Origin of the sequence: Arthrobacter sp. Soil761, assembly GCF_001428325.1 — a bacterium.
Taxonomy (GTDB): Bacteria; Actinomycetota; Actinomycetes; order Actinomycetales; family Micrococcaceae; genus Arthrobacter.
This window is the reverse complement of record NZ_LMSF01000008.1, coordinates 1-56849: the sequence shown is the minus strand read 5'-3', so window position 1 is coordinate 56849 and position 56849 is coordinate 1. Positions and strand designations below refer to the sequence as shown.

Annotated in this window: 53 protein-coding genes and 1 pseudogene (1 of these 54 running past the window's edge); 30 read left to right on the top strand and 24 right to left on the bottom strand. The window is 65.6% G+C overall.

From position 1 onward, the window contains the following. Positions 1-275, bottom strand: the beginning of a protein-coding gene (locus ASG79_RS06785; protein ID WP_056389599.1) for an extracellular solute-binding protein. It extends 1054 nt beyond the left edge of the window; only the first 275 of its 1329 coding nucleotides appear in the window; it begins with the start codon at positions 273-275; its stop codon lies off the left edge, out of view. A 235-nt stretch (positions 276-510) separates the two neighbouring features. Here ASG79_RS06785 and ASG79_RS06780 point away from each other — a divergent pair, with 235 nt between their 5' ends. Then, the gene (locus ASG79_RS06780) at positions 511-1554 is read left to right on the top strand and encodes a LacI family DNA-binding transcriptional regulator (protein WP_018770388.1); all 1044 of its coding nucleotides are present in this window, start codon (positions 511-513) and stop codon (positions 1552-1554) included. 9 nt (positions 1555-1563) lie between these two features. Further along, a complete protein-coding gene (locus ASG79_RS06775) occupies positions 1564-2751 on the top strand; it encodes a mandelate racemase/muconate lactonizing enzyme family protein (RefSeq protein ID WP_056389595.1) in 1188 nt (395 codons plus the stop codon). A gap of 76 nt (positions 2752-2827) precedes the next feature. On the opposite strand, the pseudogene ASG79_RS23030 reads toward ASG79_RS06775, so the two are convergent. Both ASG79_RS23030 and ASG79_RS06765 read right to left on the bottom strand, forming a co-directional pair. Further along, positions 2828-3041 (bottom strand): annotated as a pseudogene (locus tag ASG79_RS23030) (phosphogluconate dehydrogenase C-terminal domain-containing protein); the annotation flags it as partial. A gap of 136 nt (positions 3042-3177) precedes the next feature. Further along, positions 3178-4284: a LacI family DNA-binding transcriptional regulator gene (locus tag ASG79_RS06765; RefSeq protein WP_056389590.1), complete on the bottom strand. Its 1107-nt coding sequence runs from the start codon at positions 4282-4284 to the stop codon at positions 3178-3180. A 173-nt stretch (positions 4285-4457) separates the two neighbouring features. Here ASG79_RS06765 and ASG79_RS06760 point away from each other — a divergent pair, with 173 nt between their 5' ends. The 5 genes from ASG79_RS06760 (at position 4458) to ASG79_RS06740 (ending at position 9237) form a co-directional block, all read left to right on the top strand. Further along, positions 4458-5315, top strand: coding sequence for an ABC transporter substrate-binding protein (locus ASG79_RS06760; RefSeq protein ID WP_018770383.1), 858 nt, complete (start codon positions 4458-4460; stop codon positions 5313-5315). Positions 5316-5424: 109 nt separating this feature from the next. Next, positions 5425-6213, top strand: coding sequence for an amino acid ABC transporter permease (locus tag ASG79_RS06755; protein WP_018770382.1), 789 nt, complete (start codon positions 5425-5427; stop codon positions 6211-6213). Beyond that, the gene (locus ASG79_RS06750; RefSeq protein WP_056389587.1) at positions 6210-6992 is read left to right on the top strand and encodes an amino acid ABC transporter ATP-binding protein; all 783 of its coding nucleotides are present in this window, start codon (positions 6210-6212) and stop codon (positions 6990-6992) included. Before ASG79_RS06755 ends, ASG79_RS06750 begins: the two co-directional genes overlap by 4 nt. Beyond that, a complete protein-coding gene (locus ASG79_RS06745; RefSeq protein WP_056389585.1) occupies positions 6992-8035 on the top strand; it encodes a Gfo/Idh/MocA family oxidoreductase in 1044 nt (347 codons plus the stop codon). The genes ASG79_RS06750 and ASG79_RS06745 overlap by 1 nt, the downstream gene beginning before the upstream one ends. Positions 8036-8115: 80 nt before the next feature. Next, on the top strand, positions 8116-9237 hold the full coding sequence (locus ASG79_RS06740; protein ID WP_018770379.1) for an NAD(P)/FAD-dependent oxidoreductase: 1122 nt from the start codon (positions 8116-8118) through the stop codon (positions 9235-9237). Positions 9238-9321: 84 nt separating this feature from the next. Here ASG79_RS06740 and ASG79_RS06735 read toward each other — a convergent pair whose 3' ends face one another. After that, positions 9322-10821: a SulP family inorganic anion transporter gene (locus ASG79_RS06735; protein ID WP_056389664.1), complete on the bottom strand. Its 1500-nt coding sequence runs from the start codon at positions 10819-10821 to the stop codon at positions 9322-9324. Between the two features lie 337 nt (positions 10822-11158). Here ASG79_RS06735 and mptB point away from each other — a divergent pair, with 337 nt between their 5' ends. After that, positions 11159-12778, top strand: coding sequence for a polyprenol phosphomannose-dependent alpha 1,6 mannosyltransferase MptB (mptB, locus tag ASG79_RS06730; protein ID WP_144601407.1), 1620 nt, complete (start codon positions 11159-11161; stop codon positions 12776-12778). Here the strand turns inward: mptB and ASG79_RS06725 are convergent. Further along, a complete protein-coding gene (locus ASG79_RS06725) occupies positions 12775-14031 on the bottom strand; it encodes a glycosyltransferase 87 family protein (protein WP_056389578.1) in 1257 nt (418 codons plus the stop codon). The two genes, mptB and ASG79_RS06725, sit on opposite strands and share 4 nt — an antisense overlap. A 28-nt stretch (positions 14032-14059) precedes the next feature. Beyond that, positions 14060-15328, bottom strand: a complete 1269-nt coding sequence (locus ASG79_RS06720; protein WP_377204594.1) for a glycosyltransferase family 87 protein — start codon at positions 15326-15328, stop codon at positions 14060-14062. Positions 15329-15712: 384 nt separating this feature from the next. Here ASG79_RS06720 and ASG79_RS06715 point away from each other — a divergent pair, with 384 nt between their 5' ends. Then, positions 15713-15916: a hypothetical protein gene (locus ASG79_RS06715; protein WP_018770374.1), complete on the top strand. Its 204-nt coding sequence runs from the start codon at positions 15713-15715 to the stop codon at positions 15914-15916. 88 nt (positions 15917-16004) lie between these two features. On the opposite strand, the gene ASG79_RS06710 is transcribed toward ASG79_RS06715, so the two are convergent. After that, a complete protein-coding gene (locus ASG79_RS06710; protein ID WP_056389572.1) occupies positions 16005-17063 on the bottom strand; it encodes a TerC family protein in 1059 nt (352 codons plus the stop codon). A gap of 204 nt (positions 17064-17267) precedes the next feature. On the opposite strand from ASG79_RS06710, the gene ASG79_RS06705 reads away from it, so the two are divergent. The 4 genes from ASG79_RS06705 (at position 17268) to ASG79_RS06690 (ending at position 21699) form a co-directional block, all read left to right on the top strand. Then, positions 17268-18140, top strand: coding sequence for an NAD(P)-dependent oxidoreductase (locus ASG79_RS06705; protein WP_056389569.1), 873 nt, complete (start codon positions 17268-17270; stop codon positions 18138-18140). A 207-nt stretch (positions 18141-18347) separates the two neighbouring features. Further along, on the top strand, positions 18348-19724 hold the full coding sequence (locus ASG79_RS06700) for an MFS transporter (RefSeq protein ID WP_056389566.1): 1377 nt from the start codon (positions 18348-18350) through the stop codon (positions 19722-19724). A gap of 140 nt (positions 19725-19864) precedes the next feature. Beyond that, the gene (locus ASG79_RS06695; protein ID WP_056389564.1) at positions 19865-20530 is read left to right on the top strand and encodes a GntR family transcriptional regulator; all 666 of its coding nucleotides are present in this window, start codon (positions 19865-19867) and stop codon (positions 20528-20530) included. Beyond that, positions 20527-21699 carry an MFS transporter gene (locus ASG79_RS06690; protein WP_056389561.1) on the top strand — a complete coding sequence of 391 codons (1173 nt, stop codon included), beginning with the start codon at positions 20527-20529 and terminating at the stop codon, positions 21697-21699. Before ASG79_RS06695 ends, ASG79_RS06690 begins: the two co-directional genes overlap by 4 nt. 157 nt (positions 21700-21856) lie before the next feature. Here ASG79_RS06690 and ASG79_RS06685 read toward each other — a convergent pair whose 3' ends face one another. After that, a complete protein-coding gene (locus ASG79_RS06685) occupies positions 21857-22654 on the bottom strand; it encodes an IclR family transcriptional regulator (protein ID WP_377204593.1) in 798 nt (265 codons plus the stop codon). Positions 22655-22774: 120 nt separating this feature from the next. Between ASG79_RS06685 and ASG79_RS06680 the strand changes: the two genes are divergently transcribed. From ASG79_RS06680 to ASG79_RS06645, 8 genes are all read left to right on the top strand, one after another. Next, entirely contained in the window at positions 22775-23278 is a 504-nt protein-coding gene (locus ASG79_RS06680; protein WP_056389554.1) for a tripartite tricarboxylate transporter TctB family protein, read from the top strand. 2 nt (positions 23279-23280) lie between these two features. Then, positions 23281-24783, top strand: coding sequence for a tripartite tricarboxylate transporter permease (locus tag ASG79_RS06675; RefSeq protein ID WP_056389550.1), 1503 nt, complete (start codon positions 23281-23283; stop codon positions 24781-24783). A gap of 61 nt (positions 24784-24844) precedes the next feature. Beyond that, positions 24845-25852 carry a tripartite tricarboxylate transporter substrate binding protein gene (locus tag ASG79_RS06670; protein ID WP_056389547.1) on the top strand — a complete coding sequence of 336 codons (1008 nt, stop codon included), beginning with the start codon at positions 24845-24847 and terminating at the stop codon, positions 25850-25852. Between the two features lie 30 nt (positions 25853-25882). After that, on the top strand, positions 25883-26512 hold the full coding sequence (locus ASG79_RS06665) for a methyltransferase (protein WP_056389544.1): 630 nt from the start codon (positions 25883-25885) through the stop codon (positions 26510-26512). Between the two features lie 35 nt (positions 26513-26547). Next, entirely contained in the window at positions 26548-27327 is a 780-nt protein-coding gene (locus tag ASG79_RS06660) for an NAD(P)-dependent oxidoreductase (protein WP_056389539.1), read from the top strand. A gap of 78 nt (positions 27328-27405) precedes the next feature. Further along, the gene (locus tag ASG79_RS06655) at positions 27406-28743 is read left to right on the top strand and encodes a TRAP transporter large permease subunit (RefSeq protein ID WP_056389536.1); all 1338 of its coding nucleotides are present in this window, start codon (positions 27406-27408) and stop codon (positions 28741-28743) included. 10 nt (positions 28744-28753) lie between these two features. After that, positions 28754-29008, top strand: a complete 255-nt coding sequence (locus ASG79_RS06650) for a hypothetical protein (RefSeq protein WP_018770360.1) — start codon at positions 28754-28756, stop codon at positions 29006-29008. After that, on the top strand, positions 29005-29988 hold the full coding sequence (locus ASG79_RS06645) for a cyclase family protein (RefSeq protein ID WP_056389532.1): 984 nt from the start codon (positions 29005-29007) through the stop codon (positions 29986-29988). Before ASG79_RS06650 ends, ASG79_RS06645 begins: the two co-directional genes overlap by 4 nt. 30 nt (positions 29989-30018) lie before the next feature. Here the strand turns inward: ASG79_RS06645 and ASG79_RS06640 are convergent, their stop codons facing one another. The 4 genes from ASG79_RS06640 to ASG79_RS06625 all read right to left on the bottom strand — a co-directional run bounded on the left by ASG79_RS06640 (position 30019) and on the right by ASG79_RS06625 (position 33970). Further along, complete coding sequence (locus ASG79_RS06640; RefSeq protein ID WP_056389528.1) at positions 30019-30591, bottom strand: MOSC domain-containing protein; 573 nt, start codon at positions 30589-30591, stop codon at positions 30019-30021. 21 nt (positions 30592-30612) lie between these two features. Continuing rightward, complete coding sequence (locus ASG79_RS06635; protein WP_056389525.1) at positions 30613-33012, bottom strand: ATP-binding cassette domain-containing protein; 2400 nt, start codon at positions 33010-33012, stop codon at positions 30613-30615. Between the two features lie 92 nt (positions 33013-33104). After that, positions 33105-33524 (bottom strand): VOC family protein, encoded by a 420-nt coding sequence (locus tag ASG79_RS06630; protein ID WP_018770356.1) that lies wholly within the window; start codon positions 33522-33524, stop codon positions 33105-33107. Further along, positions 33521-33970 carry a helix-turn-helix transcriptional regulator gene (locus tag ASG79_RS06625; protein WP_056389522.1) on the bottom strand — a complete coding sequence of 150 codons (450 nt, stop codon included), beginning with the start codon at positions 33968-33970 and terminating at the stop codon, positions 33521-33523. The genes ASG79_RS06630 and ASG79_RS06625 overlap by 4 nt, the downstream gene beginning before the upstream one ends. 225 nt (positions 33971-34195) lie before the next feature. Here ASG79_RS06625 and ASG79_RS06620 point away from each other — a divergent pair, with 225 nt between their 5' ends. Further along, positions 34196-34600, top strand: coding sequence for a CBU_0592 family membrane protein (locus tag ASG79_RS06620; protein WP_056389521.1), 405 nt, complete (start codon positions 34196-34198; stop codon positions 34598-34600). Between the two features lie 33 nt (positions 34601-34633). Here ASG79_RS06620 and ASG79_RS06615 read toward each other — a convergent pair whose 3' ends face one another. From ASG79_RS06615 to ASG79_RS06590, 6 genes are all read right to left on the bottom strand, one after another. Continuing rightward, positions 34634-35269 (bottom strand): PAS and ANTAR domain-containing protein, encoded by a 636-nt coding sequence (locus tag ASG79_RS06615; protein WP_056389517.1) that lies wholly within the window; start codon positions 35267-35269, stop codon positions 34634-34636. A gap of 141 nt (positions 35270-35410) precedes the next feature. After that, positions 35411-36760, bottom strand: a complete 1350-nt coding sequence (locus tag ASG79_RS06610) for an MFS transporter (protein ID WP_056389514.1) — start codon at positions 36758-36760, stop codon at positions 35411-35413. Between the two features lie 158 nt (positions 36761-36918). Further along, positions 36919-37716: an IclR family transcriptional regulator gene (locus ASG79_RS06605; RefSeq protein WP_056389511.1), complete on the bottom strand. Its 798-nt coding sequence runs from the start codon at positions 37714-37716 to the stop codon at positions 36919-36921. 99 nt (positions 37717-37815) lie between these two features. Next, positions 37816-38553 carry a fumarylacetoacetate hydrolase family protein gene (locus ASG79_RS06600; protein ID WP_018770350.1) on the bottom strand — a complete coding sequence of 246 codons (738 nt, stop codon included), beginning with the start codon at positions 38551-38553 and terminating at the stop codon, positions 37816-37818. A 17-nt stretch (positions 38554-38570) separates the two neighbouring features. Then, entirely contained in the window at positions 38571-39623 is a 1053-nt protein-coding gene (locus ASG79_RS06595) for a D-2-hydroxyacid dehydrogenase (RefSeq protein WP_056389508.1), read from the bottom strand. Positions 39624-39911: 288 nt separating this feature from the next. After that, positions 39912-40826, bottom strand: coding sequence for an AraC family transcriptional regulator (locus ASG79_RS06590; protein ID WP_056389505.1), 915 nt, complete (start codon positions 40824-40826; stop codon positions 39912-39914). 270 nt (positions 40827-41096) lie between these two features. Here ASG79_RS06590 and ASG79_RS06585 point away from each other — a divergent pair, with 270 nt between their 5' ends. From ASG79_RS06585 to ASG79_RS06555, 7 genes are all read left to right on the top strand, one after another. Continuing rightward, complete coding sequence (locus ASG79_RS06585) at positions 41097-42446, top strand: ABC transporter substrate-binding protein (RefSeq protein ID WP_056389502.1); 1350 nt, start codon at positions 41097-41099, stop codon at positions 42444-42446. A gap of 61 nt (positions 42447-42507) precedes the next feature. Then, on the top strand, positions 42508-43476 hold the full coding sequence (locus ASG79_RS06580; protein ID WP_056389499.1) for a carbohydrate ABC transporter permease: 969 nt from the start codon (positions 42508-42510) through the stop codon (positions 43474-43476). Next, the gene (locus ASG79_RS06575; RefSeq protein ID WP_056389498.1) at positions 43473-44408 is read left to right on the top strand and encodes a carbohydrate ABC transporter permease; all 936 of its coding nucleotides are present in this window, start codon (positions 43473-43475) and stop codon (positions 44406-44408) included. Before ASG79_RS06580 ends, ASG79_RS06575 begins: the two co-directional genes overlap by 4 nt. A gap of 36 nt (positions 44409-44444) precedes the next feature. Next, positions 44445-45506, top strand: coding sequence for an NAD(P)-dependent alcohol dehydrogenase (locus ASG79_RS06570; protein WP_056389495.1), 1062 nt, complete (start codon positions 44445-44447; stop codon positions 45504-45506). A gap of 43 nt (positions 45507-45549) precedes the next feature. Then, positions 45550-46545, top strand: a complete 996-nt coding sequence (locus ASG79_RS06565; RefSeq protein ID WP_056389492.1) for a carbohydrate kinase family protein — start codon at positions 45550-45552, stop codon at positions 46543-46545. Between the two features lie 3 nt (positions 46546-46548). Then, positions 46549-48027: a mannitol dehydrogenase family protein gene (locus ASG79_RS06560; protein ID WP_056389489.1), complete on the top strand. Its 1479-nt coding sequence runs from the start codon at positions 46549-46551 to the stop codon at positions 48025-48027. An 11-nt stretch (positions 48028-48038) separates the two neighbouring features. Then, positions 48039-48584, top strand: coding sequence for a hypothetical protein (locus ASG79_RS06555; RefSeq protein ID WP_056389488.1), 546 nt, complete (start codon positions 48039-48041; stop codon positions 48582-48584). 349 nt (positions 48585-48933) lie between these two features. Here ASG79_RS06555 and ASG79_RS06550 read toward each other — a convergent pair whose 3' ends face one another. The 6 genes from ASG79_RS06550 to ASG79_RS06525 all read right to left on the bottom strand — a co-directional run bounded on the left by ASG79_RS06550 (position 48934) and on the right by ASG79_RS06525 (position 55373). Beyond that, positions 48934-50205 (bottom strand): MFS transporter, encoded by a 1272-nt coding sequence (locus tag ASG79_RS06550; RefSeq protein WP_056389486.1) that lies wholly within the window; start codon positions 50203-50205, stop codon positions 48934-48936. Beyond that, positions 50202-50435 (bottom strand): MarR family winged helix-turn-helix transcriptional regulator, encoded by a 234-nt coding sequence (locus ASG79_RS24035; protein ID WP_235509754.1) that lies wholly within the window; start codon positions 50433-50435, stop codon positions 50202-50204. Before ASG79_RS24035 ends, ASG79_RS06550 begins: the two co-directional genes overlap by 4 nt. 782 nt (positions 50436-51217) lie before the next feature. Then, positions 51218-52204, bottom strand: coding sequence for a ketopantoate reductase family protein (locus ASG79_RS06540; protein ID WP_056389485.1), 987 nt, complete (start codon positions 52202-52204; stop codon positions 51218-51220). Positions 52205-52232: 28 nt separating this feature from the next. Further along, positions 52233-53024: an HpcH/HpaI aldolase family protein gene (locus ASG79_RS06535; RefSeq protein ID WP_056389481.1), complete on the bottom strand. Its 792-nt coding sequence runs from the start codon at positions 53022-53024 to the stop codon at positions 52233-52235. Positions 53025-53056: 32 nt separating this feature from the next. Then, a complete protein-coding gene (locus ASG79_RS06530; RefSeq protein WP_056389478.1) occupies positions 53057-54508 on the bottom strand; it encodes an aldehyde dehydrogenase family protein in 1452 nt (483 codons plus the stop codon). Positions 54509-54548: 40 nt separating this feature from the next. Then, positions 54549-55373 (bottom strand): SDR family NAD(P)-dependent oxidoreductase, encoded by an 825-nt coding sequence (locus tag ASG79_RS06525; RefSeq protein WP_056389475.1) that lies wholly within the window; start codon positions 55371-55373, stop codon positions 54549-54551. A 356-nt stretch (positions 55374-55729) separates the two neighbouring features. On the opposite strand from ASG79_RS06525, the gene ASG79_RS06520 reads away from it, so the two are divergent. Next, a complete protein-coding gene (locus ASG79_RS06520; protein WP_056389471.1) occupies positions 55730-56569 on the top strand; it encodes a hypothetical protein in 840 nt (279 codons plus the stop codon). The last annotated feature ends 280 nt before the right edge of the window (positions 56570-56849 follow it).

Below are 56849 nucleotides of genomic sequence, written 5' to 3'. Positions count from 1 at the left end.
GCGCCGATGGCGGTCTTGATTTTGGTCTTGTACGCGTCGTTCTGGAAATACGTGACAGTGATCCTGTCGGCGGAGTTTGCCGAGTTAAAAGCATCCACGGCTTTCTGCATGGTGGTCTGGTTCGGCTCGCCGGACAGATACCACATGCTGGCGCCCCCGCCGCCGCTGGAGGCGCCGGGGCCGGACGTCCCGCAGGCTGTGGTTGCGGCAACGGCAAAGGGAGTGAGGGCAGCGAGGGCGAGGAAAGACCGCCGGGAGGACTGGGGTTGCTTCATTGCTTCTCCATTGTGAATTTGCGTCGAGGTACGGGGCGTCAGCTCCGCCGTTCGTTCGAAACATTTCGAACGGTGATATAAGTCACGCTGTAAACTAAAGCCCTAATTACCGGCGGCGTCAAGGGATCGTAGAGGATCTTTTCTGTTTACTCCCTATGTCCCGGTGCTCTTGACCGGAGAAGGCCCCACTCTGCACAATGAAAGCGTTTCCCCACTTTCGAAAGATTGCGAACCGATGACGAGCAAATTGCAGGAGCGGACCAAACCTACGCTCGCTACCGTGGCCAGGCAGGCAGGGGTTTCGGCGCCTACGGTGTCCAAAGTGGTGAACGGGCGTGAGGACGTGGCCCCCGAAACCAGGGCCCGGATCCTTGCCGCACTGGAGCAGGCGGGCTACCAGTCGCCTGTCCAGCGCCGGGCGGCCGCCGAAAGCGGGACCGTGGTGGAAGTAGTGATCGACGTGCTCGACTCCGCATACACCATCCAGGTCCTCAACGGCATCCTGCAGTTCGCTGCCGCCGCCGACGTCGAAATCCTGGTCAGCGTGACCGGCCAGTCCACCCCCGCCCGCCACACCCCCGAGCGCCGGGCGCAGCGGATGCTCGAAGAGGGCAGGGCCGGGATGATCGTGGTGACCTCGGCCTTCAGCGAGGCGCAACTGCACGCGTTCAGGCGCCGCCACATCCCCGTCGTCGTCATCGACCCGCTTAACCCGCCCTCCGCCGACGTCGTCAGCGTTGGGGCCACCAACTGGGCCGGCGGCAAAGCTGCCACCGAGCACCTGCTGGGACTGGGACACCGCCGCATTGCCTACATCGGCGGCATAGAGGGCGCTGAATGCAACCAGGCGCGGCTGCACGGATACATGGCAGCCCTGATGGCACAAGGGATCAAGGTGGACCCCCAGTACGTTGTTTCCGGCGGCCGGTTCCGGACGGAGAGTGGGGTCAATGGATTCAAAGAGCTGCTGAAGCTTGACCCGCGCCCCACGGCGATCTTCGCCGGAAGCGACACCATTGCCCTGGGCGTCCTCAGCGAAGCGCGGCGCCACGGAATCAGGGTTCCCGAGGACATCAGCCTCATCGGCTTCGACGGCACCAACCAGGGTGAGCAGTCCGTTCCATCGCTGAGTTCCGTGGCCCAGCCCCTGGAGGAGATGGGGCGGGCGGCCCTAAGGTCGCTGCTGCGGCAGGTGCAAGGCGAAGTCCTCGATTCCCACCGAGTGGAACTGGCAACCCAGGTAATCGTGCGGGAATCCACCGCCCCTCCCGCGGACTGAAAGACAACCATGAAAATCACCCATCTCGACACCGTGGTCGTGGACTTCTACCGGACGAACCTCATCTTCGTCCGGCTTACAACTGACGAGGGGCTCACCGGCATCGCCGAGGCGACCCTCGAAGGGCAGGAACATGCTGTCCTCGGGGCGGTGGCTGTCCTTGCCGAAGCCGTCAGGGGCAAGGACCCCACGCGGATTACCCAGACCATTTATGAGCTCAACCGCGACGCCTACTGGCGCGGCGGTCCGGTATCCATGACAGCCCTGAGCGCCCTTGAGATGGCGATGTGGGATGTTTCGGCGCGGGCATTGGGCGTCCCGGTCCACCGGATGCTGGGGGGACAGGTCCGCGACCGGGTCCGCGCCTACGCCAACGGCTGGTTTTCCGGGGCCATCACTCCGGAGGCTTTCGCCGAGGCCGCTGTACGGACGGTCGGCCAAGGCTTCCGCGGCCTAAAGTGGGACCCTTTCGAGGCCGCGGACCTTTTCCTGGAACCGCGGGACCTGGGGCGCATGCTTGAACCTGTTGAGGCAGTGCGGGCGGCAGTGGGCGACGACGTTGAACTGTTCATAGAAGGCCATGGCCGCTTTGATGTCCCCACAGCCATCCGGGTGGCCCGCGAACTTGAACGGTTCCAGCCGGTGTTTTTCGAGGAACCGTGCCCGCCGGACGGGATCGACGCCCTCGTGGAGGTGCGCAGCAAGTCCCCTGTTCCCATTGCCGCGGGGGAGAGATGGATGGGCCGGAACACCTTCATTCCCGCCCTGGCCCGCAACGCCGTGGATTACATCCAGCCGGACGTCACGCACGCCGGCGGGCTGCTGGAACTGTCGTTCATTTCCACTCTGGCGGCAGCCCATTATGTGCCGTTCGCACCGCACAACCCCAGCGGGCCACTCAGCACTGCGGCAACCCTGCAGCTCGGGGCCACACTGCCGAATTTCCGGTACCTGGAGATCATGGCCACGGACGTGCCGTGGCGCAGCGACATCTCCAGTGAGCGCCTTCAGCTGACGGCAGACGGCGATGTCATGATCCCCGAAGGCGCTGGGCTGGGCATCGACCTCGACTATGACGCGATCGCGGAGCATCCTTTCACGCCGCATCCCATGCGGATCTTCAGCGACGTGGTGGCCGATATCCGGCCGCCGGACGCCCGGTCCTACTTCAACCTCGCAGGCGCAGGCGTCCGCTGACGCGTCGGACAACGAAAAAGCGGCGGCGTCCGCCCGGCCTAATAACCGGACGGAGGCCGCCGCTGCGGGTGGGTGCCTAGCGCTTGACCGCCTCGAACTTGAGCAGCTTGGCGATAACGCCGTCGAGTTCGGAGTCGTCGAAGATCTTCTTCCAGTCGTCCTTGATGATGCTGTCCTTGCCGTACCAGGGTTGGCTCCAGGATGGCGAGCTGCTTGACGGTGACCCAGTGCACGTCGATGACGGGAGCGTAGATGGTGCGGATGACGGCCTCGGCAGAGTCACGGGAGGCGCCGGACTTCAGGTTGTTACGCTTGGGAGGTGTCCGTAGAATCTGCCGCCGTCACGGCCACCATGCGATCGCATATGCAGACCGCGTCCCGGCGCCTGCTGGCCGGTTTCGACGCCTCGCAGTAGGTTCCCGCGTATCAGTTGAGCGAGGCCGCCAGCTTTTCCCGCTGTGGATCGTCGCCCGTCCGGCGCGGGCCCACTGAACCGCGGCGCACCAGGGTGGCCGTGAACTGCGCCGGAGCGGCGGGCGGCAGCCCCTCCATCTGGCGGATCAGTGCCTTGGCTGCCGCCACGCCCATGTTGTAGACCGGCTGGGCGATGACCGTCAGGGGCGGCGTGGTGAGCCTGGTCCATGCGAAGTCGTCGTACATCAGGAATGACACATCGGCCGGAATGGACAGGCCCAATTCCTGGATCGCTTCCACCACGCTGAGGGCAATCAGGCCGTCCGAAGCGACCACTGCCGTGGCTTGGTCCGGGCCCCGGAGCACTTCGCGGGTGATGCTGCGGATCGAGTCGGCATCGCCGGCATTCAACCTGACCAGGTCTTCCGGGAAGGGCAGCCCCGCCGCAAGGAAAGCGTCCCGCATCCCCTCGATGCGGTCCGCAATCTGGGAGGACTCCAGGGTCATGCCCGGCGTGTAGGGGGTGTCCGTCCGCAGTGTGGAGATGAAGGCGATACGCCGGTGCCCTGCCTCGAGCAAATACTGCGTAGCTTCCCTGGAAATCCGCGCCATGTCCACGGCCATGGTCTCCACCTTGAGGTCGCCGGCGGTGCGGTCGATGAACACCAGGGGGCGTCCGGACCGGTGCACCTCCTGCAGGTGTTCGGTGTCCACTGATGATGCCGGGGCGACGATGAGGCCGTCCACCCGCTTGTCCAGCAACACCCGCACCGCGTCCACTTCCGCCGCCCGGTCCTCGTCGGTGTTGACCAGGATGACGTTGTACCCGGCCTTCTTGGCAGTGTCCGTGATGCCCCGGGTAGCAAGGCCGAAATGCGGGTTTTCGATGTCACCCACCACCACGCCGATGGTGTGCGATTTTCCGGTGTTCATGCTGCGGGCCAGCTCGTTGGGACGGTAGGAAAGCGCCTCGGCAGCGGCGAGGACGCGCTCGCGGACTTCGTCGCTGACCGCGCCGTAATTGCCCAGTGCACGGGCGGCCTGTGCCTTGGAGACCTGCGCAGCTTTTGCGACGTCGGCAACGGTTACGTCCCGCCGTCGTGCTCCATCACCGTTCATCTTCACCTTTCGACGGGGTTGTTGACGCCCCATGTGACATCGGCTACATTTCTATCAATCGATGTGAGTCCGGTCTCAATCCTAAGCTGTGAGACCGGACTCAACAAGAGCATCGACGACTTTCTTCGGCGGCCCTGACAGCACCGCCTTCCCACCAACGATTGGACAACGCTGTGAAGAAAAAGAATCTCCGACCTGCCGGATTTGCCGCGGCAGCCCTGGCCGCGGTCCTGGCGCTCTCCGGCTGCAGCTCCACCTCCGCCGCCTCCACCACAGAGAACAATCCCTACGGGCTGATCCAGCCAGGCACCATCCGGGTGGCAAGCCTGGGTGACTCAAAGCCGTACACCTTCGCCGATGCCTCCGGAAACTTCACCGGCTTCGACGTGGAACTCTTCAAGGACGTGGCCCACCGGGCCGGTGTGGACAACGTGGTCTTCACCGGGCAGGACTTCTCGGGGCTCCTTGCCGCAGTGGCAAACGGACAGTTCGACGCCGGCGTCGCAGCCATCGGCATCACCGACAAGCGCAAGGAAACCGTGGACTTCTCGGACGGTTACCTGGCCGGCTACCTCACGGTCATCACCACCAAGACCTCCGGCATCACCAGCGCGGACGGGCTGGCCGGCAAACGCCTGGGCGTGGTCCAGGGAACCCTGCAGGAAGCCTATGCGGTGAAGAACTTCACCTCGGCCAGCCTGGTCCGCTTCCCTGACAACAACACCGCGATCGCCGCCGTGAACAGTGGAACGGTGGACGCGCATTTCCTGGATTACGAGGCCGCCAAGGCTTACGAGGAGCAGCACGGCCTGGTCAGCGCCGCGGACATCCCGTCCTTCGACGCCCCGGCCGGGTTCGCAGTGGCCAAGGGCAAGACGGCCTTCAAGGAAGCCCTGAACAAGGGCCTGGCCGCAGCCATGGAGGACGGCACCTGGAAGAAGCTCTACCAGAAGTGGTTCCCGGGCTCACCGATGCCCGAGCAGTACCTGCCCAAGGCCGAGCAGACCGCATCACCCTCGCCAAGCAAGTAGCCCCCAAGCATTATTTGCCTGGCTGTCAGGCCTTAGGGCCACCTGGCCGGGCGGGCCGCCGTAAGCGGCCTGCCCGGCACCTCCCCTTCATCTACGTCTGAGAGCAATCATGGACTGGCTCAACACCATCATCCGTACCTTCTTCGACTTCGGCGCTATGGCCGAGGTCCTGCCCCAACTCCTGGCGGTCGGCCTGCTGAACACGCTGATCATTTCCATTGCCGCCACCGTCCTTGGCACGGTGCTGGGAATGGTGGTGGCCGTCATGGGCATCTCACCATCCAAGTGGCTGCGGGTCCCGGCCAGGATCTACACGGACCTTTTCCGTGGCCTGCCCGCCATCCTCACCATCCTGCTGATCGGCCAGGGCTTTGCCCGCCTGAGCCAGTCGATCTTCGGCCCGTCACCCTACCCGCTGGGCATCATCGCGCTGAGCCTGATCGCCAGCGCCTACATCGGGGAGATCTTCCGCGCCGGGATCCTCAGCGTGGACAAGGGCCAGGGCGAGGCCTGCCGTGCCCTGGGCATGAGCTACGCCAAATCCATGGCCCTGGTGGTGGTACCCCAGGGCGTCCGCCGGGTCCTCCCGGCCCTGGTGAACCAGTTCATCGCCATCGTCAAGGACTCCTCCCTGGTGTACTTCCTGGGCCTGCTGGTCACCGAACGCGAACTCTTCCGCGTAGGCCAGGACGCCGCCGTGCTGTCCGGGAACCTTTCACCCCTGGTGGCCGCCGGACTCCTCTACCTGGTGATTACCGTCCCGCTGACGCACCTGGTGAACCACTTCGACAACAAGTTCCGCACCGGCCGCCGCCGCGCCGCACCACCCACCAGCGGCCTGAAGGAAGTCAAGGAACTCGACGCGGCCTCGCCGCTCACAGCCGGGAGCAACACATGAACACCCCAACCCCCACCACCATGAATGCGGCCACCTCGGAGGAACAGTCGTTCCGCGGCTCAAGCCTGGAACTGCGCAACCTCACCATGGCCTACGGCGACATCGAGGTACTGCGCAACGTCAGCCTCACCGTGGCGCCGGGCACCACCACCTGCATCATTGGCCCCTCAGGGTCCGGAAAATCCACACTGCTGCGCGGCGTCAACCGGCTGCACGAACCCAAGAGCGGGAACGTCCTGCTCGCAGGCGACAGCACCCTGACCGTCAACCCGGACACACTCCGCACCCGCATCGGCATGGTGTTCCAGCATTTCAACCTCTTCCCGGACCACACCGCCGAGGAAAACGTGGCCCTGGCCCTCTGGAGCGTCAAAGGCATGCTCAAGGCCCAGGCCATGGAACGCGCCCGCCAACGGCTCGCCGAGGTTGGCCTCGCTGAACGCGCCGACCACCGCCCCCGTGACCTCTCCGGCGGCCAGCAGCAACGCGTCGCCATCGCACGCGCCCTGGCCATGGAACCCGAAGTGATGCTCTTCGACGAGGCCACCAGCGCCCTGGACCCCGAACTGGTCAAAGGCGTCCTGAACCTCATGGCCGGCCTGGGCCGCCGGGGCATGACCATGCTCGTCGTCACCCACGAAATGGGCTTCGCCCGGAAAGTGGCAGACCAGGTGGTCTTCATGGACGAAGGCGAAGTAGTGGAAGCCGGGACACCCGCCCAACTCTTCGACAATCCCCGCAGCGAACGCCTCCAGCGCTTCCTTTCCGAGGTGCTCTGATGGGTGCGGTTGCAGCGGCACCCATCCGGACCGCCGTCGTCGGCTTTGGAATCTCCGGCAAGGTCTTCCACGCGCCCCTGGTGGCGGCCAACCCGGACTTCTCGCTGGACGTCATCGTCACGGCCCAGCCGGAACGTGCGGCGGAGGCGGCACGCCTGTATCCGCAGGCACGGATTGCCGGCACCCCGGAGGAGCTGTTCGCCCTGGCCGCGGACCTGGACCTGGTCATCCTGGGCACCCCGCCGCACACGCACTACGGGCTGGCCGCGACAGCCATCGCCCACGGCCTGCATGTGGTGGTGGACAAGCCTTTCGTCCCCACGTCCGCCTTGGGCGGGGAGCTGATCAGCAGGGCGGCCGACGGCGGGGTGCAGCTAACGGTGTTCCAGAACCGCCGGTGGGATGCAGACTTCCTCACCCTGCAGAAGGTGCTGGCGTCCGGAGACCTTGGCGGGGTCACCAGCTTCGAATCGCGGTTCGAATGGTGGCGGCCCGAAGGCTTCGGAAACTGGCGGGACACCGTGTCCCTGTCCGAGGGCGGCGGCATCCTGCACGACCTCGGCGCGCACCTGATCGACCAGGCCATCCACCTTTTCGGCCCGGTGGAACGGAGCTACGGCGAGACGGCCAACCGCGGTCCGCATCCGGACGCAGCGGATACGGAAGCGTTCGTGTCGTTGCTGCACGCCTCCGGCGTCCGCACGCGGCTCTGGATGAACGGCATGGCCGCCCAGGCCGGGCCGCGGTTCCACATCCTCGGTTCCCGCGCCGGCTACACCAAGTGGGGCCTGGACGGACAGGAACCTGCCCTCGCTGCCGGGACGCCGCCGTCGGACCCCGCCTATGGTGTGGAACCCCAGGAGCGTTGGGGGCTCCTGGGCGTGGACGGGGCAACGGCGGCCGTCCCCGCCGAACGCGGCGCCTACCCGCAGTTCTACGTCCAGCTGGCCGCCGCCCTGCACGGGAACGGGCCGCTGCCGGTGGATCCCGCCGAACCGCTTGAGGTGCTGAAGGTGATCGAGGGCATCCACGCCCTGGCCTGACGCCACACCCAATTTCCCCTGCTTTCCCTGACGCGTCGTCAGCGTCTTCCGCAACCACGAATTTCACAGAAAGGGACACGATGTCCTCTCTTCCAGCCACCAAGCGCGTTGCCGTCATCGGCGGCGGCATCCTCGGGGTCTCCACCGCGGTCCACCTGCTCCGCGAAGGAGCGTCGGTGATCCTGCTGACCGAGCGCGGCCTCGCCAGCGAAGCCAGCGGCCGCTCGCTGTCCTGGCTCAACTCCGCCGGCGAACGGTCCACCCCGTACCACCAGCTGCGGGTGGCCGGCGTGGACCGCTACCGCACCCTCTTCGCCTCGGACCCCAGCCGCGACTGGCTGCAGTTTGGCGGCGGCCTGATGTGGAACGCCGCGGGGCAGGGCGAGGCCACCGCGGCCCGGCACGCCTACGAAAAGTCCATCGGCTACGACTCCCGGCTTCTCGCCCCCAGCGGTATCGCAGCCACCACCCCCGGCATCGATGCGGACGCCGTGCCGGAGAATGCCATCTTCAATCCCGGCGAGGGCTGGGTGAGCCTGCCGGACCTGATCGACTTCCTCATGGAGGAGTTCCACGCCCGCGGCGGCGAACTGGTCCTGAACGCGGGAAAAGCCTCCGTCATGGTGGAAGGCGGCCGCACCTCCGGCGTGGAGACAGCGTCGGGCGGGACATACCCGGCCGACGCCGTGCTGGTGGCCTGCGGCGCGGCGACGCCCGCCGTCGTCCAACCCCTGGGAGTGCACATCCCCAACGGCTCTCCCGTGTCCATGCTGGTGGTGACCAAGCAGGTGCAGCACGACGTGGCCGCGGTGATGAACACCCCGCGCGCAGCCTTGCGGCCCAACCCGGGCGGGACGTTTGCCCTGGACCACGACTGGTACGAGGAACACATTACCGAGCACGCGGACGGCTCCTTCAGCATCCCCGATGAGGTGGTCCAGGAACTGGCCGATGAGGCATCGAAGCTTGTTGCCGGCAATCCGGAACTCAAGCCCGCCTCCTGGAAGATGGGCTATAAGCCCATTCCCGGGGACGGCGAACCCGTCCTGGGCGAACTGGGCCAGGTGCCCGGATGCTTCGTTGCCTTCACGCACTCCGGCGCCACGCTGGGACTCATTGCCGGTGAGCTCCTGGCCGGGGAAATCCTGACCGGCAGGAAGCACCCCATGCTGGCCACCTTCCGGCCGGGACGCTTCTCCTAAGCCGGGCTGCAAAGGGGCGGGGCCGCGCGGATTGCGGCTCCGCCCTTTTGCCCGTGCCGTCCGGGCTGGATGCCGTCCGGCGTGTCAGGCGCCCAAATGACCGGTGAGCCGGCGGTGGAATCCGGTGCTGCGCTCATCGAGGCCTTCGATCCTCACCGTGGCCCCGTGGTCCGCGTATTTCGTTTCAATGGAGTCGAGGGCGGCCACCGTCGAGGCGTCCCAGATCTGTGCACGGCTGAGGTCGATGGACACCAGGCCCGGATCGTCCGCGTAGGCGAAGTGTTCCACCAGGTCGTTGCTGCTCCCGAAAAACAGCGGGCCCACCACCTGGTAGCGGACACTCTCCCCGTCGCCGGCCAGGGTCCTCTCAACAGTGATCACATGCGCCACCCGGCGGGCGAACAGGACCATGGCCAGGATGACGCCGACGAGGACGCCGTAGGCCAGGTTCCCCGTCAGCACCACGACGGCGACAGTAACAGCCATGACCAGTGTCTCCGGTATGGGCATCCGCTTCAGGGTGGACGGTTTGACGCTGTGCCAGTCCACCGTGGTGACGGCAACCACCATCATGACCGCGGCGAGGGCCACCATGGGGATCTGCCCCATGATCGAGCTGAGCCCGGTCACCAGGGCCAGCAGGAACAGTCCGGCCACGAACGTCGAAATGCGGGTGCGGGCCTGGCCGGTCTTCACATTGAGGACGGTCTGCCCGATCATGGCGCAGCCGGCAATGCCGCCGTAGAAACCGGCGAGGATGTTCGATACGCCCAGCCCCCAGGACTCGCGTCCCTTATGGGACGGGGTGCCGGTGATGTCATCGACGAGTTTCGCTGTGAGGAGGGTTTCCATGAGGCCGACGAACGCCACGCTCAGTGCCGTGGGCAGGACCAGCTGGAAGGTGGCAAGGTCAAGCGGGAAAAGGAACGGGGTGATCCCCGGCAGCTTGCCCGTAAGGGGACCTTCGTCCGCGACGCTCGGAACGGCCACGCCGGCGATGATGACGATTGCCGTGACGGCCACGATGGCAACCAGCGGCGACGGAACCACCTTGGTGAAGCGCGGAAGGACGAAAATGATCGCGAACGTCAGGGCGAACAGGACGTAGGCGGGCCAGGGGACATTGAGGACATGGGGCACCTGCGCCATGAAGATCAGCACGCCCAGGGCGTTGACGAATCCGATCATCACCGATCTGGGGATGAAGCGCATCAGCCGGGCAAGGCCGGCCAGGCCAAAGACCACCTGGATCACGCCGGCGAGCAGCACGGCGGGCAGGACGTACTGGACACCGTGCTGGTGCACGAGCGGGGCGATCACCAGGGCGACGGAACCGGCTGCGGCGGTAACGACGCCGGGCCGGCCGCCAAGGACCGACATCGCCAGGGCCAGCACGATGGAGGCGACCAGGCTCACCATGGGATCCACCCCTGCCACGATCGAGAAGGATATGACCTCAGGGACCAGGGCCAGGGTGGTGACCATGCCGGCCAGGACCTCGCGGGAGAGCTGCCGCGGGGAGCGCACGGCGGTCAGGACAGTGGTCGGTTGCCGGACGGGGCGGGGGCGGGCGGTGACGGCCAAGGAGCGGCTCCAGGGGACATGGCTCTCCTGGGAGAGCGGGTGTGCAACGTTTCTGCGCGCCACGGTGCGCACGGGTCCAGCCCGGCCATGGAAGACAATGGGGTGGGAAGGGAATGCGCCGGTGGCTTTCGGCTGCATAGGCAACACTACCCGCCAGGGTTTATGGAGGGACAGCCAACCGCGATACGCAGTTCCGCAGCCGTTGCCAAACTGTGGCGCTTCCGCCCGGCCCGGCCCCGGGCGGAAGTAAGCTCGGCTGATAAAATGGCCGGGTTGCAGGGCGGCCATTTGAAGCTGGGGCGAGCAGTGCCGTAACAAGTCAGGGGACCACACAAACATGACGGCAGGCGGGTCACACCTCAGGATGTCGGAGAGCCGGCCGGGCACACCGGCCGGGGTTTCCGTGCCCGCCAAAGGCCGTGCCTACCTGGCAACCCTCGAAGGCTTTGTCGGCGCCCTCATGATGTTCGTCGGTTCCATCGGAACGGGCTGGATCGCCAACGGGTCGCCCATGATCCGGCAACCGGTGGTGATCGCACTCCGTACCGAAGGCTGGGGCGTGGCGGTATCCACCGTGCTGCTGACGGCCGGTGCCATGCTCCTGATGCGCTCCTGGCTTCGCCTGGGCCAGAGGCTGGGGGACTGGGGACAATCCTCCCTGCGGTCCGTGGTGGTGGCCATATCCGCCTGGTCCCTGCCGCTCTTGTTCTGCGTTCCGGTCTTCTCCAGGGACGTCTACGCCTATACGGGGCAGGGCCGCCTGGTCCAGGAAGGCCAGAACCCGTATGAGGTGGGCATTTCCACCCTCAACAACTGGTTCTCCCTGGGGGCCGACCCCGCCTGGGCGGAAAACCGGACCCCGTACGGACCGTACTTCCTGTGGCTGGCGCGCGCGGTGGTGGGACTGACAGGAGCCCAGCCTGACGCGTCCGTCCTGCTGTTCCGCCTCCTGGCCGGCGTCGGCGTGCTGCTCTGCGTCATCTACGTGCCCAGGCTCGCCGAACTGCACGGGATCAACGGTGCCCGCGCGCTCTGGATCTCCGTGGCCAACCCGTTGTTCCTCATCAGCTTCGTCGCCAGTGCCCACAATGACGCCCTGATGGTGGGGCTCGCCGTCGCCGGCGTTTACCTGGCCGCCACCCGCCGCTACCTCCTGGGCGTCCTCCTGGTCACCGCCTCCATCGGCATCAAGCCCATCACCGTCCTGCTGCTGCCGTTCATCGGTGTGATGTGGGCGGGGCCCGCTGCGTCCTGGCCGCGCAAATTCCTGATGTGGGGTGCCACGGCGGGCATCAGCTTCGGCGTGCTGGCCCTGAGCGGCATCCCCTACAACCTCGGCATCGGCTGGACGTGGGCCATCATGGACCCCACCCCCGGCTACACGGGCTACTCGCCGTCGGGCTTCCTGGGCCAGCAGGTGGAGATGCTGGCCAACGCCCTGGGACTGCCCGGCGGAACGCTGGCCACCTGGCTGCGGACCGCCATGAAGTGGGCGGCGATCGCCCTGGTCCTGCTGCTGATGTTCCGCGGCGACTACTCGCGGGCGGTGCGGCGGATGGCCCTGGCGTTCACCGCCGTCGTGATGCTCTCACCCATCATCCAGCCCTGGTACATCCTGTGGTTCCTGCCGTTCCTGGCGGTCACGGGAATCCGGGACGACTGGCAGATCCGCTCGCTGTACGTGGGCGTGACGTTCTTTGTGGTATTCGGCGCCCAGGACCAGCTTTCGGTCTGGTCCTTCGTGGAACTGCCCATCGACGCCTCGTCCCTGGCCTTCTTTACGGCCCTGGCCTTCACCTTCTACCTGCTGGTCCTGGACGTCCATACCCGCAAGCTGCTCATCGAGGGCAAGCCGCTGGACGTTGCCCGGCGGGCCTGGCGGTGGGTGGCGGAGCGCCGGGCCGCGCGCCAGGCTGAGGCCCGTGCCGCCGTCGACCGGTCGTCCGGGGGCAGCTAGGCTCCGGCCGGCACCTGGGCTGACGTTTTCCGGCCCAACTCCGCGGTGCGCTTCACCGACCACCACAGCAGGACCACCAGGAGCACGTTGCGGGTGGTCAGGATGGCTGCCATGACGGGGTGCGCATGGATGAGCGGGGTGTAGAACAGCGGGTAGATCACGAACGTTGTCATGGCAATGCCCATCAGCAGGGCGGCCGGGACCTTCCAGCGCTCCCAGTCATGCGCCAGGCCGGCGATGATCACCGGTGCCAGCCAGATGATGAACTGCGGCGAGCCCACCTTGTTGAACACGATGAAGGCGGTAACCATCATGAGCGCGCCTTCGAGGAACAGTTCCTCGCGTTCGGCGCCGCGCCGCAGGGCGCGGACCAGAAGGATGGCCGCGGTGACGGCCGCAAGGACCAGCAGCGGCTGCATCAGGAATGCGGCGGTGCCGGCACCGGGGCCGTAGACCTCGGTGGAATTGATGGCGGTGTTGTCGGCCATCCGTGAACCGGCGATGTGGAAAACGCTCAGCCACACCCAGGGCGTGGAGAAGGTGGCCTCAAGCTGCATTCCGCGCTCGCCCTGGTTCAGGAGGAAGTCCATGATGTGCGGCAGCCCGCCGGTCAGCCACGTGCCCAGGCCCACCACCGCGGTGACGGCGGCGCCGGCGAGGACCACCTGGATCCGCTTGTGGCTGGCGATGACGATCGGGACCAGGACGGCTGCGGGCCAGACCTTGATCCAGGTGGCGATGCTGAGCAGGACGCCGGCCACGACGGGCCGTTCAGCGGCATAGAGCAGGGCGATCAGCACGATCGGCGCCGTGATGCCCTCCACCCTGGCGAAGCTCAGGTAGCCCATGAACACCGTGAAGAACAACCACCACCAGGCGGGGGCAATGCCCGTGACCTTCCGCGGGCCACGGGTGAGGTAGACCAGGCCGACGGCGTTGAGCGCCGTGATGATCAGGAACCACACCAGCAGGTAGAGGCCTGGCCCGGCGATGTTGGCCAGGAAGATGGGGATCTGAGCCAGCACCGGGTAGACCCAGGGGCTGATCTTCCCGGTCAGGTCCGCCGGGTTGTAGCCGTCCAGGGCCCACTGCCGGTACTGCTCGGTGTCGCTGAACGTATCGCCGTTCAGGAAAAAGGATGCCATCCAGCCCAGGAAGTACAGATGGACGACGGCGAAGCCCCACCAGACGCTGGATGGGCGGGCGAACCAGTCCACCACTTTTGCCGGGAGCAGTCTGGTGCGGACGGTCACCAGGCGGTCAAAGAACCTCGTGGAAATGTCAGGTCTCCTTGAGCGCGGGGGCGGGGGCTGCGGTCTTCTTGCCCAGCGTGTAGAGGCGCCGGACGCTCCACAGGAACAGGACCACCAGCAGGACGTTGCGGATTGTCAGTACCAGGGCCATCCAGGGGTTGTTGTGGCTCAGGGCGTCGTAGAAGAGCGGGTAGATGAAGTAGGTTGCCACGGCGATGGCGATCAGCATTGCCGCCGGAACCCGCCATTCACGCCAGCTGTGCGCCAGGCCCACCGCGACGGCGGGGCCGAGCCACACCATGAACTGCGGCGAACCCACCTTGTTGAAAACCACGAACGCGGTGGCCAGGGTCAGGGCCCCGGCCAGGAGCAGCTCGGTGCGGTCCACGCCGCCGGCCACCTTGTGCTGCTTTCCGTTGTGGAGCGCCCAGAAGGTCAACCCGGCCACCAGGAGTGCCGCCAGCACCAGGAGGGGCTGCATCAGCACGGACATGGTGGCGGTGCCCGGGCCGTCCACCTGCATGGAGTTGATGTCCGTGTTCATGTACATGCGCGAGCCGCCGACGTTCAGGACGGAGAGCCAAAGCCAGGGGGTGGTGAAGGTGGCCTCGAGCTGCATGCCGCGGTCGCCCTGCTGGGTGAGGAAGTTCAGGAGCTTGGGGACGCTGCCCAGGGCTGCCGCCAGCGCCACCACGCCCGCCGTCGTCGCGATTCCTGCCAGCACCACCAGCAGGCGGTTCTTTACGACGGCGAAAAGGGCCAGCATGATGGCCGCCGGCCAGACCTTCACCCAGGTGCCGACGGCCAGCAGGACCGAGGCGACGAACGGGCGCTGGACGCCGTAGGCCAGGGCCACAAGGACCAGCGGGGCGGTGAGGCCGTCCACACGGGCGAAGCCCAGCCAGCCCATCAGGAAGGTGAAGGCCAGCCACCACCAGCCGGCGGGGATGGCGCGGGTGTTGCGGCCCCGCCCGGTGAGCTTGAGCAGGGCCCACGCGTTCAGGAGCGTGGTCATGAGGACCCAGAGGAAGAAGAACGGTCCCGGTCCCGCCAGGCCTGCGATGGCCATGGGGATGAGCGCCAGGATGGGGTACACCCACGGGCTGGGGCCGCCCCGGAGGTTCGCGTCGTTGAATCCCGCCATGGCCCAGTCACGGTAGATGAAGGTGTCGCTGAACGCCTCGCCGCGAAGGGAGAGGGAAGCGGCGAAGACCAGGAAGACAAGGTGCACCACGATGAATCCCGCCAGCAGGCCGCCCCCGGTGTTCAACCGGCTCCGCACCGGGGTGGGGAGGATGACGTTGCGGATCCTGGTGAGATTGCCGAAGAGAGCGTCGGTGGAAATGGCGGATCCTTGTCAGGTCGTGGCACACGTGTGGTGTCGTGCTGGTGGCTTGGTTCTGCCGCAGGGCTGGGTCAGGGGCAGCGGAGCCGTTCGGAAACAGCTTCCACTCCTGTCCAACTCTAATTCACGGTGCTTTAGCGCCCGTAATTGCTGAGGCAGGCTCGAGCCGTCACGCCTTGACCTGCGGCGACTTATTACTTGATTTTTCAAGTTGCTGGTGATCCATCCCTCGGGCATTATGAGCTGGGCACAAAGGTTCCCAAACTTCGCCTGCAGCCTTGGGGAGCGCAGGTGTTGGATATCACCCCCTACCCCCAACACACAAAGGCTAGACCCATGAACTTCCCGCTGACCCTCACCGTGTCCGACCGCCAGAGCATGGACCGCGAGCTCGACGCCGCCGTCGCTGCCGCCAAGGCCCACGCCCTGGACGGCAAGAGCCACGGCATCCTCGTTACCCGGCACGGCGCGAACAAGTTCACCGTTGCCCTCAGCGACGCGGTTCCCTTCGGCCTTACCCGCGAACACCAGGCCTGGTAGGTCCTGGCCTGGCGTTGGCGCCACAGGATCTTGACGCCAACGCCTGGTGCCTTGCCGGGCTGTCCTTTTCTGCTGACGCTCGGATTTTTTACCTGACGGACTCTTCGGCCGCCGGCGGCACCTTCCCGCGGGAGCGTGCCCGCCGGCTGCGCCACAGCGGCTCCAGGGCGTCGAGCTCCTCCGGGGTGGCGTTCCGGAAGGGCGGGTCCGCGGGAAGGTGCGGTTCCTGCCGGCCCGTGCGCCGGGTGGCGATGAGGCTCGCGCCGACGGAAATGCCCAAAATGGCGGTGATGACGGCGAGGGAGACCGGCGTCGGAATGTAGTAGACGTCGATCTTGAGCGCCATCTTGATGCCCACCCAGATCAGCACCAGGGCCAGGCCCGTCTTCAGGTATACGAAGCGGTGGATGAGGTCCGCCAGCAGGAAGTACATGGCGCGCAGGCCGAGGATCGCGAACGCGTTGGCCGTGAACACCAGGAAGACCTCGTCCGTGACCGCGAAGATGGCCGGGATGGAGTCGACGGCGAAGATGATGTCCGTGACTTCAACCAGCACCAGGACCGCCAGCAGGGGAGTGGCGAGCAGTGCACCGCCCTTCCGGATGAGGAAGCGCTGGCCATGGAAGGCGTCCGTCATGGGCACGTGCCGGCGGAACAGCTTCAATGCCCGCGACTTCCCGGGGTCGATGTGCTCGTCACGCTGCCTGAGCATCCGGTAGCCGGTGAAGAGCAGGAATGCCGCGAACAGGTAGAGGACCCACCCGGCGCTGGCGATGATCGCCGAGCCCGCGGCGATGAACAGGCCGCGAAACACCAGCGCCCCCAGGACACCGAAGAAGAGCACGCGGTGCTGGTACTCGCGGGGAACGGCGAAGAACGTAAAGATGATCGCCCAGACAAAGACGTTGTCCACGGCGAGCGACTTCTCGATGAGGTATCCGGCGAAGTACTGCTGGCCGAACTCCGCGCCGTACAGGAACCACACCAGTGCGCCGAATGCAACGCCGAACAGCACCCAGATCCCGGACCAGGCTGCGGCCTCGCGGACGCTGATGACATGGGCGTGGCGGTGGGCCACGAGGTCGACGACAAGCATGAGGAGGATGAATCCGATGACGGCGAACCACATCCAGAGGGGAACGTTCATGGGGCACCTGCTTCCAGTCAGTGACAACCAACTGGAGGTCTCTCCCGGCCGTCATGCGGCCCGCCCACCGGAAGGCTCAGGGGCCTCCGTACTGACGATGGACTGTGAAGTGGGGATACTCCCCTCCGTATGAATAATTTACAGAATCCTGGAGACGTTGGGTAGGTATGGAGAACACCAAACCTGGACCGGAAGGCGGATTCGATGGATACGAAACCCAAGGTGGCTGTGCTGGGGACGGGAATCATGGGGGCGGCCATGGCGCGCAACCTCCTGCGCGCCGGCCATGAGGTCTCGGTGTGGAACCGGGACGCGGCCAAAGCGGAACGGCTGGCCGCGGACGGTGCCCGGCATGCCGCTGCCCCCGCCGAAGCTGTCGAGGCAGCCGACGTGGTCCTGACCATGCTCCACGACGTTGCCGCGGTGGAGCAGGTCATCCGGAGTGCCGCACCCGGCGTCCGGCGGGGCACAACGTGGGTCCAGTCCACAACGGTTGGGGTGCAGGACGCGGCCGCTTTGGCCGCACTGGCCGGCGAACTTGGCCTGGACCTGGTGGAGGCGCCCGTTTCCGGAACGCGCGCCCCCGCAGAAGCCGGCCAGCTTCTGGTCCTCGCCGCCGCTCCCGAAGCAGTGCGCCAACGCGTGGGGCCGGTCCTCGATGCCATTGGCGCCCGCACCATCTGGACAGGCGACGACCCGTCCAAGGGTTCCGCGGCCCGCCTCAAGCTGGTGGTCAACAGCTGGGTCATCGCGGCGTCCAACGCCGCCGGCGAAGTGGTTGCCCTTGCCCAGGCGCTGGGCGTCGATCCGCAGCAGTTCCTCGACGTGCTCGACGGCGGCCCGCTTGACCTGCCCTATCTCCGCCTGAAGATGGACCTCATCCTCAACGACCAGCTGGAGCCTGCCTCCTTCGCCGTGGACACCGCGCGCAAGGATGCCCACCTCATTGTGGATGCCGCCGTCGAGCATGGCCTGACCCTTGACGGCGCCGTTGCCTCCACAGCCCGGCTGGACCGGGTGGCCGGCCAGGGCCGCGGCAGGCAGGATATGGCAGCGGCCTACTACGCCAGCCGGTAGCAGGACCCCGCTCATCCTGGCGCGGACCGTTCGGGATAGCGCTTGCCCATTGACGTAACCGGCATCACCTCCTATATTGTATGAATCGATTCAAAGAGCTGCCGCTCCAGTCCATGACGGACTGCGGCGGCGCAGACACCACCACGAACATCGGCTGAATTCCAGCGGTTCCGGTTCCTTGCCAATGAAGACGAAGGACATAAGCACATGAGCACCACCCCAACCCGCGTGGCCCTCCCCAGCCAGGGTGCCGGCACCGGTTCGCGGGACCCCAGGAAAGCGGCGATGAGCGGCTGGATTGGAAGCGCCCTGGAGTACTACGACTTCGCGCTGTACTCGCTGGCCGCGACCCTGATCTTCCCCACCATCTTCTTTCCCTCGGAAAACCCCACAGTCGGCATTATCGCCTCCCTGGCAACGTATGCCGTGGGCTATGTCTCCCGTCCGGTAGGCGCGGTTGTCCTGGGGGCGTACGGTGACCGGCACGGCCGCAAGAAGGTGCTCGTCTTCGCGATGCTGCTCATGGGCTTTGCCACCTTCGCCGTCGGGCTCCTGCCCACCTATGGGCAGGTGGGCCTCCTGGCGCCCGCCCTCCTGGTGCTCCTTCGCCTGATCCAGGGCTTTGCGGTGGCCGGCGAGCTCGGCGGCGCCAGCGCGATGATCGTTGAACACTCTCCCGATGCACGGCGCGGATTCTTTGCCAGCTTCAGCCTCCAGGGCACCCAGGTGGGCTCGATCCTGGCCACCGCCGTCCTGCTCCCGCTCGCGGCAGTCCTCCCCGCCGACCAGTTCGGCACCTGGGGCTGGCGCATCCCCTTCCTGCTCAGCGCCGTCGTGATCCTGGCCGGCTACTTCATCCGCCGCCGGGTCCAGGAACCGCCCGCCTACGCAGCACAGTCCGGCAAGCCCGAAACCAAGCGCTTCCCGCTCGTCGAACTCCTGCGAACGCGGCCGGGCGTCCTGGTCCGCTGCATAGCGATGACCTTCACCAACGTGATCGGCATGGCCACCCTGATCTTCGGCGTATCCTTTGCCACCCAAAAGGGCTACGGCAACGGCTTCTCCAGCAGTGAGTTCCTGTGGGTGACACTCGTGGCCAACATTGCCGCCGTCATGACCATCCCGCTGTTCGGCGCGCTGTCCGACAGGATTGGCCGGCGGACGCTCATGGCTGCCGGCGGGGTGGCGGGCGGCCTCCTGGTGGGCGGATACCTGTGGGCCATTGAACAGGGGAGCCTGCCGCTGGTCTTCGTCTGCGTTGTGATCGTGCAGGGCATCTTCTTCCAGATGTGGAATGCCACCTTCGCCACGTTCTTCCAGGAGCAGTTCCCCATGCGGATCCGCGTGACCGGGTTCGCCGTTTCGCAGAACATCGGGCTCATGATTGCATCGTTCTTCCCCAGCATCTTCACGGCGATTGCCCCTCCGGGCTCCACCAACGTTCCGTTCACCATCGGACTGGCCACGCTGGGCATCTGCCTCATCTCCGCAGTGGCCACCCTGATGTCCCCGGACACCAAGGGCAAGTCACTCGAGGACCTCGAGGTGCAGAAGGTGGCACCTGCCGGTACCGCCGGCAAGTAGTCCAGCCGCAGTGCGTCCGGCCAGGGGCGCGCCACCGGGACAGGGGGAGGGGCAGTGGATGCTGCCCCCTCCCTGGTGTTTCCGTGACTCGGGACTACTTGTATAGATGTATACAAGTATGATGGCCGAGGAGGTAAATCATGGCCGAATCACCTGCCCGGAACACCGGGGCACACGTTGTCTACGCCGAGCTGAAACGGCGGATCCTGAGCCTTGAGCTCAAGCCGGGGGAGCGCATCTACGAGCCGGCAATGGCCTCGGCCCTGCAGGTGAGCCGCACACCGCTCCGGGAGGCCATCCGGCGGCTCATTTCGGAGAGCCTGCTGGAACAGCAGCCCACCGGAGGCGTGCTGGTGCCCGCGCTGGACGAGGCAGCCATTTCGGAACTCTACGAGGTCCGCGCAGCCATGGAGTCCCTCATGGCGCGCAATGCCTGCATGAAGGCAACGCCGGCTGACATCGAGGCCCTCGAAGGCATTCTTGAACGCAACGCGGCCATGGTGGCGTTCGCCGATGACGCGATGCAGCAGGGCATGGCACTGCACGCAAAGATCGCGGGCATTGCCGGGAACTCCTGGGCCCGCCGCTTCCACAACCAGATTTCAAGCCACATGGAACGGTACCGGCACTTCACCAACAGCACCCAGGAACGGCGCGACCAGGCCCTGGCCCAGCACCGCACCCTGGTGGCTGCCCTGGCCGGCGGCGACCCGGAGAAGGCAGCCAAGGTGGCGTTCGACCATGTCATGGGCGCCCGCGACGCCGCCGTCCAGGCCATGTCCGGCACCAGCGTCCCCGGCTCATGATCGGCGAGCTGGGCCGCCGCTCGGCCACTGCCCTCCTGGTCCACTCGGCGCTGATCCAGGCCGTCACCTTCCTGGTCCGGCCGGCGGCCACCTACCGCGCATTGGAGCTGGACGTTCCGGACTTCGCCCTGGGCCTGCTGGCTGCCAGTTATGCGGTGTTTCCGCTGCTGCTTGCCGTCCCCACGGGCACCCTGGTGGACCGCCTGGGTGAGCGGCGGCTCATGGCGATCGGGGCCGCCGTCGTCCTTTCCTGCTCTGCCTTCCTGCTGCTGTGGGGCTCGTCGATCGTGGCGCTGGTGGCGGGAACCGCGCTGCTTGGTGCCGGTCAAATGGCCTGCGTGGTGGGGCAGCAGGCCGTGGTGGCCAATAATGCTGCCTCGTCCCGGATGGACTCCGCGTTCGGCTACCTGACGTTCGCCGCCTCCCTGGGGCAGGCCCTCGGACCGCTGGCGATTGCGCTGGTGGGCGGCGCCTCGGTCCGGCCCGACACCCAGGCGATCTTCCTGCTCTCGGTGGTCTTGAGCCTGGTGCTGTTCGCTGCCACGTTCGCCGTATCGACGCACGTCAGCGGCGGCAGGAAGAAGGGAGCGTCCGCTGGCAGCAGCGCCAGTGGCGTCTCACTGCTGAGGGCTCCCGGCGTGGCCCGGGCGCTGGCCACCAGCGCCACCGTCCTCGCCGTGGTGGACCTGACCGTGGTTTACCTGCCCGCGCTCGGCGCCGACCGCGGACTCACAGTGGCAACAGTGGGTGCCATGTTGACGGTACGCGCCGTGTTCTCCATGGTCTCCCGTCTCATGCTGGGCCGGGTGTCCCGGCGGATCGGCCGCATGAGGTTGCTGGTGGTGAGCCTGGCCCTGTCCACGCTTGCGCTGGCTGCGCTGGCAATCCCCATGCCCCTGTGGCTGCTGTTTGCCGTCATGGCATTGCTCGGGCTGGGGCTCGGCATCGGCCAGCCGCTGACCATGTCCTGGCTGTCGGCCCAGGCGCCGGCCGGGCAGCGGGGCAGGGCGCTGGCGCTGAGGCTCGCCGGCAACCGGGTGGGGCAGGTGGTCCTTCCGAGCGCCATCGGCGGCGTGGCGGCCGGGCTGGGGGCGGGTGGAGTCTTCCTTGCCTCGGCGGTTGTGGTGGGCGGGACGCTCCTGCTGCTCCGGGGCGTGCAGCTCGACTGACTGCGGATGCCCTCGCGTCACGCCGGGCATGCTTCGGAGGAATGGACGACGGCGGGACCCCGCGTTTCCGGGGCCACGGCCACCTCAGGTGGGCCGAAAGCGCGCCGTGCGTGACGCCGTCGTGTGCTTTCCCTGCCGGCCGTTTCCCCGGGTGCCGTCAGTAGACGGAGCCCTCAAGCAGTTCCGCCAACCTGGCTGCCGCCCGCTTCAGCTCCGGAACGCCCACCTTCAGCGTGTCCTCGGAGGCGGCCTCCACGGGGCTGGTCAGCGAAATTGATTCCGTTGGCTGTCCTGACCTCCTGGGCAGGGCTACAGCCACCGACAACACTCCTGAAGCGCGCTCGTCGGCTGAATACGCGTAGTCGGCAGCCGCCGCGGGCAGCCGCGACTGCAGCTCCCCGAGCGTGAAGGCCTTGCCTTCATGGCCCGCTCCGATGGCGGCCTCCACGGCCTCCTGCAGTTCCTCCACGGAGGCCGTTGCCAGCAGGATCTTTCCGGCCGCACCGGATGTCAGGGGCAGCCGCTTGCCCAGCGGGAGGTCATAGCGAAGCGGGGCCTCTCCATCCACCCGGGCCACCAGGATCCGTTCATAACCCAGGCGCGTGTAGAGGGAGGCGGTGAGGCCGGTCTGCGTCGCCAGCTGCTGGAGGACGGGCCGGGAAGAGACCACCAGGGGGTCGTTCTCCAGGTAGCTCCTGGCGGCCGGGAGGACGGCAGGGCCGATCCGGTAGGACTTGTCCGTCTGGCTCACCATCCCGAAATCCTGCAGGACCCGAAGGATCCTCAGTGTGGTGGGCAGGCTCATGCCGCAGTTCCGCGCAAGATCGCTGAGCCGCTGCGGGCGTTCCGCCCGCTGCAGTTCCGCGAAGACCTCCAAGGCCCGGGAAAGGGAGCGCATGTTCGAGGACTTGGGGCTGTCCTCCGTCGGGCTGCCTGAAGTGGAAGTCATCGCCATCATTTCATTCTATGTAAGTTTCTTGCGCTTGACAGCCGATGTGTCTGGTGTCACTATTTCTCAGTACGCAATATAGTTTCATTCTGTGAAACGCAATGACGCGCAGTGAAAAGGAAATCCATGACAACGGAGTCAGTCACGACGAAACCCGGAAGTCCCGTACGGGTGGCCCGCAGCGTGCTGGTAGGAATCGGTGCGTTCGCCGCCGTCGGCGTCTATATCCTGGCCAGCTCGATCGGCCTGGGACTCTGGACCTCCCTGGGCCCGGGCCCGGGCCTGTTCCCCTTCGCCATGGGCGCAGTCCTCGCCGCCATGGCCGTCCTCTGGCTGTTCCAGGAACTCCGCAACCCCAGCGAAACCGCAGCCGGCGTTGACCGGGGCCTGGTGATCGCCGTCGTTGCCAGCCTGGTAATCCTTGCGGCCGTCATGGACCTGCTTGGCTTCCAGCTGAGCATGTTCCTGTTCCTGCTGTACCACCTGAAACTTCGCGGGCGCAGGACCTGGAAGTCCTCGCTGATCATCGCGGTGGCCGGAAGCTTCGGAGCGTTCTATGCCTTCAACTACGGCCTGAACGTCGCGCTGCCGGTGTCCGCCCTTCCCTTCCTTAACGCGATCGGACTCTAGACGTGGATACCCTCAACGAACTGGTCAACGGCTTCGCGGCCGCCATGACCTGGCAGAACCTGCTGTTCGCCTTCCTCGGCTGCCTCCTGGGCACCATCATCGGCGTGCTGCCCGGCATCGGGCCCGTGGCAGGCGTCGCCCTGCTGATCTCGCTCACGCTGAACATGGACGCCACCGGGGCGATCATCATGCTGTGTGCCATCTTCTACGGCACCGCCTACGGGGGAACCATCACCAGCGTGCTGCTCAACACCCCCGGCGAAGCAGCATCAGCCATCACCACCATCGACGGCTACGCCATGACCAAGATGGGCAAGGCCGGCGCCGCGCTGACCATCGCCGCCGTCGGATCCTTCGTTGGCGGAACCATCGCCACCCTCGGCCTGGTGGCGGCAGCCAAGCCGCTGGGAGAACTGGGCCTGCTGGTCGGCCCGCCGGAATTCTTCGCCCTGATGGTGGTGGGCATCTCGCTCCTGGTGGCCCTGGCCGGGAAATCCATGGTCAAGGCCGTCATCTCCGGCGCCCTGGGCCTGCTGATCTCCATGGTGGGCATCGACCCCGTGGCCGGTGCTCCACGCTTCACCTTCGGCATGGACCGGCTCCTGGACGGCGTCAGCTTCGTGGCCGTCATCGTCGGAGTCTTCGGCCTCTCGGAACTCCTGTCCTACCGCAAGGGCGACCAGCCCGCGGCGGTGCACGCCCCCAACCTGCGCTCGCTGCTGCCCACCGCAACGGAGTGGCGGCGCAGCGCCCCGGCGATGGCCCGCGGCACCGGCATCGGCTTCGGCCTGGGGCTCATCCCCGGCATGACCGGGTCTGTGTCCTCGCTGCTGTCCTACGGGGCGGAAAAGAAGTTCTCCCGCCACCGCCACGAACTGGGCAGGGGTGCCATCGAAGGCGTGGCCGGACCCGAAACGGCCAACAATGCCCACGCCAACGCGGCCCTGATTCCGCTGTTCACGCTCGGCATCCCGGCCTCGCCCACCATCGCCGTGCTGATGGGCGCCTTCCTGCAGCAGGGCCTCACACCGGGACCCACCCTCTTCACCGAGAACTCCGAGATCGCCTGGGCCATCATCGCCAGCCTCTTCATCGGCAACCTGATCCTGCTCCTGCTCAACGTCCCGCTCGTGGGGCTCTGGACCTCCATCCTCCGTGTCCCGTCAACAATCCTGACGGCCCTGATCCTGCTCTTCATGGTCATCGGCGCCTACACCATCAACTTCAGCGTCTTCGATGTCTTCGTGATGATCGGCTTCGGGCTCCTGGGCCTCGCCCTCCGCCACCTGGACATCCCGCTGGCGCCCATGGTGCTGACCCTGGTCCTTGGTCCCCTGATGGAGCGGTCCCTCCGTGAGTCGCTGGAGATCTCCCAGGGCGACTTCGGCATCTTCACCAGCCGTCCCATTTCCGCGGTCCTGATCGGCATCGGCCTGCTGATTGTCATCAGCCCGCTGCTCAAGCTCCGCAAGCCCAAGGCTCTTACCGAAGACCCCGAAACCTAAACCCCACCCGCACCCCTGAACCCGCACCCCTGAACCCGCACCCCTTCAAAGGAGAAGACCTATGAAAACCCGCCTCCGCCTCACCGCCGCCCTTGCCGCGGCCTCCCTGATCGGCCTCACCGGCTGCGGCGCCAATGCCGGCGCCACCAACAACAATGCCGCCAGCGACTTCCCGAAAAAGGGCAAGTCCATCGACCTCGTGGTCGCGTTCGGTTCCGGCGGTGCCGTGGACACAGCCGCGCGGCTCATCCAGCCCGTTCTCGAGAAGGAACTCGGAACCAACGTCGAGGTCATCAACAAGCCCGGCGCCGGCGGCCAGATCGGCTACACCCAGCTCACCAGCGCCAAGCCGGACGGCTACACCATCGGCGCCACCGGCTCGCCGTCCGTGGTCGTCTCGCCCCTGGACCCGTCCCGCGGCGCCAAGTACACCCGGGACAGCTTCCAGCCCCTGGGCCGCCAGGTCATCGATCCCACAGTCATCGCCGTCCAGCCGGACAGCCCGTACCAGACGCTGAAGGACCTCCTGGAAGCGGTCAAGGCCAAGCCCAAGTCCATGACCGCCAGCACCACCGGGCTTCAGACCGGCGAGCACTTTGCCCTGGCCCAGATCCAGCAGGCCACGGGTTCCGAGTTCGCCCCGGTCCACTTCTCCGAAGGCGCGTCGCAGGGAACCACCGCGTTCCTCGGAAAGCACGTGGACGTGCTGGTGGCGAACGTCAGCGACGTGAACGACCTCACCAAGCAGGGCAAAGCGCGGGTGCTGGGCGTCATGTCCGCGGAACGCGCACCCTCCCTGCCGGAGATCCCCACCTTCAAGGAATCCGGCTATGACCTGACGGCGGGAACCGCCCGCGGCTACTCGGCCCCGGCCGGCCTGCCCGCGGATGTGGCCAAGAAGCTCGAGGCCGCCATCCAGAAGGCCATCGAGGACCCCACCGTGGTGCAGAAGATGAAGGACCTGGGCCTGCAGACCAGCTACCTCAACGGCGCCGACTACAAGACGTTCTGGGCCGGCCAGGAAGAGGACTTCAAGGAAGTCCTCCCGCTGGTCCAGAAAAAAGACTGACCCCCACTGCCCGGAACGGAAAGATCCATCATGACAACTCCTGCCATTGACGCCATCGGCGCTGACTTCACACGTCCCAGCAGCGACATCGTGGAAAGGCTCGGCAAGCTTCCCGCGGCCAATATCGGCGACGCCATGGACCGGCTTGGGGTGGCGGACTCCGCCATCCAGGCGGTCTGGCCGGGCGCAAAGCTCGCCGGCCCGGCGTTTACGGTGTGGACCCGCCCCGGAGACAACAAGGGCATCCACGCCGCCCTGCAGCTGGCCCGTCCCGGAGACGTCATCGTGGTGGCAGGGGGCGGCGATGAATCCCGCGCCCTGCTGGGCGAACTGATCGGGGAGCGCGCCATCAACCTTGGTGTCGCGGGATTCGCGCTGGACGGAGCAGCCCGCGACGCCGGGGCGCTGGCAGAGATTGGCATGCCCGTCTTTGCGAGGGCTACTTCGCCGGCCGGCCCCTACAAGGACGGTCCCTTCCGGCTGGGAACCGCCCTCGCGTTCGGCGGCGTCCCCGTCCTGCCCGGCGACGTCATCGTCGGCGACTCGGACGGCGTGGTGGTCATCCCCCGGGAACAGGCTGCCGCCGTCGCCGACGCCGCCGAAGCGGTCTTCGCGGACGAAACCAGCCGCCGCCAGGCCATCGTCGCCGCCCGCAACTGAACCTTCACCAAAGCCAAGAAAGAACAGAGCAAACCATGACAGCGTGCACCGTCATCGGCCTCGGCGAGGCCGGAGCCACCTACGCCGCGGCCCTGACCGTCGCCGGCCACACGGTTACCGGCTTCGATCCGGTGGCCCCCAGTACGCCGCAGGGAGTAACCCGGGCAGCAACAGCCGCCGAAGCATGCACCGGTGCAGACATCGTCCTGGTGATGACCGGTGCTGCCGCGGCCCGCAGCGTGGCAAAGGAGTGCCTTCCGGTCCTTGCCAGCGGCAGCGTCTACGCCGACTTCACGTCGTCCTCACCGGCTACCATGCAGGAACTGGGGCAGCTTCCCGGCAAGGCCGCCTTCGCCGATGTCGCCATCCTGGGACCGGTCGCGGCGTTGGGCGAGAAGACACCCCTGATGGTGAGTGGCCCCGGCGCCCAGGCCGTGGCCGACCTGCTGCGGCCGCTGGGAGTTGATGTTGAAATCACCGACGGCGGCCCGGGGGCGGCGATGGCGCACAAACTGCTGCGCAGCGTCCTGATGAAGGGCCTGGCATCTGTGGTGGTGGAAGCCGTGACGGCCGGCCGGGCGGCCGGCCTCGAGGAGTGGATCCGCGCCCAGATCGCCGGTCAGCTGGCCGGCGACGGGCAGGCCGTGATCGACCGGTTCCTGACGGGCACCGCCAAGCACGCCGTGCGCCGCTCCAAGGAGATGCAGGACACCGCAAGCTACCTCTCGGACCTGGGTGTCCCCGCCGAGATGACCAACGCCTCCGCCGCCGCGCTGGCCCGTATGGCGCAGACCTCGGAGCCGGCCTTGCGCTGACCGCGCAGTCAGGCACAATCAGGAACGGGTAATACACGTGACCACAACAACCGGCATCTTGCCGTCAGGAGCAGCATCATGATCGGCATTTGGGCACTCGGCGCCTACCTTGCCGTCATCCTGCTCTGGACCACGGCCTTCAAGCGGAGCGTGGGCGAAGCCATGATCCTTGGCTTCCTGGCCGTCCTTCCCTTCACCGGTGCCGCAGCAGCGGCAATCGGCTGGGACGCCCTGTACTCTGCCATCACCGACGAGATCGTGTACGCCACCATGGCGTTCGTCTTCATGGGCTACCTGCTGGACAAGGCCGGCGTGCTGGACCGGCTGATCGACCTGCTGAACTCCCTGATCGGCGGGGTCAAGGGCGGGCCGGCCTGGGTCTCCACGGTGGCCTCCGCAGGCCTCGGCGGCGTGGTCCACAACCAGGCGGCCATCGCCGCCACGGTGGGCTCGGTGACCATTCCCTGGATGGAGAAGTCCAGGCTGGACAAACCGTCAGCAGCCACGCTGGTGGCGGGGAACGCCGGCATGGGCATCACATTCCCGTTCAGCGCCTCGATGTTCGTCCTGGTCGGTTCCGCCACCGTGGGACCGCTGCTGGACATCAACGCACTGGTCCTGCCCCTGCTGTTCGGCGGACTGTGGTGCTTCCTGCACCGGCTGGTGGTCACTTGGCTGCTGGTCCGCAAGAGCGGGATGACCCCGCTGGACGCCGCGCACCGCCTGTCCGTCCGCTCGGCGTTCGGCCGCGGCTGGGCCACCCTGCTGCTGTTCGTCGTGGTGGCCGTCCCGCTGGTCATCACCACCGGCGCCATCGCCAAGAGCCTGTCGGAGTGGACGGGCGGGGACGTTACCAAGTCGGTCAGCGTCATCGTCTGGATCCCGGTGGTCCTCATCATCACCGGTCTCCTGCTGGGCAGGAAAACGCTGCCCCGCGACGGGCGCGGCTGGTGGGCGCTGCTCCGGGAATCCGCTCCGCGCTTTGGAATCGTGGGCGTCACCGTGGTGTTCGCCTTCGCCGGCGCCAACGCCCTGGCTGCCACCGGCCTGCCCAAGCAGATGACCTCGCTCCTGAACGGGATGAACCTGCCGCTGTGGCTGCTGGCCATCCTCATCGGCCTGATCGTCATCGCGGTGGCGGCCCCGCTGTCCGCCACCGCCACCATGGCCGCCGTGGGGACGGTGGGAGTGGCCATCCTGGTGGCCGCCGGGGTTCCGGCCACCACCGCGGCCGTGGCCGTGCTGGTGTTCTCGTCCTGCGAAGCGGCGGTCCCGCCCGGCGGCGCCCCGCTGTACGTGGCCTGCGGCATCGCTGACGTGGACCCGCTCAAGACCTTTGCCCGCCTGCTGACCCATTACGCCCTGCCGCTGCTGGGCATCGGCGTCCTGATCATCCTCGGCATCCTGCCAATCTAGGAAACATTCCATGAACACCATCCGAAGGGCCATCGAAGTCGTCTTCGTCCTGACGCTCGCCGCACTCCTGGGCGGGGGCATCCTGTTCGTCCTCGGCCAGGCCATTGGCCTGGTTGCGGGGCAGGCCCAGTGGCTCACCCTGCTCAATGACGCCATCAAGACACCCATCTGCATCGCTGCATCCGTCTGCGCCGTTGCCGGGTTCCTGCTCAGCTACAAGCGCCGCCAGCCCCAGGAGCAGCACCAGAAGGCCGGTGCACGGTGAATGCCGCTGAAGGAATATATCCGGATTTTGAAGGTCTGCTGCAAAGGGAGGGCCGCCTGGCCGGCACCTCCTGGGGCCTCTTTCCGCACCAGAGCCGCGGGACGCCGTCGTTCATTACACCCCAAGGTGTGCTGGATGCCCGGCAGTGCATCCGCACCGGAACGGTGTTCGGCCTGGACTACCCGGCTGACGCCTTCGATCCCGGGATGTCCCTCAAGCGCGGCGCCCCGCGGCACACCATCTACTCCTCGCACCCGGCGCACCGGGACGACTACCTGGACGGGTACTACCTTCAGGGGTCAACCCAGATTGACGGGCTCAGGCACCGCCGGGCCGATGATGTCGGTTTCTACAACGGCACCCCGGATGACCGGATCACCGAGGGCACCCCGGACCTCGGCATCCAGGAATGGGCGGAAAACCCGATTACCGGCAGGGGCGTGCTGGTGGACCTCGAGGGTCACCGGGACGAAGCAGGGGAGCCCATCGACCACGCGGGCGGGGAACCACTCACCCTGGACCTGGTGGAGTCCGCCTTGAAGGCCCGGTCCCTCAGCACCCAGCCCGGGGATATCCTCATGCTCCATACAGGCTGGTGCGAATGGTTTCTGGGTCTGTCCGCGGAGGACAAGCAGCGCATCCGCCAAAGCCGGAAGGCCTCAGGCATGGCGCAGTCCCGGGAGTTTACCGCCTGGGCGTGGGATAACCGCTTTGCCGTCCTCGCCGCCGACAACTTCGCCCTCGAGTGCCTGCCCGCGGTCCCGGACAGCCCCTACCGGCATTCGGCCGCCAACGACAACGGCATGATGCACCAGCAGCTCCTGGCCAAACTCGGCCTGCCACTCGGGGAACTATGGAAGCTGGGACCGCTCGCCCGGCATATGCGCAGCACCGGCAGATGGGACGCCTTCATCACCATTAAGCCGCTGAACATCACCGGGGGCACGGGCTCCCCGGCCAACGCCACCGCCATCACGTGACGTGAGGAAGGGGAGCCGCCGGACGCCCTCCTAGGGAAGCCGTGACGGCCGCAGCAGGCTCGCCCGGCCCGCCTGGGCCGGGTCCAGCGGCACCGGGCTGACCAGCACGGCCGGGCCCCGGTGCAGCAATCCGCTGGACAGGGCACGGCAGCGGATGCCGCCGCGGCCCCGCATGGCCGGGTGCGCCCCCGGTGCCAGCATCCCGTTCATCCACGCGCACGGTTGGGCGTGCCGGCCGCCATGGAACGAAACAGCCGAGCCGCCGGACTCCAGCGCAAAGTCCTGCCCCAGCAGGGGGGCCAGCTGAGCGCCGCGGAGCACCACGTTCCGCCGGGTCAGCAGGGGATTGAACGGCCCGGCGCCAAGCTCCGCGGCGATGGCCTCAAGGGATTCGACGGCGAACAGGGTCACCGCGGCGTCCATGTGGGCGGCCTTCCCGAAGAACCTGTCGCCCACGATGCCCTTGCCGGCCACCACCTCTGCCGTCTGCGCATCAGTGGTGGGAACGTCCGCCGCGCCGTCCCGGGCGCGTCCGAAATAGGCGTGCGCGGGCGACACCAGCAGGTGCAGGATCTCGACGTCATAGCGGTAGGTTTCGGGCATAGGCCCAGCGTAGGCCAGCGTTCAGCCACCCACGTACGTGGCCAGGTGCTGCCCGGTGAGCGTCCCCCGCCCGGCCACCAGCTCGGCCGGCGTGCCCTCGAAGACGATCCTGCCGCCGTCGTGCCCTGCGCCCGGACCGATGTCGATGATCCAGTCAGCATGCGCCATCACGGCCTGGTGGTGCTCGATGACGATAACCGACTTGCCGGAATCCACCAGCCGGTCCAGCAGGCCCAGGAGCTGTTCGACGTCGGCCAGGTGCAGGCCCACCGTTGGCTCGTCCAGGATGTAGGTGTCACCCGTCTCCGCCATCTGCGTGGCCAGCTTGAGCCGCTGGCGCTCGCCGCCGGACAGGGTGGTCAGCGGCTGGCCGAGGGTGATGTAGCCCAGGCCGACGTCCGCCAGGCGTTCGAGGACTTTGTGGGCGGCCGGGGTCTTTGCCTCGCCCCCGGCAAAATAGGCAAGGGCCGCGTCCACGGACATGTCCAGCACGTCGGCAATGTTCTGCCCGCCCAGCGTGTATTCGAGGACGGCGGGCTGGAAGCGGCGCCCCTCGCAGTCCTCGCAGGTGGACTCGACCGTGGCCATGACGCCCAGCTCGGTGAAGATCACGCCCGCGCCGTTACAGGTGGGGCAGGCGCCCTCGGAGTTGGAGCTGAACAGCGCCGGCTTCACGCCGTTGGCCTTGGCGAACGCCTTGCGGACGGGCTCCAGCAGCCCGGTGTAGGTGGCCGGGTTGCTGCGCCGGGATCCCTTGATGGCGCCCTGGTCGATCACGATCACGCCCTCGCGCCTGGCCAGTGAGCCGTGGATCAGCGAGCTCTTCCCGGACCCGGCCACGCCCGTCACCACGCACAGCACTCCCAGCGGGACGTCCACGTCCACGCTGCGCAGGTTGTTCGTCGAGGCCCCGCGGACTTCGAGTGCCCCGCTGCGTTCGCGGAACGAATCCTTCAGCCGGGCCCGGTCGTCCAGGTGGCGCCCGGTGATGGTGCCGCTGGAACGCAGCCCGTCGACGTCGCCCTCGTAGACAATCTCGCCGCCGCCGGTGCCGGCCTTGGGGCCGAGGTCGACGACGTGGTCGGCGATGGCGATCATCTCCGGCTTGTGCTCCACCACCAGGACGGTGTTGCCTTTGTCCCGAAGCTGCAGCAGGAGGGTGTTCATCCGCTCGATGTCGTGCGGGTGCAGGCCGATGCTGGGCTCGTCGAAGACGTAGGTGACATCGGTGAGGGAGGAACCCAGGTGGCGGATCATCTTGGTCCGCTGCGCCTCGCCGCCGGAGAGGGTGCCGGCCGGGCGGTCCAAGGAGAGGTAGCCCAGGCCGATTTCGGCGAAGGAATCGAGGAGGTCCCGCAGCCCGATGAGCAGGGGACGGACGGAGGGCTCGTCCAGGTCGCGGATCCACTGCGCCAGGTCGCTGATCTGCATGGTGCAGAGGTCCGCGATGTTCTTGCCGTTGATCCGTGCGTTGAGCACCTCCGGCGTGAGCCGCGTCCCCCCGCAGTCGGGGCAGGTGGCGAACGTGACCGCGCGTTCCACGAACCTCTTCACGTGCGGCTGCATGGCCTCCACGTCCTTGGAGAGCATGGACTTTTGGATTTTGGGGATGATGCCCTCGAACGTGAGGTTGACGCCCTCCACCTTGATCTTGGTGGGCTCGGCGTAAAGCATCGTCTCCAGCTGCTTCTTGGTGAACGTGGCGATGGGCTTGTCCATGGGCAGGCCCATGCCTTCGAACAGGCGCCCGTACCAGCCGTCCATGGAGTAGCCGGGGACGGTGAGCGCGCCTTCGGCGAGGGACTTCGACTCGTCGTAGAGGGCGGTCCGGTCAATGTCGCTGATGTTGCCCATGCCCTCACAGCGGGGGCACATGCCGCCCAGGTAGGTGACCTGGCGGACCACGTTCTTTTCCACCCGGCCGCCCTTTTCGGTGCTCATGATGCCGCTGGCCTTGCGGGTGGGAACGTTGAAGGAGAACGCGGTGGGCGGGCCGACGTAGGGTTTGCCCAAACGGCTGAACAGGATGCGCAGCATGGCGTTGGCGTCGGTGGCGGTGCCCACGGTGGAGCGCGGGTTGGCGCCCATCCGTTCCTGGTCCACGATGATGGCGGTGGTCAATCCCTCCAGCCGGTCCACGTCGGGGCGGGCCAGGTTGGGCATGAAGCCCTGTACGAACGCGCTATAGGTCTCGTTGATCATGCGCTGCGATTCGGCGGCGATGGTGGCGAAAACCAGGGAGCTTTTGCCTGAGCCGGACACACCGGTGAATGCCGTGAGCCGCCGCTTGGGCAGCTCAAGGCTGATGTCCTTGAGGTTGTTCTCCCGCGCCCCCTGGACGCGGATCAGGTCGTGGGTGTCGGCGATATGGGTCCCGGCTTTCGTGGCCATGCCCTCATCGGTGGTGATGTCCGTGCTCAAAATGTCCCCCTTCTCCTGGAGCGGCGCGGAGGGAGGCTGCGCTGGCAGCCTCCCGTCGGCGTCGTCCGTTATATACGTGACTGGTTATATGCCTAGGCCTGCTGGTTGATCCGGACCGTGTTTCCGGCGGGGTCGCGGAATGCGCAGTCGCGTATGCCGTACGGCTGGTCGATGGGCTCCTGGACGACGTCCGCCCCGGTCGCCTCCACTTTGGCGAACGCGGCATCCACGTCCGGGGAGGACAGGACGATGGTGGCGTAGGTGCCTTTGGCCATCATCTCCGTGATGGTGCGGCGCTCGTCGTCGGTGATGCCGGGGTCTACGGCCGGCGGGTGCAGGACGATGGAGACGTCCTTTTGGCCTGCGGGGCCAACGGTGATCCAGCGCATGGTGCCCTTGCCCACGTCGTTGCGGATTTCGAAGCCCAGGGCGTCGCGGTAGAACGCCAGCGAGGCGTCCGGATCGGTAGCGGGAAGGAAGGTTGAGGAAATGTTGATGTCCATGGCAGTCATGCTAGTAACGGCTCGGGGGCGGACGCTTCTCGATTCCTGACCGGTCTGGTGACCTGCTTCGCCACGCAGGCGGGGATGCCCGCCGTCGCGCTTTGCGCCTCCTGCTTGTAGATGCTGGGCGGCATCCCCACCAGTTCGCTGAAGCGGGTGCTGAAGGTTCCCAGCGAGGAACAGCCGACGGCGAAACACACGTCGGTGACGCTGAGGTCACCCATCCGGAGCAACGCCATGGCCCGTTCGATGCGGCGGGTCATGAGGTAGCTGTAGGGGGATTCGCCGTAGGCGAGTTTGAACCGCCGGCTGAAATGGCCCGCGGACATATGGACGTCCCTGGCGAGGGATTCGACGTCGAGCGGCTGGGCGTACTCCCGGTCCATGCGGTCCTTGACGCGCCTCAACTGGGTGAGTTCGCGGAGGTAGGGATCGGAAGCGGGACTGATGGTCACAGCTCTGATCGTGCTACGCGGGAGGGGTCTTGTCCACCCTTCGGGCGGTGGGGGATTCGGCGTCAAAGTGACCCTCGGCAGCGGGGTATGATTGTGCCGCTGCCAGCGCATGAGGTCCTCGCCCGAACAGGGCTCGAGGCAACGCAGAGCTGGCGAAACCAAACCCTGAATCACCATCTTCAGCCCTGCCCGGATACTGCGCAGGCACCACTTTGGAAGGACACCATGGAACTGCTGTGGGAAATTGCCGGCTGGGCAGGCGCTGTTGCGATTCTCAGTGCTTACCTTGCGGTTTCCATGGGCTGGCTGAAGGCAGGCAAGGGTTTCCAGATGGCCAACCTGTTCGGATCTGTTGCCTTCATCATCAACGGGACGCTGCACGGGGCATGGCCGTCCGTTGTTACCAATGTGGCGTGGTTCCTGATCTCTGCCGTTGCGCTGGTCCGCATGCGTTCCGAAAACCCAGCTGCTGCCGTCGAGCCGGCGCAGGTTCAGTATCCCGGTGTCCCCGACACCACCGGCCAGATGGCGGTTGTTGAGGCCTTGACCGGTTCCATGCCCGTTGTGGCTTCCAGGCCTGTTGGGGGTTCCGCCCCGGTTGGAGCGGACGGGCCGCGCCTGGCGTTGTAGGGTTCGACGGCGGCCCGCGCGTGGGGGCGGCGGTTACAGCAAAGGGTGTGGCTGGTTTGTCAGATTTCCGGCCCGCCCGGTTGCCCGTTCCACGATTTCCTGGGCGATCGCGTGTACCTTGCGGTTCGTATCCTGGCTTAACTGGCTCAGGAGGTCGTAGGCCTCGTCGGCGGTGACACCGGTGCGCCCCATGAGGATGCCTTTGGCCTGCTCAATGACTGCCCGGCTGCGGGCTGAGGCGGCGACCGCCTCGGTAGCCAGTTGGTGCCGGTCGGTATGAATCGATGTGGTGAGGTCCACCACCACGCCCCAGACGCCAACAGGGGTGTCCCCGTCCAGGATGTAGTCCGCCGAGTAGAGCAGTTTGTGTTGACGGTCCTTGCGGTCCCGGATGGAAACGTAGATCGATGATGGGCCGCCAGCGGATGAGACGTGGTCCCAATACGCCTGGACCCGGGGCCGGTCTCCCGGCTCGATGTGGGCCATGGCCATGTCCATGGAGGGGACAACCTCGCCGCGCTCATACCCGTAGATCCGGTACAACCCGTCCGACCAGCGGAAGATGCCGTCCGCGAAGTAGTACTCGACCAGTCCGGTGGGACAGTCGAGAAAGACATCATTCGGGATATCGACGGATCCAAGTCCTGGAAAACTGCTGCTGGAAGTCACTGAAGGGCCATTCGACGTGCTGTGTCCCGGCTACCCCCGGCCTGGACGTGAAAGCAACAGAATATAGCAGCGGCCCCCACCCCGCGGATCCCGCACGCATGAGTGCGGGATCCGGGGTGCGTGGGCGGGACGGGGCGGTTGTTACCTGGCGTCCTCTACGAGCACCAGGTCGCGGCCATTCGTTTCCGGGGTGAAGAACGTGGTGGCGAACGAGATTGCCGCCAGGACCAGCGAGTAGACCGCCGGGACCAGCCAGGAGTGGTTGGTCACTGCCAGCAGTGCCACGCCGATCATCGGGGCGAAGCCGCCGGCAAGTACGGCGGACAGTTCGCGGCTGAGGGCCACGCCGGTGAAGCGGTGCTGGGAGCCGAAGAGCTCCGGCAGCAGGGCGCACTGCGGGCCCAGCATGGCCTGCACGCCGAGGGCGATGCCCATCACCATGACCACCCACACCAGGGTGACATTGCCCAGTGTGACCAGGTAAAAGGCCGGCAAGGCGATAACGGCCTGGAAGAGTGCGCCGTAGCGGTAGACGGGAACCCGGCCGAAACGGTCGGACAGGGCGCCGAAGGCCACAACCATTACCGCGGCGAAGCCCGCGGCAATCAACAGGCCCGTGGGGCCGATGAACTTGTCGCCGGCGAAGACACCTGCAGGCATGCTGATGAAGGACACCAGGAGCGCGGAATAGATGGACGAGTTGCCGTTTTCCCCCATCCGCAGGCCGATACCTATGAGCACGTTTTTCTTGGAATGCTTCCAGATCTGGCCCACAGGGTTTTTGGCCACGGCCTTGTGCTTCTCGAGTTCCTGGAAGACCGGCGTCTCTTTGAGCCGAAGCCTGATGAAGACGGCAATCGCAATCAGGACGACGCTTGCCAGGAACGGTACGCGCCACAGCCAGGCCTGCAGGACTGCCTTGTCCGCCAGCGCCATCAGGGCAAATGTCCCGGCGCCCAGGAGGGTGCCCAGCTGGATGCCGACGAACGGCAGGGAGGCGAAGAAACCACGACGGCGGCGCGGAGCCACCTCCGAAATAAGGGTCGTGGCGCCTGCCTGCTCGGCGCCGGCGCCAAGGCCCTGCAGGATACGCAGGGCCACCAGGAGTACCGCACCGAGCATTCCGGCCTGTTCAAAGGTGGGCAGGAGGCCGATGGCGCAGCTGGACAGGCCCATCAGGCCGATGGTCAGGATCAGCACCATCTTCCGGCCAAAGCGGTCACCAATGTAGCCGAACACCACGCCGCCGAAGGGCCGGGCGGCGAAGCCGACGCCGTAGGTGGCGAAGGAGGCGATGACTGCTCCGCTCTCACCCAGCGGTGCGAAGAAGAGCGGGCCGAAGATCAGGGCCGAGGCAAGGCCGTAGATGTAGAAGTCGTAGTACTCCAGGGCGGAGCCTACGGAGCTGGCAAGAGTTGCCCTTCGCAGCTGGTCCGGATCGACGACGGCGCCGTCCGCGATGGCCTGCGGTGATTTAGTACGAGTTGTCACGAGAACTCCCTCTAACGCACTCCAGGCCCCCGTTGGCCTGGTGGGATAGCGACAACGCCCATTGCGTCGATCACTATGCTGAACACGATACAGCAAGTTGAACAACTGGCAATAGTCTCGGGATGTTTTATGTCGGAGAAGCCCACGCCAGCTGGCGGTCAGCCCATCGGGTTGCCCAGCGAGTGGGCCAGTTCCTGCAGTTCCTTGACTATCTGGGAGCCCTGTTCCGGCGTGTAGGTGGCTTTGAGGGCCGTGACGGACAGGCCCAGGCTGGGACCGTGCGCGCCCCGCGTGGGAACGGCAACGGCCAGGCAGACCACGCCGGTGGTGGATTCTTCGTCCTCGAAGGCAAAGCCCTGCTCGCGGATTTCCCGCAGCTGCGCCTTCAGCTCCGCCCCTGTCCGCAAGGACTTTGGTGTGAGGACGGGCAGTTCTGCGTCATCGGGGAACATCTCCTCAATGTCGTGCACGTTCAGCCGGGCGATCAGCGCCTTCCCCACTGCGCAGAGGGATACGGGCATCTTGTCGCCGATATTGGAGGTGAGCCGGACGGCCGGGTGGCCCTCGTACCGGGCAAGGTAAATGACGTTTGTTCCGTCCAGCATGGCGATCCGGACCGTCTCGCGGGAAAGGACGGAGGCCTGTTCGCAGTAACGGTAAAACTCCTGGACTTCGTCCATGCGGCCCAGGTAGGCGGCACCCAGTTCCACCAGCTTGCGGCCAAGGGTGAACTCCGAGCCCTGCCTGCTGATCAGGCGCGCCTCCTCCAGGGCCAGCAGGAGATTGGAGGTGGATGACTTGGGAATTCCCACTTCGCGCGAGAGATCGCTGAGCGTCAGCCGCCCGGTTGCCGAGGCGGCCAGGGCATCCAGGACGGCCGCGGCGCGGGTGACTGCGGGCGCCGGAGAGACGGTTCCCGATTTTTCGGATGACGCAGGAATGGGGGAATCGGCCATGATTCTCCTTGGGTTTGCCGGGGCGGGCTTCGCTGTTGTTCAGTCCTCTGAACGTTATCCATCTTAACGTCCTGCGACGCCCGCTGGCGCCGGCCCGGCTCAGGCCACGCGGTTGCTCAGGGTTCCGATGCCCTCCACCGTGATGTCCACACGGTCCCCGGGCTCGACGGGAACCACTGTGGCGGGCGCTCCGGTCATCACCACGTCGCCGGGTTCCAAGGTCAGCCATGAAGTGACATAGATGAGGCAGTCCACCACCGAGGAGGGGAGGTTGAAGGTCCCGGAAGTGGCCTTTGCCGCCCCATTGACGTAGACGTCGATGGCCACCCTTTCGGGATCCGGGAGACCGGTTTCTATCCAAGGTCCCAGGGGTGTGTAGTTGACGCCGGCCTTGCCCTGGAAGTTCCGCTCGTCCACCGCGTTCTGGTCCACGTTGGTGACATCGTTGACGCAGGTGTAGCCGAAGACGTGCTCCAGGGCGTTTTCCGCGGTCAGGTTGGCGGCGGTCCTGCCCATCACGACGGCGAGTTCACCCTCGGCATTGACCGTGCCTTGTCCACGGACCGCGGTGATGGCATCGCCCGGCCCGGCGATGGTGTGGACGGACTTGTGCCACGCCTGGATGGGCAGGGGATGGTCATTCAAAGTGCGGTTATGGCCAATGCCCAGGACAACGGCGGGCCTCACCGGGGCGAGGAATATTGCCTCGTTGTGGGTGGTGGCACCGCCGGTGTAGCGGAGGCTTTCCTCGAACGGGTCGACGATGTGGTCCCAGCCGCTGTCGCTCTCAACGGCGTACTGCGGACCAGCTGCTGTATCTAGTCTTGCGATGCGCACCGGTTCTCCGCCCCGTCCTAGTAGAAGTGGACCGTGTCCACGAGGTGGGGGAGATCCCCACCGTCGAGGAAGGTGCGCAGGTTGCTGCAGAAGCGCTCGGTGATGAGTCGGTTCTCGGCTGCGCTGAGGGCCGAGGTGTGGGGCGAAACCATGACCCGGGGATGGTTCCATAGCGGGCTGTCCTGCGGCAGCGGCTCTACGGCGAAAACATCCAGGCAGGCGTAGCCCACCTGGCCGTTGTCCAGTGCCTCCAGCAGGGCGTCCTCGTCCACCACGGTGCCGCGGCCTACGTTAACGAACGTCGTGCCGGGCTTCATGGCGGCGAACACTTGGCGGTTGAACAGCTTCTCCGTGTAGGCAGTGCCGGGCAGGGTGTTGACGACGGCGTCTGCCGTGGCCAGGAGGGCAGGAAGGCCGGCGTTGTCCACAACCTGATCGATCCCGTCGATGGGCTCTACGGACCGTTTGGTGCCGCTGACCTTCATGCCCAGCGCGCGGGCGATCCGGGCCGTTTCCAATCCGATTTCCCCCAGGCCGCTGACCACGAGGTTGGAGCCGTTGACGAGCCGGGTGGGGACGCGAAGGGTGGGCCAGGCCTTCGCCGCCTGGTCCTGGACAAGTTCGGAACTCCGTTTGAAGCCGTTCAGGATTCCCATCGCAGCGAATTCCGCGAGGGGCAGGGCGTGCACTCCGGCGGAGGTGGTGATCCTGAATTTCTGCAGGACGTCCTGGCTGAGGCCGGACGCCTTCACCGCTCCGCCCGCTCCCGCCGCCATGGCATGGATCCATTGCAGTCCGGGATTGTCGCGGGCGATGCGGGCAAGGCCCGCAGGGCTTTCGTTGGGGAATCCGTAGAGCACTTCGGCGCGGTTGAGCATGGCCCAGTAGCGCTCCTCCTGCTCGTCGGTGCGTTTGAAGGCGGGATCGCCGGCGTGGTCGGCTGGATAGCGTTCCGGGGGCAGGAGGTCGGGCTCGTAAAGGACGGTAATCGAGGGATCAATGGCGCGGATCTGGTCCACAAGCTCTGCTTCGAGCGGGACGGCGATGGCTACGGTCGTACGGGAAGTCATCTGTTCACTATAATGGATAACGTCCTGTAGGCTGAACTTTGCAAGGCTTCTGTGAAGCTTGCGAGCCCTGACAGGCGCCCTGGTAGTTGGGACCGAACTAACTGGTTCCCGGCTGGGACAAACCTTGGCTGCGTGTCAGGTTGGGATCTATGGAGGTTGGATTAGCACGTCAGGAAAACGGGTTTCCGACTTCAACCTGACGTAGCTCATACGCCTGGCTGACGTCAGGTTGGGGTGTGCCCTAACTCGGGCTACAGGAAAGTGCGGTTATGGGGAGAAGGCGTGCCGTCACTTTTGGATGCGTTGACGATAACTCCGCGGGGTTTCCCCTAGATCGTTGACGAAGTGGCGGTTGAAGTTCGAGAGGTTGGTAAAGCCGACCTCGTAACAAATGTCAGATATGGCTTTATCCGTGCTCTCAAGCAGACGCCGGGCGTGGGCCAAGCGCAGTTTGCGCACAAGATCGCTGAAGTTCTGCCCCGTGGCGCGCTTAAAGTACTTCGAAAAAGATGCTTCCTGCATCCCGACCATGGCCGCGGCCTCGGATAGTTTGACGTTGCCTGCATGGTTGGTAAACACGTATTCCAGGACGAGATCCACCACTGCGGTAGCCCGCCCGTCAAGTTGCGGCCTGAACCATTCCTCCGCCAGATAGCGGCGGTCTTCCTCGGGGGCATTGGTTAGAATCCCGAACAGTGCCAAGAGGTGCTGGAGGCGGGCAAGACCTGTGGTTGCGCCCATTGCCTCGATAGCTTCGGCTGCTTCCTTGGCCGAGGTCCCTAGGAATTCGATGCCTCGGGCCGACTGCTCCAGTAATGGCTTGACCTCTGCCAACTCTGGCACCACGGAGGCGGCCTGCTCGACCCAGTTACCCTCGAATTGAATGACTGCATCCCGGTTTTCCAGCACTTCGCCAGGCTCGAGATCGCTGACCCAGTCGTGGGGAAGCCCGGACCCGACGATGGCGACGTGACCGGCTTCGAAGGTGCCGATATGGTCCCCGACAATGAATTTTCCGCTGCCCTTCCGGATGAGATGGATCTCGAACTCCGGGTGATAGTTCCACCGTGCGATTGGACTGGGATAGCTGTGTTGGTGCCACCGCACCGAGTGAGTGGGGTCCGGCGGAATGATTTCCCTGTTGGCACGGATGCCCAGGAGTCTCTCGGCTAACCGGGCTGTGGCATCATCGGTGGCGGTCAAGGTTGTCTCCGTAAATCGGCTTCCGGCATGCGGGGTCGGGCTGTTGGGCCAGCGATCCTCCCAGAATAGCCGCCGTCGTCAGCCGGCGGCAGATTTGTATCAGAAGTTGGCAACTAGAGCGCTAGTTGTGGTGCGGGCCACGCGCCTAATCTTGAGGGACATCAGCGGGACCGCACCTTTTGGAGTCACTGCCCCGCTTCAGTTTCCCTTCCCTGGCAAAGCAGCCGGCACGGGTAACTGTGCACCCCATGAAGAACAAAGGAGTCCTTAATGCGCTCAAAAATGCGCGTTGCTACGCTTGCCGCCGGTGCTTTGTGCATCGCTCTGTCTGCCTCGGCTTGCTCCGGCGCCGGCGGTGGATCCTCTGCCGGTGACCAGAACAGCATCAACGTCCTGATGGTGAACAACCCCCAGATGGAGGATCTGCAGAAGCTTACTGCGGACAACTTCACCAAGGACACCGGCATCAAGGTCAATTACACGGTCCTTCCGGAGAACGACGTCCGGGCCAAGATCAGCCAGGAGTTCTCCAGCCAGGCCGGCCAGTATGACGTGGCATCACTGTCCAACTACGAGATCCCGTTCTACTCCGCCAATAACTGGCTGGCGCCCCTGGACAACGTGGCCAAGGACACCCAGTTCAACCAGAGCGACATCCTTCCCGCCTACACAGCCTCTCTTACGGGCAAGGACGGCAAGCTCTACGGCGAACCGTTCTACGGGGAGTCATCCTTCCTGATGTACCGCAAGGACATCCTCGACGCCAAAGGCCTGACCATGCCGGAGAAGCCCACGTGGGACCAGGTGGCAGACCTCGCGGCGAAGGCCGATGGCGCGGCCCCCGGCATGAAGGGCATCTGCCTGCGCGGCCAGCCCGGCTGGGGCCAGGTCTTCGCGCCCCTGACGACCGTGGTGAACACTTTCGGCGGTACCTGGTTCGATAAGGACTGGAACGCGAAGGTCAATGCGCCCGAGTTCACCGCTGCCACCGATTTCTATGTAAACCTCGTGAAGCAGCATGGCGAAGCAGGTGCCGCCCAGGCCGGGTTTACTGAGTGCCTGAACAACATGAGCCAGAGCAAAGTGGCCATGTGGTACGACGCCACCTCCGCAGCCGGTTCACTGGAGGCTGCGGACTCGCCGGTGAAGGGCAAGATCGGCTACGTCCAGGCGCCCGTGAAGGAGACCAAGTCCTCGGGTTGGCTGTGGACCTGGTCCTGGGGCGTGCAGGCCGCGTCGAAGAAGCAGGATGCAGCCAGCAAGTTCATCGCGTGGGCCAGCTCCAAGAAGTATGAGGAACTGGTGGCTTCCAAGCTTGGGTGGGCCAAGGTCCCGTCCGGGAAACGCATTTCCACCTACGAAAACGCGGAATTCCAGAAGGCCGCCCCGTTCTTCCAGGCTGAACGGACCGCCATCGAGAACGCGGACCCGAAGAATCCGGGTGTACAGGAACGTCCCGTCGTGGGCATCCAGTTCGTGGGTATCCCTGAGTTCGCCGACCTCGGAACCACTGTTTCCCAGGGCGTGAGCTCGGCGATCGCCGGCCAAGGCTCTGTCGCTGATGCGCTGGCCAAGGGCCAGGAAGCCGCCCAGAAAATCGGCGACAAGTACAAGAAGTAACAATCCACCAACCGGCCCTGTGGTCCGCCCGCGGGCGGACCACAGGGCCGCAGGAGCCGTCATGACAACAGCAACAGCGCGCATTTCCCGCCCCGGGCACAGCGCAACCAAACCTTCGAAAAATGCCAGGTCCCGAGAGCGTGCCCTGGCCTTGGCCCGGCGCGCGCCGCTGCTGCCGGCCCTGATCTTCCTCATCATCGTCACCCAGCTTCCCTTCGTGGTGACGCTGATCATCTCGTTCCTGAACTGGAACAGCCTTCGCCCAGACCAGACCGGATTCGCCGGGTTTGAAAACTACATCCAGGTCCTCACCAACGCCGACCTCCGCCAGGCCATCTTCACCACCATCGTCCTCACCGTCTCCGTCGTCCTGGCCAGCCTGCTCATCGGGCTGGGCCTAGCACTGCTGCTGGACAAGAAGTTCATCGGCCGCGGACTGGCCCGGACCCTGCTGATCGCCCCGTTCCTGGTGGTCCCCGTGGCCGCGGCCCTGGTCTGGAAGCACGCGCTGCTGAACCCGACCTACGGCCTGATCAACGGCATCCTGACCTGGCTCTGGTCCCTGTTCGGCAGCAACAACCCGCCTCAGCCGGACCTGCTCTCCCAGGCACCCCTTGCCGCCGTCGTGCTCTCCCTGGTCTGGCAGTGGACCCCGTTCATGATGCTGATCCTGCTCGCCGGCCTGCAGTCCCGGCCCATGGACACCGTGGAAGCAGCACAGATGGACGGCGCCACCCCATGGGACATCTTCCGCCACCTGACCCTGCCGCACCTGCGCCAGTACCTGGAACTCGGCGGCCTGCTCGGCGCGATCTACATCGTGCAGAACTTCGACGCCGTCTTCACCCTCACCTCCGGCGGCCTGGGCACCGCAAACCTGCCCTACGCCATCTACCAGACGTTCTACTTCGCCAACGAATACGGCCTGGCATCCGCCGCCGGCGTTGTGGTGGTCATCGGCACCATCATCGTGGCCACCTTCGCACTCCGCACCGTCTTTTCGCTCTTCAAGAAGGAGGCAGCACGATGAGCAACCTCAGCCCTGCCGCACCACGCAACACCCCCGCCGGTCCCACCGCGCTGAACACCGGAACCCGCCGCCGGGGGCTCGGCCGGTTCGGGGGCAAATCCCGGATGGACCCCACCCGCAACAGCACTGCCGCCGGGATGGCGGCCTGGCTTCTGGCGCTGCTGTTCGCAGCCCCTGTCCTTTGGATGATCCTGACCTCTTTCCATTCCGAGCCGGACGCCGCCACCAACCCGCCCTCCATCGCTGCGAACCTCAATCTGGACGCCTATCAGGAATTCTTCGGAGCGAGCTCCGGTGTCAGCCCCTGGCCGCCGCTGATCAACTCCGCTATGGCCTCGGTCCTGTCCACGGTCCTTGTCCTGCTCCTGTCAATACCCGCCGCCTACGCCCTGTCCATTCGGCCGGTGAAAAAGTGGACCGACGTGATGTTCTTCTTCCTCTCCACCAAGATGATGCCCGTGGTCGCCGCGATCCTGCCGCTCTACCTCTTCGCCAAGAGCGTCGGGGCCCTGGACAACATCTGGTTCCTGATCCTGATGTACACCTCCATGAACCTGCCCATCGCCGTCTGGATGATGCGCTCCTTCCTCGCCGAGGTACCCGTCGAAATGCTGGAGGCAGCCCAAATTGACGGCGCGAACCTCATACTGACGCTGCGCAAGATCATCGCCCCGGTCGCGATGCCCGGCATCGCCGCCACCGCCCTGATCTGCTTCATCTTCAGCTGGAACGAACTGCTCCTCGCCCGCGTCCTCACCGGCGTGGTCGCAGGAACCGCACCGGTCTTCCTCACCGGTTTCGTCTCCAGCCAAGGCCTCTTCCTCGCCAAAGTCTGCGCGGCCGCCGTCGTCATTTCCCTGCCCGTGCTGTTCGCCGGCTTCGCCGCCCAGGACAAACTCGTCCAGGGCCTCTCCCTCGGCGCGGTCAAGTAACCACACACCACCTCGATACCCGGAGGAATACTTCACATGACAACACCCACTGCCCAGACCCAGCACGCCGAGGGGTCAGCGCTTCCACAGACGATGCGCGCCGCCATCCTCAAGAGCCAGGGCGACATGGCCCTGGAAACACTTCCCGTCCCGCAGCTCGACGCCGACCAGGTCCTGGTGCAGGTGGCCGCCGTCGGCGTCTGCGGCAGCGACGTTCATTACTACGAGCACGGCCGGATCGGCCCCTACGTGGTGGACCACCCGCTGATTCTGGGCCACGAACTGTCAGGCCGGATCGCCGCCGTCGGCAGTGCCGTGGACCCGTCGCGGGCCGGCCGCCGGGTTGCCGTCGAACCCCAACGCCCCTGCCGCACCTGCAAGCAATGCAAAGCCGGCCGCTACAACCTGTGCCCGGATATCGAGTTCTACGCCACCCCGCCGGTGGACGGCGCGTTCGCCGAATACGTGACCATCCAGTCCGACTTCGCCTACGACATCCCCGACAGCGTCAGCGACGAGGCCGCCGCCCTGATCGAACCGCTCTCCGTGGGCCTGTGGGCCTGCCAGCGCGCAGAAATCCGGCCCGGCAGCCGGGTACTGATCGCCGGCGCCGGCCCCATCGGCATCATCGCCGCCCAGGCCGCGCGGGCGTTCGGCGCCACCGAGATCTACATCAGCGACATCGCCGAAGACCGGCTCGCCTTCGCGCTTGAGCACGGGGCCACGCACGCGCTGAACGCGAAGACGGACAGCGTGGAAGGGCTCGACGTCGACGCGTTCATTGACGCTTCCGGCGCACCTCAGGCGGTCCGTTCCGGGATCAAGGCGGTGGCCCCCGCGGGGCGCGTCATCCTGGTGGGACTCGGCGCGGACGATGTGGAACTCCCAGTCTCCTTCATCCAGAACCGGGAGATCTGGCTCTCCGGCGTGTTCCGTTACACGAATACCTGGCCGCTGGCCATCCAGCTGATCGCCGACGGCAAAGTGGACCTGGACATCCTGGTCACCGGAAAGTTCCCCCTGTCCGACTCCGAAGAGGCCCTCAAAGCAGGCAAGCAGCCCGGACAGCTCAAGGCCGTGGTTTACCCAGGCCGCTGACGGCGCCCCCAAATCCCACAAAGAACACTGCAAGGAAGCAGCCATGCCAACACCCTCCAACGCACCGGATTTCGCGGCCGGCGGTCCCCTGGTCACCGTAATCGGCGAGTCCCTTATAGACGTCATCGATGACCCGCACTGGGGAACCGCCGGCCGCCAGGAACATCCGGGCGGCAGCCCCCTGAACGTGGCAGTGGGAACCGCACGGCTGGGCCTATCCACAAGCCTGGTGACACATTACGACGACGACGCACACGGGCTGATGATCGAAAGGCACCTGCAGTCTAATGGCATTGCCTCGGTTCGGGGAGGCGCGGCCCGCACCTCAACGGCAACGGCAACACTGGGCCGGGACGGCGCGGCAACGTACGCCTTCGATGTCACCTGGGACATTAACGGAGCAGCCATCCCGGCGCTAGCAGCGGTCGAAGCCTCCACGCATGTGCACACCGGGTCCATCGCGGCAGTCCTGTCCCCCGGTGAAGCCGCGGTCCGCAACCTGATCGAGTCCGCCCGCTCCCACGCCACCGTCAGCTTCGATCCCAACTGCAGACCCGCGCTCACCCCGGACCATGACATGGCCCGTCGGCAGGTGGAAGAGTTCGTTGCCGCGAGCGACATCGTCAAAGCCAGCGACGAGGACCTGAGCTGGCTCTACCCGGACCGGGCGCCGGAGGAATCCCTGGCGGCCTGGCTGGACCTCGGGCCGGCTGTGGCTGCCCTGACCAGGGGCGCAGACGGGCCGGTGCTCCTAACTTGCCGGGACCGCGTAGAGCTTCCGGGCTGGCGGATCGACGTGGCCGATACCGTGGGCGCGGGGGACTCTTTCATGGCAGCCCTGATTTCGGGGCTCGCGCAGCTGGACGCCCTCGGAGCCGCCGCCCGCCCCCATCTGGCTGCCATCGGCCGCCCGGAGTTGACTGCCCTGGCCGCGTACGCGAACAGGGCAGCCGCAATCACCTGCTCCCGGCCCGGCGCCAATCCGCCGTCGTCCGATGAACTGGACCCGATTACCTCCCATACGGCCGGGAAGGACTGACAGGTGACCACGCTTCGCAACGGCTCCCTTGCCGCCCTGCCGCAGACCCTGTCCACCCCGGGATATGACCGGTCCGGGCTCACGACGGGGATCGTTCATTTCGGTGTCGGCGGCTTCCACCGCGCCCACCAGGCGATGTACCTGGACCGGCTGATGAACGCCGGGCAGGCCCATGACTGGGCCATCTGCGGCGTGGGGGTGCTGCCGGGCGACGCCCGCATGAAGCAGGTCATGGACAGCCAGGACTGCCTCTACACCCTGCTGGTGAAGAAACCGGACGGAACCCGCGAAGGACGCGTCATCGGGTCAATCATCGAATACCTCTTTGCGCCCGACGATCCCGAGGCCGTCATCGAGAAGATGGCGTCCGACGCCGTCCGGATCGTTTCGCTGACCGTCACCGAGGGCGGGTACAACTTCCACCACGTCACCGGCGAGTTCGACGCCGGGAATCCCGACGTCGTCCACGACCTTGAGCGCGGTGCAGCACCCCGGACCACCTTCGGCCTGGTCACCGAAGCCCTGTCCCGCCGTCGTGCCCGGGGCCTGGCGCCCTTCACCGTGATGTCCTGCGACAACATCCAGGGCAACGGGGACGTGGCGCGCAGGATGTTCACGGCATTCGCAACCCTCAAAGACCCGGAACTGGGCACGTGGGTGGCCAAGAACGTCCCGTTTCCCAACAGCATGGTGGACCGCATCACACCGGTCACCACCGACGCCGACCGGGCTGCAGTCACGGAGGAGTTCGGAGTGGAGGACGCCTGGCCGGTGGTCTGCGAACCGTTCGAACAGTGGGTCCTGGAGGATAAGTTCAGCCTGGGGCGTCCGCCCTTCGAGGAGGCCGGAGTGCAGCTCGTGGAGGATGTGGAGCCGTATGAACTGATGAAGCTTCGCCTGCTGAATGCCAGCCACCAGGGCATGTGCTACTTCGGCTACCTCGCCGGGTACCGCTACGCGCACGAGGTGGCCCAGGATCCGCCGTTTGCGCAGTTCCTGCTTGACTATATGGACAAGGAAGCAACCCCTACGCTTGCACCGGTGCCGGGTATCAACCTCACCGCCTATAAACGGACCCTTATTGAACGGTTCTCGAACGAACATGTCCGTGACACCCTGGCCCGTCTCTGCGCCGAGAGCTCGGACCGGATTCCCAAATGGCTCCTGCCGGTGATCCGCATCAACCTCGAAAACGGCGGTGGCATCCATCGTTCCGCCGCCATCGTTGCCAGTTGGGCCCGGTATGCCGAAGGCCGTGACGAACAGGGAAACCCGATTGACATCGTCGACCGTCTCAAGCCCGCCTTGATGGCAGCGGCGGCGCGGCAGCACGAAGAGTCCCGGGCCTTCATCGCCAATCGGGACCTGTTCGGCGATCTCGCCGTCAACGACCGCTTTGCCGCCGCCTACCAGGCAGCACTGGCCGACCTCCACACGGGAGGGGCGAGGTACGCCTTGGAATCCCTGACAGCACGGTCCTAGGAGGAAGTCCCATGCTCAGGAAAGTTGGCTTCGCCGGGCCACGGGCCCCCGTCGGAGCAGCCGTCTTTGCCCTGCCCTGCTGCGTGCTGGTGCTGCTGGAGCTGCACCCGGGCACCACCGTCCTGGAGCACCTCTCCGAGGCCTTTGCTCTCATTGGTGGCGGCCTTCTCCTGATGGTCCGGCGACCGACAGGCCGCGAACATCGCCGCGCGTTGCCGAGGGAACATACAGAGGCGTTTAGATACGCCCTCCGCACGGGGACGCTGCCCCTGGCAAGCCTCTTCAGCGACTGGAGCGGCGAGCTTGCCCATCATCGGTTCCTCCTTAGAACCGCGCTGCGCTGCGTGCCCGCCCTCACCTGGACCGCACTGATAATGGACCTCTACGGGATGCTGATGTACGCCGAAGTCCTGGCCTTCTTCCTGATCAGTGCCTTGGCCGCCGCCGTATCCGGGATGGCTGCTTTCTCGCGCGGCACGATTGCGCTCGGCAACATCCACGTCCTTGAGAACCGCCTGCGCCTACAGCAACAGCTCCTCGGGATTCCGTTGGCCTAGTACGTCGCGGTACCCTGGGCGCAAACACAGCAAAACCCGAAACACCGGCCGCCCGCTGATACGTCGGCGCCCGATCCGACTCCAGCGCCCGGTCCACCGTTCCGCGGGAACCCCCGTCCCAGGTGGAGGCGCTGTGGCGGACATGGGAACCCTGCACCTCGACGGAGCTACGGGAATCAGTGTCTCTGGTGGACACGGAGACCACCACATCACGGTGCTCCTGGACCCCCGTGGCCCCTTCTGCAAATGCGACATGCAAGCGAAGAGGGATCCGCCCACCGGAACCAAAGCGTGCCCCCGCCAAGCTGGTTCCGGACGTACGGCTCCAAGGGCGGCGAGGCTTCTGGCTTTAGGGGTTAAAGGAGTTGCGGGTTGCGTTCTTACCGGGGAATGCGGTCTTCAGCTGCGCGGGGAAGGTCAGTGGGCTGTTTCTGCTGATCGCGATTACGGCGTAGAGGCCTGTCAGCAGCACGATGGTGCCGCCGGTGGCCACGGCCCAGCGGGCGCCGAATTCCGTTCCGATCCATCCCATTAGCGGTGCGCCGAGGGCTGTCCCGCCCTGGAGGACGGCGAGGTAGAGTGCAAGCACCCGGCCGCGGAACTGTGGGTCAACGGAGAGTTGGAGGCTGGTGTTGCTGCTGTTGAGGAAGGTGATGGAGGCCATGCCTATGGGAACCAGGATTGCTGCGTAGAGCCAGAACGAGGGCGAGATGCTGGCTATCAGGGTGAAGAACCCGAGTCCCAAGGCTCCGCCGAGGAGGAAACGCAGCCTCGGGCCGGACCTGCGGGCCGCGAGGAGCGCCCCGGCAAGGGTCCCTACAGCCATGATCGAGCCGAGGAGGCCGAATTCTCCGGGGCCCATTCGGAATTCGGCCGTGGTCATGAGTGCGTTGGTGATGGGGAAGTTCATGCCGAACGCGCCGAGGATTCCCACCATGGAGAGAATGATGACCAGATCCGGGCGCTGGCGCACGTAGCCCAGGGCCTCGGCCACTTGGTGTTTGTTACGGGTTGCTGGAAGAGCGGGGGTCAGGTCAGCGGTGCGGATCCGCCACAAGGAGAGCAGGACCGCCGCGAAGCTGGCTGCGTTGAGGAGGAAGACCGGTGCGGTACCGATCCATCCAATGAGCGCCCCGGCTATAGCGGGTCCGGTGAGCTGGGCTGTGTTGAACGATACGGAGTTCAAAGAAACGGCGTTGGCAAGGTGTTCCCGGCCCACTAGTTCTGAGACGAAGGCGAGGCGGACTGGCCCGTCAACGGCGCTGGCCATTCCCATACAAAGGGCGGCTGCATAGATGTGCCAGAGCTGTGCCGCTCCGGTCACCACCAGAAGGCCCACTGCCAGCCCGCAGAGGCCCAGGGCTGTCTGTGTCCACAGCAGGAGCATTCGTTTCGGGAAACGGTCGGCAAGGACTCCGCCATAGGGGCCAAGGAGCAGCATCGGGAGGAACTGCAGGCCGGTGGTGATGCCGACGGCAGTGCCGGAGTGGTCGGTGAGGACGGTCAGCACGAGCCAGTCCTGTGCCACCCGCTGCATCCAGGTGCCGATGTTGGACACGAGCGCCCCTCCGGCCCACAACCGGTAGTTCCGGTTCTCGAGAGACCGGAACATGGCGCTCATTTCGCGCTCAATTGCTGCATGCTGTGTCTGGCGTGGCGGAGGATGAGGCGGTCGTCTTCGCTTAACCGGGCCATCCATTGGGCCAAACGGGTGGTGCGCTGTTCGCGGGCTTCCGTGAAAACCGCCTTACCCGCAGGGGTGATCCCCGCCTGGACCTGGCGTCCGTCCCCGGGGTGGACTGTCCAGGTGGCGAAGCCCTGATCTGTGAGGGCCTTGACTATACGGGTCATTGAGGGCGCCTGTACGTGTTTGCCTTCGACTGGTTTGCGAGGAGCTTGCGGGACGTTGCGCGGCTGGCCCAGGACCGTGTATGGGCGGGATGTGATTACGTCACCGGCCGCCTCGACACTGAGCCTCCAGGACGTGCGCCTCCTCGCAGTCAGGTGGTGAATGAGCAGAACATTCCGTTTGAGGCTCTCCTGTTTGGAGAAACCTTTATGTTGTCTCGGGATGATGCGGGAACAGGTCACGCACGGTCCGTTCGCTAATGATCGGTGCTTTCACGCCAATCGATGTGGATGCCGGAACCTCCCCGGTTGCGAGAAGGGAGGCCCCGGCGGCTTGAAGGGCACCTGCGGAAGGGGACGGACTGCCTAAGAGCGGCGCCGAGGAGTCTCAGAAGCTGTCGCCCATCCTGCGAATGGTGATTTCTTCTCTACAGTCAAAGGCACGGCGGATATCGCCTGATTCAGGAAGTACCCAGACGACACGTGCGTCCTCGGTAAGGACGTCGATCGTTGCTTCATATGAGAATTGCGCAGATTCTGAGACCACGACGCGATCACCTGGTCGCAGGCCCGCCCAGTTCTCCGGTGCGCTGGGTTCCTTTGGCAAGGTACAATGTCCTTTTCGATGGAGTGTTCGATGGAGTGAGGGCTTCGTTGGCCCGCGGTCCGCTTAATGACGCCTCTGGGGCAGCACGCCGGACGGCCTGGAATGACGTGCTTCGTGGTGAGTGAGCGGAGGGCGGGAGCTAAGTCCCTGGCACGCTCAACCCAGCGCACATGCCATGTCATCTGCTGGTGTCGTGGTACAGCCCTGCGGCACGTGCGCGCTGGGTGGCCAGTTCGATCATCAGGTCGAGGTTGGGGGTCGGGACCTGCGCCAGTTCCGCCAGGTCAAGGGGGACTCGGAACATGGCGTCGATCTCCATGGGTCGGCCGGCCAACAAGTCCTGGGCGATGCTCTGCAGATGGCCGGACTTCGCCAGCTTGCTCAAGCCTTCGTAGGGATCGCCCGGATCGCAGCCCAGGGCACGGGCGATGGCGGCACCCTCAGCGGCCATCGCCTTGGCGGTGCCGGCAACGGCGGCCTTGTCCAGGGCATCCTTCATCGGCGAGGCTGTGAGGACGGCCAAAGAACCCCCAATCAGGTTCATCAGTAGTTTGGCCCAGACCGCGTCACGGATCTTCGGCGTCACGGTGACTTCCAGGCCACTGGGGTTCAGGAGCGACGCCAGTGCGTCGAGCCTCGCGTCCGAGCGACCATCAGGGCGTCCTACGATCAGACGGTTCACGGGATTCGCGGCGCGAATTACCCCTGGTGCGATCACGCTGCAGGCGGTGTAGGCGACGGCACCCACGGCGCGCTGCGGGCCGATGCGGTCCCACAGGGTGCTCTCGGGATCCAGCCGTCGAAGACGGGTGTTGTCCAGGTCTCCGCCGTGAGAGTGGAAGTACCACCAAGGGATGCCGTTCATGACAAACAGCACCAAACTGTCCTTGTGGAGCAGGGAACCTATGTCCTTGGTGATGGTCGGCAGGGACGGGGCTTTGACCGCGACGATGACAATGTCCTGGGGTTCCAGCTCGGCCGGCCGGTCAGTTGCGGCCGGATGGGAAACCAGCACTGCGTCACGGGTTTCGACCCGCAGCCCATGTTCCCGGATCGCGGTCAGTTGCTCACCGCGGGCGATCACTGAGACCTCGGCTTGGCTCCCCGCGAGCCGTCCGGCGATGTGCCCTCCCACAGCTCCTGCTCCATATACGCAGATTTTCATATGTGCTTCCTGTCCTGTGATAAGTCGGTCATTCGAACTGCTGGCGCTTTTGTGCTGCGGCGGTGCTGAGGAAAGAGATGTCATTGCCGGTGGAGACAAAGCCGGCACCGAGATCCAGGTATTGACGGATAAGATCCGGACGCCCGCCCAGGCCGCCGATGCCCACGAACTTTCCGTTCGCTTGGCAGGCCTTGATTACCTTGAGGTATGCCTCGTGCACCCGCGGGTGGTCGAGTTGCCCCGCGACCCCCAGCTCGACGCTGAGGTCGCTGGCACCCACGAGGATCATGTCCACACCGTCTACTGCGGCGATGGCTTCCACCGCGTCAAGGCCGGCCTGGGACTCAATCATCGGTACCACCATGGAGGCCTGATCGAGCTCACGGACGAGTTGATCGGCGGGGAGGGCCCGGTAGTGCAGTTGGGGCGCGGCCCCAGCCAAGGACCTCCCACCCAAGGGCGCGTGCTTGACAGCGCGGACCAAGGTGCGGGCCTCTTCGGCGGACTCTACGCCGGGGACGATGATGCCCATGGCCCCTGAATCCATGACCCTGGCAATGAAGGATGGGTCCAGGCCGGGGACTCGGACGAGGGGAGTGACGCCCAGGGAATTGCAGGCCATGCAGATCTGACCCGCGGCCTCCAGGGAGAAACTGCTGTGCTCCAGGTCAATGTAGACGGAGTCGAACCCCGCCGTGTGGGCGATGGAGGCGATGTCGACAGTGCGTACCAGTCGAACGGTCATGGAGTACACCCGTTCGCCTTTTGATAACTTCTCTTTGGCACGATTGCGCAGCAGGGGAGTGGCTTCGGTGTTCATTTTCTGTGGTCTCCTGATCGAGTCGGATGTTTTCAGCCGAACAGAGTCGGTAACGCTTGCGCTTCGTCCTCGAACCCGTACACGGACTTGATCTCGAGATATTCTTCGAGCCCGAACCTGCCCATCGAGCGGCCGATGCCGGACTGCTTGTATCCGCCCATGGGCGTGTACGAATCCGTCGCTGCGCCGTTGTAGCTGATACGTCCGGCCCGCAGCGCGTTCACGACGCGCCGGGCACTCCGCCGATCGCCACCGAAGACATAGCCTCCCAGCCCGTAGGGCGAATCGTTGGCGATCCGGACGGCGTCGTCCTCGTCACGGTAGGGCATGACGGCCAGGACGGGGCCGAAGATCTCCTCCCGGGCGATTGTCATGTCCGGGGTAACTCCCGTGAACACCGTCGGTTTCACGAAATAGCCCCGGTCCAGCCCCTCAGGGCGCTCAAGCCCACCGGTGACGAGGTCGGCGCCCTCATCGATGCCGGTTTGGATGAAATCCCTGATCGATTTGAACTGGTCAGCACTGACGACCGGGCCCATGGTCGTCGAGCTCTGCAGAGGGTCACCCAAGCGATAGCGCTGTGCCTCGTCGATGAGGAAGGGCACTACCTGCTCCACCTGGCTTTCGTGCACGAGCATGCGGGCGGGGGCATGACAGGACTGACCGGCATTGAGGAACGAGCGTTGGATGTTCCACCGCGCGGCCTCTTCGAGATCGGCGTCGGGCAGCACAATGTTGGCTGACTTTCCCCCGAGTTCGAGTGAGACGCGTTTCACGGTGTCTGCTGCGGCGGCTCCGACCTGCCGGCCGGCGGCGGTTGAACCCGTGAAGGAGATCATGTCCACATCCGGGTGGCGGGAGAGCGCGTCTCCCACAATGCGCCCGGTACCGTTCACCAGGTTGAACACGCCCGCCGGTACTCCCGCCTCGTGCAGCACCTGGGCCAGCAGTGTGCCGCTCGCGGCGGAGTTCATGCTGGGTTTGGCGATGATCGTGCAGCCGGCAGCAAGTCCGTAGATGATCTTGATGACTCCGGTCTGGACGGGCCAGTTCCACGGGGAGATCAGCGCGCAGACCCCGATCGGCTCGCGACGGACAATGGCGCCGCCGATCCGCGACTCAAAGGGGTACTCGCGCAGGATGTCGCGGGCGACCCTAATATGCTGGAGTGGGCCGGTGACCTGGGCACGGTTGCTGACCGGAATACCGACCTCGCGCGCGATCAATTCGGAGAACTCTTCGCTGTGCGACTCGTAGACGTCGATGATGCGGTCGATGAGCGCGATCCGCTCGTCCACCGAGGTCGTGGAAAAGCTCTTGAACGCCTTCCGGGCCGCGGCAACCGCGCGGTCCACATCCGCTGCGCTTCCCAGAGTGACCCGGGCGAAGGCTTCCTCGCGGGTGGGGTCGATGAGCTCCACCTCGCGGGGGTCCGTCGGTTCAGTCCATTGGCCGTTGATGTAAAGGTGCGGGTACTGCTCCATGCTGGAGTTCTCCTCAGGCTTGTAGGGCTTGTCCGGTGGGTTAGCTGCTGTGGGTGTAGCCGCCGTCGCAGGCGATGGTCTGGCCCGTGATGAACGCCGAAGCCGGTGTGGCGAGGAAGAACATGATGCCGACCAGGTCAGTGGGGACCATTCCGCGGGGGATGCACTGCTGCGACGCGGCGCGCTCACGGACCTCGATGGTGGGGTTGACTGTGCGCTCAACTTCCGTGGCGATCATGCCCGGCCGTACACAGTTGACGGTAATCCCGTCGCCGCCCAGCTCCCGCGCCAACGCATTGGTCATGCCAATCAATGCTGACTTGGAGGTGACGTAGTGCAGGTAGTTGCCGATGCCCCGGGTGACCGAGTCGGATGAAATGTTGATGATGCGTCCGAAGCCCGCCGCGCGCATATGGGCAGCGACTGCCCGAACGCACAGGTAGCTCCCGGTGACGTTGACCTTGAGGACCTGTTCCCACTGTGCCATGGGGATCTGATCGAACGGCCCCTTCTCGATCGTCGCGAAGATCGATGCGTTATTGATCAGCACATCGATCCGGCTGCATTTTTCCATCACCGCCTCGACCATCGATGTGACGGACGTCTCGTCCGACACGTCCACCTTGACGGCAAAACCGGTTCCACCGGCGTCATGAATCTCCTTGACCACTGCCTTGGCCTTGTCGAAATTCAGGTCCGCGACCACGGAAAAGGCTCCGGCGGCGGCGAACTGGCGCGCAAGTTCCCGGCCGATGCCCTGGGCGGCGCCGGTGATCAGCACCACCCGTTCATGGACGCTGAAGTCCCGTGCCGACGCCGGCACGCCGGAGTCCTGTGGAGTGTGTGTCAGGGTTGTCGTCGTCATAGTCGATCCTCGTGGCGTCGCGTGTCGTAGTGGGCGTGCAGACACTGATGGAGGGGCCTACCCTCCTGGCCGACTGCACTAACGCCTCTCCCTGGGGCCCCTCCAGGCGCCGGCAATAAACGTTCTCCCATGGTCTGGGCATCGTTAGCATCGCGGGCATCCTCGATGAGGCGGCCCTCAAGGTGAGGCAGCAGGGCGGGCCCCTGCTCTCCTTATAGACAATATCCTGCCATATGGGATACTGTCAATATCGCGGCCGGTCCTTCGCGGATGTAAACGACAGCCGGCGATCCGGACTCCGCAGCCCCCTTCGGCTTTTGCCGCAGGATGTATCCACTTTGTAAGGAGTAGGGAAGATGCGCGTAAGCAAAGCAGCAGAAACCGGCAGCGAAGCAGTTGGATCCATGCGGGAGGGAGTATTGGAGCAGAAGCACCTGCTGGTCGGCGAAGACGGTTCGCCGAACAATTACGACCTCAACATGGGCCAGACCGGCGGTGGCGGTTGGCGGACCCCCCGCCATCGGCACACCTTCGACCAGATCCGCTATGTCATTCAGGGGCAACTGCCATATACCGAGAATGACGTCCTGGAAGAAGGGTGGGTGGGGTACTTCCCCGAAAGTGTCTACTATGGCCCCCAGGAGCGTGCCGAGGGCCTTCGGACCCTGGTCCTCCAGTGCGGCGGCGCGAGCGGCCAGGGCTACCTGTCCGCTGCCCAGCGCGAGGCCACGAATGCCGAATTGGAAAAGACCGGCGAATTCAAAAAGGGAAAGTACCACTACACCGACGCCAACGGCGATGAGCAGGTCATGGACGGCTCCCAGGCGATCTTCGAACGTGCTACGGGCGGCAAGCTTGAATTCGCGACCCCGCGGTATGAAGACGTCATCGCGATGAACCCTGCAGCCTACGACTGGTCGCCCCAGGGTGACCAGGGTGTTTGGGAAAAGCGGCTGGGCAGTTTCACTGAACGCAACCTGCGCACCGGGTTCCTGCGCTTGGACGCCGGCGCGGTCTACCAGGCGGGTCAGCATCCCTCCATCGAAGTCCTGTTCCAGCTCAACGGCCAGGTCACTTCGGGTGGCGAGAAGTACGGTCCCGAGACCGCATATGAATTCCTCGCCAACGAAGGCCCCGTTCCCGTCGAAGCCATCGAACCAACCGAGTTCCTGCGAGTAGTGCTGCACACGTTCTAAGCCGCTACGGGCCAACACGGTGAACGTGTTGGCCCGTGGGGCTCGCCCACGCGGCCAGGCCCCTGACTACGCCCTTGCCCTGCAAATCAGCACGCCCTTTGGAATGGCCAGCCTTGCGACGCACATGAACTGCGAGGGTTCCGGGTTGCTGGGGGACGGGCGGCATGAGTTCATTTGGCGGTCATGACCGGTGCTGGTTCTCCATCAGGCGGTTTGATATGGTCGCTGCTGCCTGTTGGACGGCCAGTGCGGCCTGCTGGACATCGACGTCGCGCCGGAC

Coding starts and splice junctions, on each gene's coding strand:
- mptB (WP_144601407.1), top strand. CDS start 11,159: ATGACGGCAGGCGGGTCACACCTCAGGATGTCGGAGAGCCGGCCGGGC.
- ASG79_RS06750 (WP_056389587.1), top strand. CDS start 6,210: ATGAACACCCCAACCCCCACCACCATGAATGCGGCCACCTCGGAGGAA.
- ASG79_RS06530 (WP_056389478.1), bottom strand. CDS start 54,508: ATGGAGCAGTACCCGCACCTTTACATCAACGGCCAATGGACTGAACCG.
- ASG79_RS06630 (WP_018770356.1), bottom strand. CDS start 33,524: ATGACTGCCATGGACATCAACATTTCCTCAACCTTCCTTCCCGCTACC.
- ASG79_RS06690 (WP_056389561.1), top strand. CDS start 20,527: ATGATCGGCGAGCTGGGCCGCCGCTCGGCCACTGCCCTCCTGGTCCAC.
- ASG79_RS06655 (WP_056389536.1), top strand. CDS start 27,406: ATGATCGGCATTTGGGCACTCGGCGCCTACCTTGCCGTCATCCTGCTC.
- ASG79_RS06550 (WP_056389486.1), bottom strand. CDS start 50,205: ATGAGCGCCATGTTCCGGTCTCTCGAGAACCGGAACTACCGGTTGTGG.
- ASG79_RS06765 (WP_056389590.1), bottom strand. CDS start 4,284: ATGAACGGTGATGGAGCACGACGGCGGGACGTAACCGTTGCCGACGTC.
- ASG79_RS06605 (WP_056389511.1), bottom strand. CDS start 37,716: ATGGCCGATTCCCCCATTCCTGCGTCATCCGAAAAATCGGGAACCGTC.
- ASG79_RS06525 (WP_056389475.1), bottom strand. CDS start 55,373: ATGACGACGACAACCCTGACACACACTCCACAGGACTCCGGCGTGCCG.
- ASG79_RS06640 (WP_056389528.1), bottom strand. CDS start 30,591: ATGCCCGAAACCTACCGCTATGACGTCGAGATCCTGCACCTGCTGGTG.
- ASG79_RS06570 (WP_056389495.1), top strand. CDS start 44,445: ATGACAACACCCACTGCCCAGACCCAGCACGCCGAGGGGTCAGCGCTT.
- ASG79_RS06670 (WP_056389547.1), top strand. CDS start 24,845: ATGAAAACCCGCCTCCGCCTCACCGCCGCCCTTGCCGCGGCCTCCCTG.
- ASG79_RS06775 (WP_056389595.1), top strand. CDS start 1,564: ATGAAAATCACCCATCTCGACACCGTGGTCGTGGACTTCTACCGGACG.
- ASG79_RS06685 (WP_377204593.1), bottom strand. CDS start 22,654: ATGGCGATGACTTCCACTTCAGGCAGCCCGACGGAGGACAGCCCCAAG.
- ASG79_RS06595 (WP_056389508.1), bottom strand. CDS start 39,623: ATGACTTCCCGTACGACCGTAGCCATCGCCGTCCCGCTCGAAGCAGAG.
- ASG79_RS06535 (WP_056389481.1), bottom strand. CDS start 53,024: ATGAACACCGAAGCCACTCCCCTGCTGCGCAATCGTGCCAAAGAGAAG.
- ASG79_RS06575 (WP_056389498.1), top strand. CDS start 43,473: ATGAGCAACCTCAGCCCTGCCGCACCACGCAACACCCCCGCCGGTCCC.
- ASG79_RS06705 (WP_056389569.1), top strand. CDS start 17,268: ATGGATACGAAACCCAAGGTGGCTGTGCTGGGGACGGGAATCATGGGG.
- ASG79_RS24035 (WP_235509754.1), bottom strand. CDS start 50,435: ATGACCCGTATAGTCAAGGCCCTCACAGATCAGGGCTTCGCCACCTGG.
- ASG79_RS06680 (WP_056389554.1), top strand. CDS start 22,775: ATGACAACGGAGTCAGTCACGACGAAACCCGGAAGTCCCGTACGGGTG.
- ASG79_RS06695 (WP_056389564.1), top strand. CDS start 19,865: ATGGCCGAATCACCTGCCCGGAACACCGGGGCACACGTTGTCTACGCC.
- ASG79_RS06755 (WP_018770382.1), top strand. CDS start 5,425: ATGGACTGGCTCAACACCATCATCCGTACCTTCTTCGACTTCGGCGCT.
- ASG79_RS06700 (WP_056389566.1), top strand. CDS start 18,348: ATGAGCACCACCCCAACCCGCGTGGCCCTCCCCAGCCAGGGTGCCGGC.
- ASG79_RS06580 (WP_056389499.1), top strand. CDS start 42,508: ATGACAACAGCAACAGCGCGCATTTCCCGCCCCGGGCACAGCGCAACC.
- ASG79_RS06780 (WP_018770388.1), top strand. CDS start 511: ATGACGAGCAAATTGCAGGAGCGGACCAAACCTACGCTCGCTACCGTG.
- ASG79_RS06565 (WP_056389492.1), top strand. CDS start 45,550: ATGCCAACACCCTCCAACGCACCGGATTTCGCGGCCGGCGGTCCCCTG.
- ASG79_RS06555 (WP_056389488.1), top strand. CDS start 48,039: ATGCTCAGGAAAGTTGGCTTCGCCGGGCCACGGGCCCCCGTCGGAGCA.
- ASG79_RS06520 (WP_056389471.1), top strand. CDS start 55,730: ATGCGCGTAAGCAAAGCAGCAGAAACCGGCAGCGAAGCAGTTGGATCC.
- ASG79_RS06660 (WP_056389539.1), top strand. CDS start 26,548: ATGACAGCGTGCACCGTCATCGGCCTCGGCGAGGCCGGAGCCACCTAC.
- ASG79_RS06540 (WP_056389485.1), bottom strand. CDS start 52,204: ATGAAAATCTGCGTATATGGAGCAGGAGCTGTGGGAGGGCACATCGCC.
- ASG79_RS06745 (WP_056389585.1), top strand. CDS start 6,992: ATGGGTGCGGTTGCAGCGGCACCCATCCGGACCGCCGTCGTCGGCTTT.
- ASG79_RS06585 (WP_056389502.1), top strand. CDS start 41,097: ATGCGCTCAAAAATGCGCGTTGCTACGCTTGCCGCCGGTGCTTTGTGC.
- ASG79_RS06740 (WP_018770379.1), top strand. CDS start 8,116: ATGTCCTCTCTTCCAGCCACCAAGCGCGTTGCCGTCATCGGCGGCGGC.
- ASG79_RS06665 (WP_056389544.1), top strand. CDS start 25,883: ATGACAACTCCTGCCATTGACGCCATCGGCGCTGACTTCACACGTCCC.
- ASG79_RS06620 (WP_056389521.1), top strand. CDS start 34,196: ATGGAACTGCTGTGGGAAATTGCCGGCTGGGCAGGCGCTGTTGCGATT.
- ASG79_RS06710 (WP_056389572.1), bottom strand. CDS start 17,063: ATGAACGTTCCCCTCTGGATGTGGTTCGCCGTCATCGGATTCATCCTC.
- ASG79_RS06650 (WP_018770360.1), top strand. CDS start 28,754: ATGAACACCATCCGAAGGGCCATCGAAGTCGTCTTCGTCCTGACGCTC.
- ASG79_RS06715 (WP_018770374.1), top strand. CDS start 15,713: ATGAACTTCCCGCTGACCCTCACCGTGTCCGACCGCCAGAGCATGGAC.